This is a genomic window from Butyrivibrio sp. INlla14 (genome assembly GCF_900102515.1).
GTDB lineage: Bacteria > Bacillota > Clostridia > Lachnospirales > Lachnospiraceae > Butyrivibrio.
In genome coordinates, this window is record NZ_FMVS01000025.1 from 1 (window position 1) to 57,671 (window position 57,671).

At 40.2% G+C, this 57,671-nt stretch carries 38 protein-coding genes (1 of these 38 running past the window's edge); 34 read left to right on the top strand and 4 right to left on the bottom strand.

Going from position 1 to position 57,671, the window contains the following annotated elements; translation table 11 throughout:
* Window positions 1–308 precede the first annotated feature (308 nt).
* The 4 genes from BLO53_RS14730 (at window position 309) to BLO53_RS14745 (ending at window position 5,579) form a co-directional block, all read left to right on the top strand.
* Window positions 309–1,001 (top strand): iron-sulfur cluster assembly scaffold protein, encoded by a 693-nt coding sequence (locus BLO53_RS14730; protein WP_022765395.1) that lies wholly within the window; start codon window positions 309–311, stop codon window positions 999–1,001.
* Window positions 1,002–1,021: 20 nt separating this feature from the next.
* Window positions 1,022–2,041: a GGGtGRT protein gene (locus tag BLO53_RS14735; protein ID WP_026488485.1), complete on the top strand. Its 1,020-nt coding sequence runs from the start codon at window positions 1,022–1,024 to the stop codon at window positions 2,039–2,041.
* Between the two features lie 165 nt (window positions 2,042–2,206).
* Complete coding sequence (locus BLO53_RS14740; protein WP_092063158.1) at window positions 2,207–3,916, top strand: diguanylate cyclase domain-containing protein; 1,710 nt, start codon at window positions 2,207–2,209, stop codon at window positions 3,914–3,916.
* On the top strand, window positions 3,909–5,579 hold the full coding sequence (locus BLO53_RS14745) for a GGDEF domain-containing protein (protein WP_092063161.1): 1,671 nt from the start codon (window positions 3,909–3,911) through the stop codon (window positions 5,577–5,579). Before BLO53_RS14740 ends, BLO53_RS14745 begins: the two co-directional genes overlap by 8 nt.
* A 6-nt stretch (window positions 5,580–5,585) precedes the next feature.
* Here BLO53_RS14745 and BLO53_RS14750 read toward each other — a convergent pair whose 3' ends face one another.
* Window positions 5,586–6,974, bottom strand: a complete 1,389-nt coding sequence (locus BLO53_RS14750) for a GGDEF domain-containing protein (RefSeq protein ID WP_092063163.1) — start codon at window positions 6,972–6,974, stop codon at window positions 5,586–5,588.
* Between the two features lie 202 nt (window positions 6,975–7,176).
* Here BLO53_RS14750 and BLO53_RS14755 point away from each other — a divergent pair, with 202 nt between their 5' ends.
* The 8 genes from BLO53_RS14755 (at window position 7,177) to BLO53_RS14790 (ending at window position 17,520) form a co-directional block, all read left to right on the top strand.
* On the top strand, window positions 7,177–7,626 hold the full coding sequence (locus BLO53_RS14755) for an NfeD family protein (RefSeq protein WP_092063166.1): 450 nt from the start codon (window positions 7,177–7,179) through the stop codon (window positions 7,624–7,626).
* On the top strand, window positions 7,623–8,534 hold the full coding sequence (locus BLO53_RS14760; protein ID WP_092063169.1) for an SPFH domain-containing protein: 912 nt from the start codon (window positions 7,623–7,625) through the stop codon (window positions 8,532–8,534). The genes BLO53_RS14755 and BLO53_RS14760 overlap by 4 nt, the downstream gene beginning before the upstream one ends.
* Window positions 8,535–8,588: 54 nt before the next feature.
* Window positions 8,589–10,406 (top strand): ABC transporter ATP-binding protein, encoded by a 1,818-nt coding sequence (locus tag BLO53_RS14765; protein ID WP_092063173.1) that lies wholly within the window; start codon window positions 8,589–8,591, stop codon window positions 10,404–10,406.
* On the top strand, window positions 10,403–12,217 hold the full coding sequence (locus BLO53_RS14770) for an ABC transporter ATP-binding protein (RefSeq protein ID WP_092063177.1): 1,815 nt from the start codon (window positions 10,403–10,405) through the stop codon (window positions 12,215–12,217). The genes BLO53_RS14765 and BLO53_RS14770 overlap by 4 nt, the downstream gene beginning before the upstream one ends.
* Before the next feature lie 26 nt (window positions 12,218–12,243).
* On the top strand, window positions 12,244–13,134 hold the full coding sequence (locus BLO53_RS14775) for a metallophosphoesterase family protein (protein ID WP_092063180.1): 891 nt from the start codon (window positions 12,244–12,246) through the stop codon (window positions 13,132–13,134).
* Between the two features lie 21 nt (window positions 13,135–13,155).
* Complete coding sequence (locus tag BLO53_RS14780; RefSeq protein WP_143003254.1) at window positions 13,156–15,165, top strand: hypothetical protein; 2,010 nt, start codon at window positions 13,156–13,158, stop codon at window positions 15,163–15,165.
* A gap of 100 nt (window positions 15,166–15,265) precedes the next feature.
* Window positions 15,266–16,204, top strand: a complete 939-nt coding sequence (locus tag BLO53_RS14785) for an acyltransferase family protein (RefSeq protein ID WP_143003255.1) — start codon at window positions 15,266–15,268, stop codon at window positions 16,202–16,204.
* Between the two features lie 53 nt (window positions 16,205–16,257).
* Window positions 16,258–17,520 carry an SH3 domain-containing protein gene (locus tag BLO53_RS14790; RefSeq protein WP_092063189.1) on the top strand — a complete coding sequence of 421 codons (1,263 nt, stop codon included), beginning with the start codon at window positions 16,258–16,260 and terminating at the stop codon, window positions 17,518–17,520.
* A 12-nt stretch (window positions 17,521–17,532) separates the two neighbouring features.
* Here BLO53_RS14790 and BLO53_RS14795 read toward each other — a convergent pair whose 3' ends face one another.
* Window positions 17,533–17,961, bottom strand: a complete 429-nt coding sequence (locus tag BLO53_RS14795; RefSeq protein WP_092063192.1) for a hypothetical protein — start codon at window positions 17,959–17,961, stop codon at window positions 17,533–17,535.
* A gap of 265 nt (window positions 17,962–18,226) precedes the next feature.
* Between BLO53_RS14795 and BLO53_RS14800 the strand changes: the two genes are divergently transcribed.
* The 12 genes from BLO53_RS14800 (at window position 18,227) to aguB (ending at window position 37,063) form a co-directional block, all read left to right on the top strand.
* Window positions 18,227–18,976, top strand: a complete 750-nt coding sequence (locus tag BLO53_RS14800; protein ID WP_092063194.1) for an SIMPL domain-containing protein — start codon at window positions 18,227–18,229, stop codon at window positions 18,974–18,976.
* A 114-nt stretch (window positions 18,977–19,090) separates the two neighbouring features.
* Window positions 19,091–19,375: a co-chaperone GroES gene (locus BLO53_RS14805; protein ID WP_026488498.1), complete on the top strand. Its 285-nt coding sequence runs from the start codon at window positions 19,091–19,093 to the stop codon at window positions 19,373–19,375.
* Between the two features lie 38 nt (window positions 19,376–19,413).
* Window positions 19,414–21,039 carry a chaperonin GroEL gene (gene groL, locus BLO53_RS14810; protein ID WP_026488499.1) on the top strand — a complete coding sequence of 542 codons (1,626 nt, stop codon included), beginning with the start codon at window positions 19,414–19,416 and terminating at the stop codon, window positions 21,037–21,039.
* Between the two features lie 410 nt (window positions 21,040–21,449).
* Entirely contained in the window at window positions 21,450–23,900 is a 2,451-nt protein-coding gene (locus BLO53_RS14815) for an MMPL family transporter (protein ID WP_092063197.1), read from the top strand.
* A 1-nt stretch (window position 23,901) separates the two neighbouring features.
* A complete protein-coding gene (locus BLO53_RS14820; RefSeq protein WP_092063201.1) occupies window positions 23,902–27,876 on the top strand; it encodes a hypothetical protein in 3,975 nt (1,324 codons plus the stop codon).
* Window positions 27,877–28,009: 133 nt separating this feature from the next.
* The gene (locus BLO53_RS14825) at window positions 28,010–29,458 is read left to right on the top strand and encodes an aminotransferase class I/II-fold pyridoxal phosphate-dependent enzyme (RefSeq protein ID WP_092063204.1); all 1,449 of its coding nucleotides are present in this window, start codon (window positions 28,010–28,012) and stop codon (window positions 29,456–29,458) included.
* A gap of 46 nt (window positions 29,459–29,504) precedes the next feature.
* The gene (gene speE, locus BLO53_RS14830) at window positions 29,505–30,368 is read left to right on the top strand and encodes a polyamine aminopropyltransferase (protein ID WP_026488502.1); all 864 of its coding nucleotides are present in this window, start codon (window positions 29,505–29,507) and stop codon (window positions 30,366–30,368) included.
* Between the two features lie 128 nt (window positions 30,369–30,496).
* Window positions 30,497–31,759: a saccharopine dehydrogenase family protein gene (locus BLO53_RS14835; protein WP_092063207.1), complete on the top strand. Its 1,263-nt coding sequence runs from the start codon at window positions 30,497–30,499 to the stop codon at window positions 31,757–31,759.
* Window positions 31,760–31,865: 106 nt separating this feature from the next.
* Window positions 31,866–33,059 carry a carboxynorspermidine decarboxylase gene (gene nspC, locus BLO53_RS14840; protein ID WP_092063210.1) on the top strand — a complete coding sequence of 398 codons (1,194 nt, stop codon included), beginning with the start codon at window positions 31,866–31,868 and terminating at the stop codon, window positions 33,057–33,059.
* Between the two features lie 63 nt (window positions 33,060–33,122).
* On the top strand, window positions 33,123–34,895 hold the full coding sequence (locus BLO53_RS14845; protein ID WP_092063213.1) for a hypothetical protein: 1,773 nt from the start codon (window positions 33,123–33,125) through the stop codon (window positions 34,893–34,895).
* A gap of 57 nt (window positions 34,896–34,952) precedes the next feature.
* Window positions 34,953–36,098 carry an agmatine deiminase gene (gene aguA, locus BLO53_RS14850; protein WP_242875390.1) on the top strand — a complete coding sequence of 382 codons (1,146 nt, stop codon included), beginning with the start codon at window positions 34,953–34,955 and terminating at the stop codon, window positions 36,096–36,098.
* Between the two features lie 65 nt (window positions 36,099–36,163).
* The gene (gene aguB / locus BLO53_RS14855; protein WP_092063219.1) at window positions 36,164–37,063 is read left to right on the top strand and encodes an N-carbamoylputrescine amidase; all 900 of its coding nucleotides are present in this window, start codon (window positions 36,164–36,166) and stop codon (window positions 37,061–37,063) included.
* 83 nt (window positions 37,064–37,146) lie between these two features.
* On the opposite strand, the gene hslO is transcribed toward aguB, so the two are convergent.
* On the bottom strand, window positions 37,147–38,043 hold the full coding sequence (gene hslO / locus BLO53_RS14860; RefSeq protein ID WP_092063222.1) for an Hsp33 family molecular chaperone HslO: 897 nt from the start codon (window positions 38,041–38,043) through the stop codon (window positions 37,147–37,149).
* A 333-nt stretch (window positions 38,044–38,376) separates the two neighbouring features.
* Here hslO and BLO53_RS14865 point away from each other — a divergent pair, with 333 nt between their 5' ends.
* The 5 genes from BLO53_RS14865 to alr all read left to right on the top strand — a co-directional run bounded on the left by BLO53_RS14865 (window position 38,377) and on the right by alr (window position 50,576).
* On the top strand, window positions 38,377–46,182 hold the full coding sequence (locus BLO53_RS14865) for a rhamnogalacturonan lyase family protein (protein ID WP_176757303.1): 7,806 nt from the start codon (window positions 38,377–38,379) through the stop codon (window positions 46,180–46,182).
* 219 nt (window positions 46,183–46,401) lie between these two features.
* The gene (locus tag BLO53_RS14870; protein WP_026488511.1) at window positions 46,402–47,037 is read left to right on the top strand and encodes a redox-sensing transcriptional repressor Rex; all 636 of its coding nucleotides are present in this window, start codon (window positions 46,402–46,404) and stop codon (window positions 47,035–47,037) included.
* 23 nt (window positions 47,038–47,060) lie between these two features.
* A complete protein-coding gene (locus tag BLO53_RS14875) occupies window positions 47,061–47,723 on the top strand; it encodes a hypothetical protein (protein ID WP_092063229.1) in 663 nt (220 codons plus the stop codon).
* Between the two features lie 73 nt (window positions 47,724–47,796).
* Window positions 47,797–49,362 carry an NAD(P)H-hydrate dehydratase gene (locus BLO53_RS14880; protein ID WP_176757304.1) on the top strand — a complete coding sequence of 522 codons (1,566 nt, stop codon included), beginning with the start codon at window positions 47,797–47,799 and terminating at the stop codon, window positions 49,360–49,362.
* A gap of 41 nt (window positions 49,363–49,403) precedes the next feature.
* Window positions 49,404–50,576 (top strand): alanine racemase, encoded by a 1,173-nt coding sequence (gene alr / locus BLO53_RS14885; protein WP_242875388.1) that lies wholly within the window; start codon window positions 49,404–49,406, stop codon window positions 50,574–50,576.
* Here the strand turns inward: alr and BLO53_RS14890 are convergent.
* On the bottom strand, window positions 50,569–51,648 hold the full coding sequence (locus BLO53_RS14890; protein WP_092063235.1) for a hypothetical protein: 1,080 nt from the start codon (window positions 51,646–51,648) through the stop codon (window positions 50,569–50,571). The two genes, alr and BLO53_RS14890, sit on opposite strands and share 8 nt — an antisense overlap.
* A 40-nt stretch (window positions 51,649–51,688) precedes the next feature.
* On the opposite strand from BLO53_RS14890, the gene BLO53_RS14895 reads away from it, so the two are divergent.
* The 5 genes from BLO53_RS14895 to BLO53_RS14915 form a co-directional block, all read left to right on the top strand.
* Window positions 51,689–53,251 (top strand): hypothetical protein, encoded by a 1,563-nt coding sequence (locus tag BLO53_RS14895; protein ID WP_143003257.1) that lies wholly within the window; start codon window positions 51,689–51,691, stop codon window positions 53,249–53,251.
* An 81-nt stretch (window positions 53,252–53,332) separates the two neighbouring features.
* The gene (locus tag BLO53_RS14900; RefSeq protein WP_092063241.1) at window positions 53,333–54,697 is read left to right on the top strand and encodes a hemolysin family protein; all 1,365 of its coding nucleotides are present in this window, start codon (window positions 53,333–53,335) and stop codon (window positions 54,695–54,697) included.
* Window positions 54,698–54,734: 37 nt separating this feature from the next.
* Complete coding sequence (locus tag BLO53_RS14905; RefSeq protein ID WP_026488518.1) at window positions 54,735–55,472, top strand: YebC/PmpR family DNA-binding transcriptional regulator; 738 nt, start codon at window positions 54,735–54,737, stop codon at window positions 55,470–55,472.
* Between the two features lie 45 nt (window positions 55,473–55,517).
* Window positions 55,518–57,197 carry a hypothetical protein gene (locus BLO53_RS14910; RefSeq protein WP_092063244.1) on the top strand — a complete coding sequence of 560 codons (1,680 nt, stop codon included), beginning with the start codon at window positions 55,518–55,520 and terminating at the stop codon, window positions 57,195–57,197.
* Between the two features lie 31 nt (window positions 57,198–57,228).
* Window positions 57,229–57,671 carry the start of an insulinase family protein gene (locus BLO53_RS14915; protein ID WP_092063249.1) on the top strand. 2,488 nt of this gene lie beyond the right edge of the window, so the window shows 443 of its 2,931 coding nt (coding positions 1–443); it begins with the start codon at window positions 57,229–57,231; its stop codon lies off the right edge, out of view.

A 57,671-nucleotide genomic window follows, 5' to 3' on the forward strand; every position in this document is an offset into this window, starting at 1 on the left:
GAGTTGATATTAAAAAAATATAAACAAATAGGAGAACTTGCCAGGGTGAAGGGCAGGTTCTCTTTCTTTTACCTGTATTTATGCTGTTTAAAGGAAATTTTTTATCTATAAAAAGGATGTTAAAAAAATATCAAAAACCATTGAAATATAGGAAAAAGTGTGTAAAAATAAAAATGGTGTTCTGCGGTCGGCATATAAAAGAAACTGCAGACACGTCTTTGAATGTGGTGCATGTCATGTAGGGCATCCATTCATCTATAGGTAGTAAGTAATGAAAGTTACTTAAAGATACGAAAGGAGATTTTCACATGATTTACTCAACAGAGGTAAAGAATATGTGCCCTGTAACTCAAGGGGTACACCATGGCGCAGCTCCCATTCCGGAAGAGGCTAAGTGGGTTAAGTCAAAAGAGATTAAGGACATTTCAGGCTATACACATGGTATTGGCTGGTGTGCTCCTCAGCAGGGATGCTGCAAGCTTTCTCTTAATGTTAAGGATGGTATCATCCAGGAAGCTCTTGTAGAGACTATCGGATGTTCAGGAATGACACACTCAGCTGCTATGGCATCTGAGATTCTTCCAGGACTTACAGTTCTTGAAGCTCTTAACACAGACCTTGTTTGTGACGCTATCAACACAGCTATGAGAGAGCTTTTCCTTCAGATCGTTTATGGTAGAACACAGTCTGCATTCTCAGAGGATGGACTTCAGATTGGTGCTGGTCTTGAGGATCTTGGTAAGGGCAACCGTTCAATGGTTGGTACAACTTACGGAACACTTGAGAAGGGACCTCGTTACCTTGAACTTACAGATGGTTACATCACAGACATCGCTCTTGATGAGAACGATGAGATCATCGGATACAAGTATGTTAACTTTGGTAAGATGATGGACTTCATCAAGGCTGGTGATGATGCAAATACAGCTCTTGAGAAGGCTAAGGGACAGTATGGACGTGTTAACGATGCAGTTAGATGCATCGACCCAAGACACGAGTAATAGGTAAGGAGGAAAAAATAATGGCTTTATTTGAATCATATGAAAGAAGAGAGCCCCAGATCCTGGCTTGCCTTAAGGAGTATGGGATTTCTTCAATCGAAGAGTGTAGAGATATTTGTATGAATGCTGGTATCGATGTATACAAGCTGATCGAAGGCATTCAGCCAATTTGTTTTGAAAATGCAAAGTGGGCTTACACAGTAGGTGCTGCTATTGCTATCAAGAAGAACTGCCGCAAGGCTTCTGAGGCTGCTGCAGCAATCGGTATCGGTCTTCAGGCTTTCTGTATTCCTGGATCAGTTGCTGATCGTCGTAAGGTTGGTCTTGGACATGGTAACCTTGGTAAGATGCTTCTTGAAGAGGATACAGAGTGTTTCGCATTCCTTGCTGGTCACGAGTCATTCGCAGCTGCTGAGGGTGCTATCGGTATCGCTGAGAAGGCTAACAAGGTTCGTCAGAAACCTCTCCGCGTTATCCTTAACGGTCTTGGAAAAGACGCAGCTCAGATCATTTCTCGTATCAACGGCTTCACATATGTAGAGACAGAGTATGACTACTACACAGGTGAGGTTAAGGAAGTATTCAGAAAGTGCTACTCTAAGGATGCTAATTCACCTCGTGCAAAGGTTAACTGCTACGGCGCTAACGACGTTCAGGAAGGTGTTGCTATCATGTGGAAGGAGAATGTTGACGTATCTATCACAGGTAACTCAACTAACCCTACAAGATTCCAGCATCCAGTTGCAGGTACTTACAAGAAAGAGCGTGTTGAGGCTGGTAAGAAGTACTTCTCAGTTGCTTCAGGCGGCGGTACAGGACGTACACTTCACCCAGATAACATGGCTGCAGGCCCAGCTTCTTATGGTATGACAGATACTATGGGACGTATGCATTCAGATGCTCAGTTTGCTGGTTCTTCATCAGTTCCTGCTCACGTTGAGATGATGGGTCTTATCGGTGCTGGTAACAACCCTATGGTTGGTATGACTGTTTCAACAGCCGTATCTATCGAAGAGGCTGCTAAGGCTGGTAAGTTCTGATTATCCAATAAATCTGAATAATATATTGAGATTTACGTCAGTGCGTTATTTGCGCACTGGCGTTTTCTTTTTTAACATTTTTTGTTTATAGTCTTTTTAATATTTTAAGCTGCCTTGTTGGATTATAATATAATTGACGTACGGTAATGCGTTCAGGAAGAGACTATGAAAAAGCAATCAAAGGCAAGAAATATTCTGATTCTTTCAGTGCTTACGATAGTTTCTATTGTAATTCTATTGGCACTTGAAAGTGATCTTTTTACAACAAGACCTTCAGGTCATTTTAACCAGCTTGCTTCAGGGTGGTCTGTTAAGTATGGAGATAATGAATATGAGGATGTGATGCTCTCTGACTTTGACTTGACTGATTCCAGAAAGGGCGACATTATTTCTTTTACCAGAAATATCCCATCTACCGGGGTAAAAAACCCCGCTATTATGTTTAAAAGTAGATATTGTGTGGTGGATGTTTATAAAGATGGTCAGCTTATCTACACCTATGGCTGGCCGGAATATAATAGCGGACAGTATGTAGAAAAAAAGTACAATATGGTTTCTCTTGGAGAGTGCAGAACTGAGCATGAACTGACTATTAGTTTCTTGATAACGGAAGACTTTGCCGTAAAGAACTTTTTCCCTGTTCATTTTGGATCAAAAAAAGAATTGATAACATATTTCTTTCAAAATAGCAGGCTTTCTATGTTTGTAGGTGGCTTTTTCTTCATATACGCATTTGTTTTATTATCACTTGGCTTATACCTGTTTTTGTGTGGCAAATTTGATACATCTGTATTTATTAGCGCAATGCTATCGCTTCTTTTGGGAACTTATACCTATACTTATAACGATATTTTGTGCTTTGTAAGTGACAAGGAAAGGCTTTTCTCTGACCTTGAATACATTTCTATGTATCTGATGCCGCTTGCTGTTCTTATCCTTTTACATGTGACACATCCAAATATAGCTAGAAACATACAGAAATTTCTTGCTATAGTTAATATTTCTATTCCTGTTATTTTTTCTATATGCCATTATTTGGGGTTTATCAATTTTACTCATTTTGTGACGCTTTTCCACCTGATACTTGTAATTGAAAATGCCATGGCCCTTCCTGCTCTTATCAAGGGCCTTGCGAAAGAATTTAAAAAGCACAGAGAGTCGGACGTTTTTGTTGGCTTTTCAGCAGATAATTATCTTATTCTGGGTTATATCCTCTTGCTGATATTTATGTTCCTGGAGATAGTAAAATTCAACATTACCAGAAACAATATAGATATAGGAACGAATTTCTACTCCAGGATCCATATGCTGGATCTGGGACTGTTGGGCTTTATGATATGTCTTTTTGTTTACTATTTCTTAAGCAGCATTGAGCATATGAATGCCAGCAGGGTAAAAGAGGAATTGGAAGGACTGGCCTTTACAGATGCACTTACAGGACTAATGAATAGGGCAAAATGCACTCAGTATTCCTATGAAATAAAAAAGCCTTATGCTGTTATCATTCTCGATCTTGACAGATTAAAGAAGATAAATGACACATTTGGTCATCTTGAAGGTGACAAGATGATAAAGGCCTTTGCTGATCTTTTGAAAAACGCATTTATTGATGCGGATCTTATCGGAAGAACTGGTGGCGATGAATTTATGGTTGTTTATGAAAATCCTAAAGAGGGAGTATGTAAAAAGAGCATAGGCTATTTGCAGCTCTTGGTAAATGAGTACAACGATAAAAATGCAGAAAATGAGAAATTTACATTATCTTTTTCGGCAGGGTATGCATATAGTAACGAGATAGAGGAAGATGGATTCAAGTTTGCGTATTATCTGGCTGATAGCAGGATGTACAAAATGAAGGAGACCCATCATGCGTAAGAAGGCCCTTTATTTACTTATAGCTTTTATAGCATTTATTCTGATGCTCGTGGCAGCGCAGGCGGTCTTAAAACCTGAAGGAGTTGACAGAGTAGAGGTTTTACAGAATGGATGGCATGTTCGCTATAACCAAACTGAATATGATAATATAAAGCTTTCTAGCCTTAGAAGGCTTATTGGCAATGGAACATTTCGAGGCGACAAAATTGTTATGACCAAGAAAAATGTGGATTTTACAGCCCTTTCAGATCCTACCCTCATGATAGAAACCAAGTTTAGCGCCTTTGTTGTAAGTATTGACGGGAGGGAAATAGAGCACAAATTTTTGAACCACTTTAAAAGAAATGAGTTTGTGGGCTGCGAGAGAAATTTTGTGAACATGCCTAAAATGCCAGGAAAACATGAAATATCAATAGAACTTCTGGTGGGTGAAAATGGCGCCTACAATTATTTTGATGCTCCAGTATTTGGAGATTATGCAGATCTTTTTATGTATGGCATTTATAACAACATGTTCATATTCACAATTTCAGCTTTTCTTGTAATCTTTGGGTTTATGTTTTTTATAATTGCTCTTGGTTTTGAGAGTAATTTCCCTGAGATCAGGATGCTGATGTTTTCAGCGCTTTTATTCATTGATTTAGGAGTGTGGTTCCTTACTCAGTTTAAACTATTGGATCTTTTTATGGATATTGGAAGGAGACAGACGGAGGTTGAATATATATCGCTCTATCTGATTGTTCCTCTTATGTACATGGTAATGGGTAGTATGAGAAACTATCTAAAGAAAAAGAGATTTTTGATATTTGCCACTATGGGAACCTTGATATCTATTTTTCCTATCATTCTACACTACATTGGAAAGATGCATATTAATCAGCTTCTGTGGATATATCAGATAAATGCACTAATATTGATCATCTTTATGCTCTTTATGCTCTTTGGCGATGAGAAAAAAAGGCGAATATCCCCGTCACAGAGAATACAGCTTGCTGGGCAGGCTATGCTGGGAGCAGCCTTTGTTGTAAATATTTTCTTTTATTATCTTGAAGTGGCGGGAATAATGGAACAGATCATGCTCTCCAAGAAGATAGTTCCCATGGGAGCTCTTTGCATGGTCTTTTCGACACTTGTTAACTACAACATCTATATATCAGCATCTTATGCCAGGAAAAAAGAGTATCAGTCCCTTACTCATTATGCCTATGCAGATGGCCTTACAGATATCCCTAACAGGGCAAGACTTGAAAAATACATAGCTGATATTTCCAAAAAGAATGTTGATTTTTGCATTATCAGCATAGATCTAAATGGACTTAAGACCATAAATGATGTTCAGGGGCATCTTATGGGAGATAAATATATTAGGGAATTTGCTGATATTTTAGAAGAATATGCTGCAAGCAAGGGATTTATTGCAAGGACAGGCGGTGATGAATTTGTTGCCGTTCTTAGCGGAAACAACATTGAGCGGGCTGAAAGAGTAATAGATGATATTAAAGCTGCGCTTGCAAGGCTCAACCAGGAGGACCCGGAGCTTAAACGAAGCGCAGCTTTTGGCTATGCATATAGGCATGAAACTGATGGAAGTAGCTGGAATGATGTATATATTCTTGCTGATGAGAGAATGTACAAAAACAAAGCTTTCATCAAGGGAGAATAATTCGTATTATTTGACAAAGTCAGGATGATTAAAGTAGAAGTCCTCTTTAAATTCCTGCTCATACTCATTGGCAAAGCGCATTGCCTGATGAATATTTCCCTCTGTCATATCTGTATAGTAACCGATTGTAAAGAATACCCAGTTGGGATCATTAGCCCTTTCTTTTAGCTCTTTTACCTTTTCTTCAAAGCTTTTTTCCGTTGAATTAGTTGAGATAATAGCGAACTCTTCACCGTTTGATCTGTAAATGAAATCATTTTTGAAGATTTCTCTTAGTATCTGGCCGGCATCGCTAAGGAGATTATTTCCTGCGTCATGACCTTGCTGGATATTGACTGTTCGCAGAGTGATCAGGTTACAGAAAGCTACGCTAAATGGAGTCTTAGTCATTCTAAGCTCCAGCGCAAGTTCATCTACCTTGGTGTTCATGGCGTTTCTATTCTGCACACCAGTCCTAAGGTCAAGAGAACTAAGAGTTTTAAGTTTGTCTACAAAGATATGATGTGCAACCTCTGATGCCAGGAAAAATGCCACCATTTCGATAGTGTCTTTGAATCTGGCAAGTTGTGAAACATCAAAATTAGTAATGTAGAGATAGCCAATGATCATATTCTGATGCATGAAAGGGGCAAGACAGAGGTTTTTGACATCATTGTCCCTAAGGGTCCTTACCCATGCAGGGGCTTTTGACTCGAAATCTTTCATGTCCTCTTCATTTCTTATTATGACACAATCCGTGCCGGATACCAGGTCTTCCCAGGATTCTACAATTTCATAAGGAATGTTGGCAAATACGTCATGGAGATTTTTTAGATTATTTCTAACGCTTTCACTTACTACCTCAAATCGGTACAAGTCCTTGGATACAGTCATTATTGAAGCGGCAAAAGAATCAGTAAACTCACGGATATCCTTAGTAACAGTATTCATGGTAGTATAGAAGTCTTCATCTTTTCGCAGGTTAATGCAGGTTCTTATTACGAAGCTTGCTATATCTGGAGAAATGATCGAGTATCTGCCTGCTTCCATTTCTTTGCTGAGTTTATAAATGAACTGGCAGTAGCCTATTTTTTTATCACCATTATTGTCTATAGGGATTATGATATCTTCAGTCCAATACCCGTAAAGCCTTGAGGTGTCAACATAGGAATGGTAGTGCTCGTTATTCCAGGCTGCTTTAAAGAGGATATCTTCAAATTTAGGATCCTTGCTGAGTTTGGCATCGTAAGTGAGGCCTTCTACATTTTCACCCGTCATGCTGAATTTGTCATTTGTAGCAACCATACGGATTTCACCACAGGTGCCGTCGGCCTTTTTTTCAACTGACATTATGGCACTTGGCATATTGCAAAGATTAACGATTGATTTAAGGGTTTGATAATCGATACCAGACATTGTAGCCTCCGATGATAAGATTTTTATAACGACATAACGCTCATATCTTTACTATTATATAATACCATATTGTTAACTAAAAAACATTTATTTACGATTTGATTATTATAAAAATGAGAGGCGGACGGGGAATACTGTAAATAATCTTCCGAAAAGCCCTAATTTGAAGTATAATTGAGTATCATATGAAGGAGGTGTGTGTATGGGGAACTATCAGGCTATTTTCTGGCTTATCATGACTGTGGCTCTCGCAGTTATTGAGCTCGCCACGCTTGGACTTATAACAATATGGTTTGCTATTGGTGCTGCTGTGGCCATGCTTGTAGCTCTTCTTGGAGGAAATATCTGGGCTCAGCTTATCAGCTTCATTATAGTTTCCACTGTAATCCTGGTGACTGTCAGACCTATAGCATCCAAGCACTTTAACCGTAATATCAAAAAGACTAATATAGACGCGGTTATTGGTAGGAAACTGATTGCTAAAACTGATATTGACAATATCAAGGGAACAGGTAAAGTAGATATGGATGGTTCAACCTGGCTTGCGGCATCCAGCATTGATGAGGTGACTATTTTTGCTGGAGAAGAGGTCAGAGTGGTACGTGTATCGGGAGCAAAGCTTATTGTTGAAAGGGAGGTTAATACTTTATGATTTTTTTGATTGTTCTTATCGTTCTTATTCTTGTGTTGGTGGCAGCAAATATCAAGATTGTTCCACAGGCACATTCTTATGTAGTTGAGAGACTTGGCGCTTACAAGGAGACATGGGATGTAGGTCTTCATATCAAGGTGCCTTTTATCGACAGAGTTGCAAGACAGGTTGATCTCAAGGAGCAGTACTGCGATTTCCCACCTCAGCCCGTTATCACACAGGATAACGTTACAATGCAGATTGACTCTATCGTATTCTTTAGAATTTCAGATCCTATGGCTTATGCTTATGGTGTAAGAAATCCTATCGGAGCTATTGAGAATCTTACAGCAACAACACTTCGTAATGTTATTGGTTCACTTACACTTGATGAGACTCTTACTTCCAGAGATCAGATCAATGCACAGATGCAGGATGCACTGGATATTGCAACTGACCCATGGGGTATCAAGATCACCAGAGTAGAGCTCAAGAACATCAATCCTCCAGAGCAGATCAGAGATGCCATGGAGAAGCAGATGAAGGCTGAGCGTGAAAAGAGAGAAAAGATCCTTTTTGCAGAAGGTGAGAAGCAGTCACAGATCACTGTTGCAGAAGGTGAGAAGCAGAGTAAGATCCTTCAGGCTGAAGCTGATAAGCAGGCTACAATCCTTAGAGCTGAAGCTGAAAGAGAAAAGAGAATCAGAGAGGCAGAAGGTCAGGCTGAGGCTATTAAGAGCGTTCAGAGGGCTAATGCTGAGGGTATCAAGATGCTTAAGGAGGCAGGAGCTGACGAATCAGTTCTTACTCTTAAGAGCCTTGAAGCATTTGAGAAGGCATCAGATGGACAGGCTACCAAGATCATTGTTCCATCAAATATTCAGGGTATTGCAGGCCTTGCTCAGTCTATCAAGGAAGTTATTAAATAAGAATCTTGATGATCCCTGGAACTAGTAATCATTGTGATCAATAGGGATTAGTGTATGTCAGATTATAAGAATAAAAGATTTAAGACAGGATCTGAGCTTGTCTTATACTTCTTAGAGGGAAGTAAAAAATTCTTTGTCTTTAGTATTATTTTTTCACTTCTTGTTACTTTTTTGGATCTGATAGGACCTAAGATAATACAGTACACTGTCGACTTTTGCATAGCTGATGCAGAGTCTGACAGTGTGCCTGTTTATTTGAAGACTATCATGGATCTTTTAGGTGGCAGGGAGTTTCTTAGAGATCATCTTTATCTAATTGCCCTGGTTGTTGCTATAGTAGGTATTTTGGCTGCTGTTTGCAGATATATGTTCAGACTCATGAATGCTTATGGGTCAGAGACTTTGATCAAGAGAATGAGAGATAAGCTCTTTGACCATATTATGCATCTTCCATATACCTGGCATGGGGCTAATCATACAGGTGACATAATTCAGCGCTGTACATCTGATGTAGATACCATCAGGATGTTTATTTCTGAGCAGATGCTTTCACTTTTCAGGATTTTTATAAGGATTGTAATAGCCATGTATTTCATGATAGGTATCAGCATACCCATGACTATTGTTTCCGCAGCCTTTATTCCTGTTATTGTCTTATATTCGGGCTTTTTCCATAACAGAATCAGGACTGAATTTGAAAGGGCTGATACGGAAGAGGGACGACTATCAGCTACTGCCCAGGAGAACCTTACAGGAGTAAGAGTAGTAAGGGCTTTTGGAAGAGAAAAGTACGAGAAGGACAGATTTGTTAAGCAAAACGCAGAGTATACCCAAATGTGGATCAATCTTATGCGCACACTTGCAGCCTTCTGGTCTTCTAATGACCTTATATCCGGACTTCAGGTTATGCTCATAACAGTGCTTGGAGCCGTTTTCTGTGTGCAGGAGTCTATTACAGTTGGTGAGTATATAGCCTTTGTTGCCTATAATTCAATGCTGGTATGGCCGGTTCGTGCTCTTGGAAGAATCATCTCTGAAATGAGTAAGGCGGGAGTATCAATAGACCGTATTGCCTACATTATGAATTCAGAGATAGAAAAGGACAAGGATGGAGCTACTGAGCCATCACTTAATGCTGATATAACTTTTGATCATGTTTCCTATGCCTATGAAAATGGCGGCGGAGATGTGCTTAAGGATGTAAGTTTTACTATTAAGGCGGGCTCAACCTTTGGAATCCTTGGAGGAACAGGCTCTGGTAAGTCCACGCTTATGTATCTTATGGACAGATTATATGATCTTAAAAAAGACTGCGGAAGAATTCTTGTGGGAGATACTGATATATCTGATATAAAGGCCTCTCACCTTCGCAAAAATATTGGTTTTGTACTTCAGGAGCCATTTCTTTTTAGCAGAACTCTTTCGGAGAATATTGGCATTACCCAGAATGAACTTGATATGAAGGATGTCAGAAGAGCAGCCAGGATTGCAGCTTTGGATGAGACTATTTCAGATTTTGCCAAGGGATACGATACCTACGTTGGTGAGAGGGGCGTTACCTTATCCGGCGGTCAGAAGCAGAGAACTGCTATAGCCCAGATGCTTGTTTCAAGACCTCCTGTAATGGTGTTTGATGATTCACTTTCTGCAGTTGATACTCAGACAGATGCAAGGATCAGACAGGCTCTTTCTGAAAATACTTCAGATTCTACTGTGGTGCTTATATCACATAGGATAATGACACTGATGCATGCCGATAACATTATTGTCCTTGACCACGGACGCATTGCTGAACAGGGAACTCACAAACAACTCCTTGAAAAAGGCGGCATTTACAAAAAGATTTATGATATACAGATGCAGGGAACATGAACGAGAATAAAAATGTAAAACTTCCATTTTTTGGAATTCCAAGACTAATTCCATACATAAAACAGTACGCTCCTAAGATTATCTTTATGATAATTCTTGGAGTATTAAGTTCGCTCATAGATTCAGTTTTTCCAATATTTAACAGATATGCTCTTGATAACTTCGTTGGGAAAAAGACCTTAGAGGGGCTTACTTTATTTGTGATCCTTTATGTTGTTGTCTTAGTCATTCAGGTTATAGATAATTTCATATGCTGTTATATGTGCGGACAGGTTGAACTGTCTGTGGACAGGGATCTTCGAAATGCGGCCTTTAGCCACCTTCAGACATTATCCTTTGCTTATTTTAACCAGAATAATGTTGGTTATATCCATGCAAGAGTCATGAGTGATACTGGCAAGATTGGCGTGATGGTATCCTGGAGAATGATGGATATTGTGTGGCAGGGAGCCTATATAATATTTGTTCTTGTGATGATGCTGGCTCTTAATGTAAAACTTGCGCTTTACGTAATGATACTTGTTCCGATAGCTGTAGTACTTGTAATGTACTTCCAGGCAAAACTCGTTGTATTAAACCGCAAGATAAGAGAGATAAATTCTACTATAACCAGTAATTTTAATGAGGGAATAACTGGAGCAAGAGCTATAAAGACTCTTGTTGTAGAGGACAAGATCCAAAGGGACTTTGAAGAGGATACTACTAAGATGCGTTCCACTTCAATTCATGCAACTCATTATTCAGCTTTCTTTACATCAGCTATTACTATGATGAGCTCAATAGCTCTTTCACTGGTTCTCTGGAGGGGGGGTATCATAACTCTTGAGGGCGTTACTCAGATTGGAACTTTATCAGTATTTTTGTCTTATGCTCTGGGACTTATGGAGCCTGTTCAGAATGTAATTGTAACTTTATCTGAGCTTATAGCTGTTCAGGTAAATGTTGAGAGACTTACAAGGCTTCTTGAGACAGAGTCTGATGTTGCAGACAGAAAAGAAGTCATTGAGAAATACGGCGATACTTTTAATCCCAGGAAGGAAAACTGGGAAGAACTTATAGGCGATGTGGAATTTAAGGATGTTACATTTAAGTATCCTGATGGTGATGAGTACGTTCTAACGCACTTTAATCTCAAAGTTCCCCAGGGAACAAATGTGGCTATAGTGGGAGAGACAGGTGCAGGTAAATCAACACTGGTAAATCTTGTGTGCAGATTCTTTAAGCCTACATCAGGCCAGATACTTATTGATGGCCGGGATGCAGCGGACAGGTCACAGCTATGGCTTCATTCAAACATTGGCTATGTTCTTCAGACGCCTCATCTTTTCTCGGGTACTGTAAGGGATAATCTCAAATACGGCAATCCTGACGCCACTGAGGAGGAAATCTGGGAGGCTTTAAGGCTAGTCTCGGCAGATGGCATTGTAAAAAGGATGGACAAAGGACTTGACAGTGATGTGGGAGAGGATGGAGGAATGCTCTCAACTGGCGAGAAGCAGCTTTTATCTTTTGCCAGAGCTCTTTTAGCAGATCCCAGGATACTTGTTCTTGATGAGGCTACAGCATCCATTGATACAGTAACTGAGAAGGCTATTCAGGATGCTATAGAGATCGTGACTAAGGGCAGAACTTCTTTTGTTATAGCCCACAGGCTATCTACCATTGTTGATGCTGACATTATACTTGTTGTCAATGATGGCAAGATAATTGAGCGGGGAACTCACAAGGAACTTATGGCCATGCACGGTTATTACTACGATCTATTTACTAAACAATTTGATGAAGCAAGTACTGATGCTGTATTTGAGTAAGTTTTTGTTTCATCATCGGAGATTTTATGGATATAGCAGTATTTAGCGACATACATGGGAATTATAGTGCTTTGCAGGCATGCATAGATCATGCAATGGGTAAGGGAATCACGAATTTCCTTCTCCTGGGTGACTATGTCACAGATTGCCCAAATCCTCAAAAGACCATGGAGCTTATCTATGTTCTTAAACAATACTTTAATACCTACATTATCAGGGGAAACAGAGAAGAATACCTTTTAAACTACAGAAGAAATGGTGAGGGCAATTGGAGAAAGGGCTCGGCTTCAGGAGCTCTTTTGTACACCTACGAAAATCTCACTGACAAGGATTTTAACTTTTTTGAATCATTGCCCAATTATGGAACCTTTGAGATGAAGGGCTTTCCTTCTTTTGAATATTGTCACGGGTCTCCAACAGAGACGGCAGAGCTTCTCTATAAGGAAAAGAGAAATACCAAAAAGGTATTGTCTCACCTAAAGACGGGATATCTTTTGCATGGTCATACCCATGTGCAGGAAACCTATATATATAGGGGGAAAAAGGCAATTAATCCTGGCTCTGTGGGAATTCCATGGTACCATGATGGGAAGACTCAGTTCTGCATACTTCACGGCAATGGTAAGACCTGGGAAGAAGAGCTTATCCAGCTTGATTACAATAGAAAGGAAATAATAAGGGCCTTTAAAAATTCTGAGATATGTCAGTACGCACCTGCCTGGGCTGCAGTTTCAATGCATACTATAAGGACGGGAATTGATCTTAATCAGACAGTTCTTTTACGGGCCATGAGGCTGTGTGAGCAGGAGAGAGGTACTGTGAAATGGCCGAATATTCCTGAGAAATACTGGGCTATTGCCCTAAAAGAAAATTATATAGACTTACATGGTAAGGAGATTCCCCATAGTGAGGATTAAGCTATGGGGATGTTGATTGTTATGACATCTAAAGCGAGTGATAAAAAAGTTAAAAAACTTGTGTGTGGCGTGATCATGGTATTTTTGATCACTTGTTTTCTTGAGATATTTGTTTTTAATTTCTCAAGTTTTCGAACAATGAATTCATCTGCAATGCCGATTGCTGATAATTTCTCTGTAAACGGGGGAGAGAGCGTAGCTACTGAAGCCTATACAGTAAATGGCCCTGTAAGGAATGTGTATGCCAATATTGCTGTTGAGAACGGAGATGAGGCATATGTCAGCGTGTGGATGACAGATGCAGGCAACAAATATGAGTATGGTACACCTGAATTTGTTGTCTGTAATGGATCCTCTAGAAGCAGATTTTCTAACGTATATCCCTTTGGAGATGTGAATAATATATATGTTATTGTACGAGCCGCAGATGGAACAGTTGCTCATGTAAAAGATATTACTATCAACCGCAGAGTCCCCTTTGATATTAAGCCTTTAAGGGCTCTTGCGATATTTTTTGTGCTGACCCTTGGGTATCTGATATTTACTGATTCATTTATTCATGATGTTTATTTTGAGCATGGAAACAAGAGACAGATTGCGGTAACTTTGGTGGCTATGTTTTTGATCATGGCACTTGGAAGGTTCCTTAATACTGCAGATACAGCCCTTGTGCAGAATCCATACTGGCCTCATCACAAGCAGTATCAGGAGCTGGCCCATAGTCTTAAGGAGGGTAGTGTAATACTCACAGAAAAAGAAGTTGATGAAAGGCTTCTTGAAGTGGAGAATCCTTACGACACTATTACTCTTCAGGCAGAAGGCATTCCCTATGCCATGGATTATGCCTACTATGAGGGGCATTATTATGCTTATTTTGGCATTGTACCTGAGCTTTTATTGTATTATCCTTACTATCTTTTGACAGGGCGAGACCTTCCAAATTATATAGCTATTTATGCCTTCTTTCTTGTGTTTGTGGCAGGTGCATTTTTGCTTGTAACGGGGCTTGTCAGAAAATACAGTAAAAGGATGCCATATCTTTTATACCTTCTTTTGTGCGTAGCGGTTTCTCTTACTGCCAATTTTGTTTTTTTGGTGGCAAGACCTGATATCTATGATGTGCCCATAATTGGTGGTATAGGCTTTTCTTTTGCGGGAATAGGCTTGTGGCTTGAAGCATTAAATACAAATAGACTGTGGCTTAAGAGATTGGCAATTACACTTGGAAGCTTATTTGTTGCGTTAGTTGCGGGATGCAGGCCGCAGCTGGTCTTATTGTCAGGAGTTGCAGTGATACTGTTTTTGCTTGATGAGGGCCTTGGCAAAAGAAAACTCTTTACCAGAAAAAGTGTGATTGAAACAGTACTGTTTTTCCTTCCTATAATCGCGGTTGCTATTCCAGTATGCTGGTATAATGCTGCCAGATTTGGAAATATCCTGGACTTTGGAGCCACGTATTCGCTGACTTCAAACGATATGAATAACAGAGGCTTTAATTTTGACAGACTCTTTAGAAGTCTTTACTATTTCCTGTTCCAGCCACCTGTTGTAAATGCGGATTATCCATTTATTCATTCTGCTGATCTGTCAGGTGATTACATGGGAAGACTTTTGTATGAGTATAACTATGGCGGAATCTTTGTGGCCAATGCTTTTATGTTCTCGATTTGGGTGGCCCTTATAAAAAGATGTAGGGATATACAAGGCTCTTTAAAGGGACTTGTAGTATATCTTATGATTGTGGGGCTTATAATTGCTGGCTTTGATGCTAATGGTGCCGGAATTATCTATAGATATACCTGCGATTTTGCTCCGGCTTTTGTCCTAGCAGCAGTTCTTTTATGGATTGTATTTCTGGACAGGTCAAGGGGCCTTATAGACTATACTTTTGCCAGCAGATTCTTTTATGTTTGCGTTGTTCTGACTCTTGTTTATAGCTTTTTGACCTTTGTTGGATCAGGAAGCACAGTGTGCCTTGAAAATGATAATAAGGTTTTGTTTAATGTTATAGGAGATTATTTCAGGTTCTAAGCTGTAGCAGATCATACAGAAATTAAAGGGCTGAATTTAGTCAATGGATGATATTTTGGAAGACTAATCGTCTTTATTGTGGAAGGAGACAGGAAAAGTTTTGATAGAGAATAAGACTTCGAAACTATTTAGAGGTATAGCAATCCTGATGGTCATTGCATCGCACTACGCGGGATGGATGTATACAGAATCTTTTAATGAATCCCTAAGAGTGTGGATTTCAACCTGGGGAGTATACGGCGTTGACATTTTCTTTCTGCTCTCAGGCTATGGACTTGTTAAGTCAAACCAAAAGAGTGGTATTGATAAGGGATTTGTTATAAAGCGCGTTATGAACAGCTACGTGCCATATATTTTGATAGCTGGATTTTTAGCTGTTTTGGACAAACACATAGATAGTGCGGGAGCCTTTATAAAGCTCCTTATCGGTTATGACTACTGGTTTATGTGTGTCCTCTTTGCTTTTTATATTATGTTCATGTTGTTCTACAGATTTGGAGGCAGGGCAAAAGAAATCCTTTTAACCCTCGGCATTATTGGCTTTTCTTACTGGTTGTATATAAAGCCGGAGTTTCAGGATTTTTGGTTTTTATCAAATGGGGCATTTCTTCTTGGAGTGTATGGAGCTACACTGGAAGATAAGTTTGGAGACAAACTAAAAAGTGTTATAATAAAGTCGAATTTAGCGTTCATTTCTTTTGCTGTAATGGTTATATGTGCTTTTTGGCATGTGTTTGGAGGAGCCCTGGCAGCTCATCTGTGCGCAAGCATAATGTTTACGCTTATGACGATGGGGCTTTGCGTGCAGTTTAAGGGAGAGGGCTTTGTACTACCTACTCTTGGAACTTATTCACTGTATGTTTACCTTGTGCACACAAGGCTTTTCTGGAAGTTTGTAGCTTACAAGGAGAGCTGGTCTTATTTTAAGGGGGCTGTGATAGCTGGACTATTAACGCTTGTTTTTGCTGTGGTACTTGGCTTTTTAATAGAGTTTTGCCTGGGGAAGGTAACTAAACTTCTTATTGGGAAGAAAAAATAGTTTTGAGTTGCCTATTTAAGTAGAAATAGGATCAAAGAATCGAAGTGATAGAAATGAAAGAGAAAAGAATTGGAATTATGAATTTGAAGTTTTGTAAATTGGTAACTGTTATGGCGCTATGCGCCACTCTGGTAATGACAGGCTGTGGAAGTTCAAGGCCTTTATCTGATGCTAGCGTTAGTTCAAGTGAGTCTTCTGTTGAGGCTTCTACGGATGGGACATCTGAAGGCAAGCTGGATTCTTCTGGAGAGGCAAGTAATGATAAATCAGATGAAAATGCGGATGGCAAAAAGGAAAGTCAGAAAAGTGATGCTAAAGATAGAAATGCAGGCAAGAATGATGACCAGAGTAGCAACCAGAGCAGTGACCAGGCCTCTTCTGGTACAAGCTCAGTTTCTGATGATGAAGAAAATGCTGAAACCTCTGATGAGGGAATTGTAATTGATAAAAATGTTGATAAGACTAAAATCACATTTTTTGATGAGCCTGTGACAATGTATTCACAGAGGGCTCTTAATGTCAGATCAGGCCCATCAACAGAATATGATATTTATGGCTATCTTGAATATAATACAGAGGTTCAGGTACTGGGCCAGTATGATAAAAATGGCTGGTATCTTATAGAATTCTTTGGAGGGGAAGCCTTTGCCAGCAATAGATTTATTGCAGAGACTCAGGTTGATCTTGCTGCATTAAAGGCGCAGCAGGAAGCAGAGGCCCTTGCTGCTATTGAAGCCCAGAAAGCTGCACAGCAGGCAAATAATCAGCAAGCAGCTCAGACTCAGGCACAGCCAGCTCAGGCTACAGCACCTGCTTCTCCAGCTCCAGTTGCTGCTCCTGCAGGAGTTCTTTTTATTGGTGATTCCAGATGTGTTCAGATGAAGGCTGCTGTAGATGGGGGAGGATGCTCCTGGATATGTGAGAACGCCAAGGGCTATGTATGGCTCAATGACACAGCAATTGCCCGTGCGGATGCAATTGTGGGAAAGGGCACAAAGGTAGTTATCTGCCTTGGAGTCAATGATACTGGCAATATAGATAACTACGCTAATCTTGTTAATGCCTATGCTGCTGTGTGGGCCCAGAGAGGCGCCAAGACATATTTTTGCTCAGTAAATCCTGTATGGGAGAACCCTTATAGAACAGAAGAGCAGGTTAAGGCCTTTAATAGCGCAATGCCAGGTAAGCTTGCTGGCATTACCTGGCTGGATACTCATTCCTGGCTTGAGACCAATGGCTACAGACTTGTAGATGGTCTTCACTATGATGGAAATACTTATATTAACTTGTTTAACTACATAATAGGTCAGATATGATCATTAATTAACCTAGATTGTTGTATCTATTCCAAGGGTGGTGTCAGCATTTTGAGTCTTGGTGCCATCTTTGTCATAGGTTGCAGTTTCATCCTGCTTCTTTAACTTCTGCAAAAGCTCAGATTGGTAAACACTTCCGGAGCTCTTTACACTGCTAAGGTGGCTATCAAGAAAATTGGTCTTTGATGAGGAACTGGATTTCTTGGAGGAACTCGTTGCTGATGAAGAGCTTGTGTTTGCAGCATTGTCTACAGCAGTAGTAGTAGAACCAGTCTCTCTATAGGCGCTTAGAGCCGCCTTGTTTCCAACTTTTTTTACATATGATTTCATAAGGGAACCATAAGAGCCATTCTTGATGCTTGCATAGTCACCAATAAGACCACTCATGCTGGACATATAATCGAATTTACCAGATAAACTTGAAAAGAAATTTGTGCTCATTGACTCACCTCCTTGAGAGCTATTGGAGCTTTTAAAAACTGTTTCAGAAAATCCTTTTCTGAAAAATGCGTACACTTTCTTATGATTATTATTGGCCAAAGACAATCATAAAGCAATTAAGCAAGGATAAAATAATCTTAAATAATGCTTAACAAAAAGAACAGATAATTCTGTGCTACAATAAAATAGTGCTGTCAGATTCTTTTGCTTATTTGATGATGGCAGCGCAAATAGCAAGAATAATGGGAAAAAGGAGAAAAAAGTTATGGAACAAAAGAAAAATGGTTGGGTGAGTGCCCTTATTATTGGTATCAGTGTTATGGTAAGCTGTGTTGCAATTGCTTTTGGACTTTCACATTTTAGGTCAGAGAGTACACATGTGATCACAGCAACAGGTAGCGCAAGCGTCGATTTTGAGTCGGATATCATAATCTGGCGTGGCTCATTTTCAAGAACAGCCTGGACGTCTCAGGAAGCATACACTGCAATAAAAAATGATGCAGACCTTGTTAAGAACTATCTTACAAGTAATGGCATCACAGAAGATGAGATTGTATTTGATTCAGTAGATATCCGCAGAACCTATCATGATAACTATGATGACAACGGCAATTATATAGGCTCTGAGGCTGATGGCTATGAACTTACACAGAGTGTTACAGTATCATCATCAAATCTTGATGTAGTTGAAAAAATTTCTCGAGATATTTCCAGCCTTCTTGATAAGGGAGTAGAACTGACATCAGGTTCTCCTGAGTATTATTACTCAGATCTTGATGCTCTTAAGCTTGATCTTATTGACAAGGCATCTATAAATGCCAAGGACCGAATTGATATTATTGCCAAGAATACAGGGGCAGATCTTGGCAAGCTTAAGAACTCAAACTTGGGCGTATTCCAGATAACTGCCAAGAATTCTGGCACCAGCAGTTATTCTTATGACGGAGCATTTGATACAGATTCCAGATATAAGACAGCATCTATAACAGTTAAACTTGAGTATGACCTCAAATAACTTGACTTTTTATAATAATAGCACTAATATTAGTTCTTAGAGATTAGCACTCAATAAATCAGAGTGCTAACAGTTTTAAAAAATACTGAATTTTTCATATAAGGAGGCTTTATTATGAAGTTAGAACCACTTGCAGACAGAGTTGTGCTTAAGGCGCTTGAGGCTGAAGAGACTACTAAATCAGGAATCGTTCTTCCTGGAGCTGAGAAGGAGAAGCCACAGCAGGCAGAGGTTATTGCTGTAGGTCCTGGCGGAGTAGTAGATGGCAAGGAAGTTAAGATGCAGGTTAAAAAGGGTGACAATGTCATCTATTCTAAATATGCAGGAACAGAAGTTAAGCTTGATGATGAGACATTCATCATTGTTAAGCAGAACGACATCTTAGCAATCATTAAATAAGCTAATAAAAATAATTTAAATATTTGGAGGCAATAAAAATGGCAAAGACAATTAAGTACGGCGCAGACGCCCGCACAGCTATGGTAGAAGGCGTTAATAAGCTTGCAGATACAGTAAGAGTTACAATTGGACCTAAGGGAAGAAACGTAGTTCTTGATAAATCTTATGGTGCACCTACAATCACAAACGATGGTGTTACAATTGCAAAAGAGATCGAGCTTGAGGATGCTTATGAGAACATGGGCGCTCAGCTTGTTAAGGAAGTTGCTACAAAGACTAACGATGTAGCAGGTGATGGTACAACAACAGCTACTGTCCTTGCACAGGCTATGATCAATGAAGGTGTTAAGAACCTTGCAGCAGGTGCTAACCCAATCGTACTTAGAAAAGGTATGAAGAAGGCTACAGACACAGCAGTTGAGTCTATCAGCAAGATGGCTACAAAGGTAAAAGGTAAAGAGCAGATCATGAGAGTAGCTGCAGTTTCATCAGGTGATGATGAAGTTGGCCAGATGATCGCTGATGCTATGGAGAAGGTTTCTAACGATGGTGTTATCACAATCGAAGAGTCCAAGACAATGCAGACTGAGCTTGACCTTGTAGAAGGTATGCAGTTCGACAGAGGATACATCTCAGCTTACATGGCTACAGATATGGACAAGATGGAAGCTACACTTGATGATCCTTTCATCCTTATTACAGACAAGAAGATTTCTAACATTCAGGATATCCTTCCACTTCTTGAGCAGATTGTTAAGACAGGTTCTAAGCTCCTTATCATTGCTGAGGATGTTGAGGGTGAGGCCCTTACAACTCTTATTGTTAACAAGCTTCGTGGAACATTCAATGTAGTAGCTGTTAAGGCACCAGGTTATGGCGACCGCAGAAAGGCTATGCTTGAGGATATCGCAATCCTTACAGGTGGTAAGGTTATTTCTTCTGACCTTGGCCTTGAACTTAAGGATACAACAATGGATGACCTTGGACGTGCTAAGAGCATCAAGGTTGAGAAAGAGAAGACAACTATTGTTGATGGTCTTGGTAACAAGGATGAGATCAAGGCAAGAGTTGCTCAGATCAAGAAGCAGATTGAAGATACAACATCTGATTTCGATAGAGAAAAGCTCCAGGAGAGACTTGCTAAGCTTGCAGGCGGTGTTGCAGTTATCAGAGTTGGTGCTGCTACAGAGACAGAGATGAAGGAAGCTAAGTACAGAATGGAAGATGCTCTTAATGCAACAAGAGCTGCTGTAGAAGAGGGTATCATCTTTGGTGGTGGTTCAGCTTATATTCACGCTTCCAAGGAAGTTGCTAAGCTTGTTGATTCTCTTGAAGGCGACGAGAAGACAGGTGCTAAGGTTGTTCTCAAGGCACTTGAAGCTCCTTTATTCCACATCGCTAACAACGCTGGTCTTGACGGATCTGTTATCGTTAACAAGGTTAAAGAATCCAAGCAGGGTATTGGCTTTAATGCATATACAGAAGAGTATGTAGATATGGTTAAGGACGGAATCATTGATCCTGCTAAGGTTACAAGATCAGCTCTTCAGAACGCAACATCAGTTGCTTCAAGCTTCCTTACAACAGAGGCTGCTGTAGCAACAGTTAAAGAGCCAGTTCCTCCAATGCCAGCAGGTGGCGCCGGAATGGGCATGGGCATGTAAGCGATAACGAGCCAAACTCCCGAGATTAGATATGAACAAAGCCACGTAAGTGGTTTCAAAATAAAAGAGACAGCCATTCAAGCTCGCTTGAAAATGGCTGTCTCTTTTATTTTGGAATAGTCGCGTTAGCGACATTTGTTCATGACTAATCGAGGGTGCTTGGCGACAACGGACGACAGGGAAATCACGAAGTGATTTCGCTGTATGAGCGATATTCATATAAGCCCTTGGCGACTGGGATGCTGCACTAAACTCGAAAAGACCTCGTTAAGTGCTCACCCATGGCTCGCACTAAGCTTGGAGTGAGCGATAAACCGCGTTAAAATACCCTAAATATAATTTGTTGCCCCTCAAAACCTTCTGTAATAGAATCTAATTAAAGTTTTGTTTAATATTTCTTTGGGGGGACAATGAGCAGTTCAAGTACAAAAAATGGCAGCAACGCCATGCTTAAAATTTGCGCTTTTATCGTTGATAAGCGCAATCTTTTTTTCTTAATTTACGCTATTCTATGCATATTCTGCGCTGTTTCAAGAAATTGGGTCAAGGTAGAAAATGAAATAGCAGCCTACTTACCTGCAAGTAGCGAGACCAGAATGGGACTGGATCTAATGGAGGAGCAGTTTACAACCTATGGTTCAGTTAAGGTCATGGTTGCTAATATTTCCTACGAGCAGGCCCTGAGAATTCAAGAAGATGTTGAGTCTATAGAGGGCGTGTTTTCAGCAGATGTTGATGACACTGAGAAACACTACAATAACGGCAGTGCTCTTTTTGATATAACCTTTAACTACGATGAAGATGATGAGAACTGCCTTGAACTTCTTGCGCAGGTTCAAGACTATTTTGCAGATTATGATTCCTATATTTCAACCTCATTAGGTGATACTCATTCTAAGCAGATACAGAGCGAGATGAGTGTCATTTCTATCATGGTTGTATTTGTTGTTATCATAGTACTTCTCTTTGCATGTCAGGCTTATGCTGAAGTTCCTGTTCTTCTTTTGACCTTCGGAAGCGCAGCACTTATAGCTATGGGAACCAATTTCTTTCTTGGCACAATTTCTTTTGTATCAGATTCTGTGGCAATTGTTTTGCAGCTGGCCCTTTCTGTAGACTATGCCATTATTCTTCTTAACAGATACAAGGAAGAGAGGACTAATCTCCCAGTAAGAGAAGCCTGTATCGTTTCACTTTCCAAATCCATTCCTGAGATATCAGGAAGTTCACTTACTACAATTGGCGGCCTTCTTGCCATGATATTCATGCAATTTGGAATAGGTAAGGATCTTTCCGTTGTTCTTATTAAGGCAATCCTCCTTAGCCTTTTGTCGGTATTCCTTTTGATGCCTGGTCTTATCATGATATTTGCAGGTCTTATGGAGAAAACTAGGCACAAGAACTTCATTCCTAAGATTTCATTCGTAGGAAAATTTGCATATGCTTCAAGATTTTTCGTGGCACCTCTTTTTGTGGTGATACTTATTGCGGCTAATTTTATATGCCATTTTACCCCTTACGTATATGGATATACCAAGATTATTCCTCCTATCACCAATGAAGTTCAGGCAGCTCAGAATTTGCAGGATGAGAACTTTAAGAGAGATAATATGGTGGCCCTCGTTTTTCCTTCAGGAGATTACGATAAAGAAAAGCTTCTTATCCAGGACCTGTTAATGAATGGAAATGTGTCTTCTGTTACAGGTCTTGCCAATACTGAAGCTATGAATGGCTATACCCTTACAGATAAGCTTAACCCCAGACAGTTTTCTGAGCTTATTGATATTGACTTTGAAATAGCTGAGCTTGTTTATGCTGCTTATGCTGTCAATGATGAAGATTATGCCAAGGCTGTAAATGGTCTTGATAATTATAAGGTTCCTCTTATTGATATGCTGATGTTCATTTATCAGGAGGTTGATGAAGGATACGTAACTCTTGAGGATGACCTTATGGAAACCTTAGAAGATGCTAACAAGATGATGGAATTTGCCAAGAAGCAGCTTGAGGGTCCGGAATATTCCAGAGTTTTGGTGTACCTTAACTCGGAAGAAGAGTCTGATGAGAGTTATAACTTCATTGATACTCTGCACAAGATCACGGAGAAGTATTATCCAGAGGACCAGATTTATGTAGTTGGTAATTCTGTGAGCCAGTATGATCTTAAAAAATGTTTTTCAAGGGACAACAAGGTAACAGGCATTATTTCTGTACTTGCAGTACTTATAGTTTTGCTCTTTACCTTTAAATCTGCAGGAATGCCGGTCCTTTTGATAGCGGTTATCCAGGGCTGTATCTGGCTTAACTTTGGAATACCAGCAATTACGCACGATAACATTTTCTTTTTGGGCTACCTTATTGTAAGTTCAATTCAGATGGGTGCCAATATCGACTATGCCATAGTTATTGCAGGCAGGTATATTGAGCTTCGTGGGACTACCGGTAAAAGAGAAGCTATTATAAGTACCATGAATTTGTCATTTCCTACAATCATCACATCAGGAACAATGATGGCTATGTCAGGAATACTTATTGGAAAGATGACTTCTGACTGTGTTATCTACAGTATTGGTAAGGCTCTTGGAAGAGGAACAATTATTTCCATTATTGTCACCATGTTTGTTCTTCCTCAGATACTTCTTGTGGGCGATAAGATCATTGAACTTACGGCATTTGTCATGAACGTACCCATTCAAAACAAGCAGATGTCAGGAACAATGCGCATTGATGGATATGTCAGAGGCAAGATTGATGGAACAATAAATGGTGTGGTTCATGGCGTTGTTAAGGGAGATGTAAGCGCCTTTATCGAGAATAAGGATATTGAACTCATAGAAGAAAATTTAGAGGAGGGGGCATAACATGAAAAAGAGAATAATGGCCCTTCTATTGGGGCTTTCACTTGTATGTAACACGGGCGTCATTTCTTTTGCCGTTGAATCGGATGAAGCGTTAGAAACAGGACTTCAGGACACAGACAAATCTGAAGATAATGTTGGGGAAACAATAGATAAAAGCTCTTACGTAGGTGATATGACTACGGCAACTCAGGAAGAAGCCTTGGAAAAAGAAAACGGTGAGAGTAAGGAAGCGCAGGAAACAGAAGAGGTAGAGGAAACAAAGACTCCAGTAACTTACTTTGAAATAAAGATTGAAACTGCAGAGGATCTTATAAATTTAGCCAATAATTGTAAGATGGACACCTGGTCTGCAGATAAAAAGATTGTTCTTGTAAAAGATATTTCTTTTAGAGGAAGAGAATTCTGCGGTATTCCTACATTTGGCGGAATCTTTGATGGACAGGGCCATGTAATTTCGGATATCAGTATTGATAAAGGAGCTTCTTATTCCGGCTTTTTTGGAATAGTACAAAAAACTGCAGTAATACGTGATCTGAAGGTGTCAGGCACAGTAGAACCAAGTGGAGATCAGACTTTTTCTGGCGGCATTGCAGGGGATAACGCAGGTGTACTTATTAAATGTAATTTTACGGGAGTGGTCTCCGGAAAAGATTATGTTGGCGGAATTGTGGGCATGAATGAGTTATCTGGTATTATTTCAGATTGCGAGGCTGACGGCTATATTCACGGCACTCATTTTACCGGAGGCATTGCCGGAGAGAATATGGGAGATATTGTTGGCTGCCTAAATGAATCTTTTGTTAATACCACCAATGTGGATCCTGAATTATCAGATGAAGCCAAGGCTAACCTTGATAAAGTGATTTCTTTTATCAGAAGAGAGGAAAAGGACGCAGATGAAGCCTCAAAGGACAGCACTATTTCTGATGCTGGCGGAATCGCAGGTCTTTCTATAGGTATTGTATCAAAATGTACCAACAATGGTGATGTGGGCTATGAACATGTAGGCTACAACATCGGTGGCGTTGTGGGAAGACAGTCGGGATATATAACAGGCTGTACTAATAATGGCTTTATCCAGGGCCGTAAGGATGTTGGCGGAATTGTTGGCCAGGCTGAGCCTTATGTTACAGTTGATCTTAGTAAGGATATTGCATATCAGCTTTCTGAGAGTATCAGTAAGCTCCACGAGATAGTAACGAAGACTCTTGGTGATGCCAAGGATCAGTCCGGGGTTATAACAGACAGGCTTTCAACTATCCAGAAATTTACTGCTGGGGCTATCGATGACGCAAGATATCTTTCTGCTGGAACAATTGATTATGCCAATGATATTTCAAGCTCAACCAACGAAGCCTTTTCAAGGGTAGAGTATGTTCTGGATGAGGCCTCCAAGCAGGACGGATTTATAGATCAGGTTACCTATGCAGCAAGAGATGCTAAAACTGCAGGAAGTGACCTTAGACAGGCGGTTAATGATCTTGACCTTGACAGTTATCTTACTGAGGAGGAAAAAGAGGAATATCAGAAAGCCAAGGAAGTAATAGAGGGTGCAGGGCAGCAATATACGGAAAACTATTACAAATCCTACAAGGTATATTTTAATCATGAAGTTGCCAATGAAATGGCTCAGCATCATCTTGGAGATGATAATCTGGGCGATCTTGTTTATAAGTGCGACGACGGAAATGTATACGACTATGATTTCATCGTAGAAAACAAAAAATGGCAGCATCTTGAAACCGTAAAGGCCGCTCTTGCTGCAGAAAATGATGAAACCGGAATAACCAAGGATGGATCCTGGTATCACAAAAATGCTGAAACTGGTGAACTTACATCTTTTCCTAGTGATACAGAAAGAGATGAAAAGTCATTTAAAGAGGCTTCAGAGGAAGCTGCCAAGGATGCGGCAAAATATACAGATAAGAGTTATCAGAGTCCACTTGGAGGAAATAGCATTCAGGCGGATATGATCTGGGCAACATCAGTTTATGAAAAGCTCCTTAGCAGACACATGGACGAGATGACAGAGGCAGCAAGAAAGGATGCTTCAAGAGGCCTTGATAATCTTGAATCAGCGGCGGGACATGTTGAGAATGCCGGAACTCAGGCCAAGGAGACTATTGGTACAGTTGCAGGCAAGGATCCAATAGCTTTCCCTGAGCTTGATGCAGAGTACCAGGCCCACAATACAAGCTTTGCCAATAATCTTCAGGGCATGAATGATAACTTTGGACTTCTAAATCAGGAGGTCAATAATGCAAGTGGTGTTATTATTGATGATCTGCAGGCCATGGCAGATCAGTTCAATGTGATCATGAACCTTTATACAGATGCAATTGATGGTGTTCTGGATGCAGACTATACAACAGCTTTTGAAGATGTATCAATAGAAGAAGCTGAGATCAGCACGGATGCTACAGTTGATAGATGCAGCAACTATGGAAGAGTTGAGGGAGACATTGACTGCGGTGGTGTTACCGGAACCATGGCTATAGACTATGATTACGATAAAGAGGGTGACATCACAGGTATCAGGGACGCTAAGCTTAACTCTGCCTACATCACAAAATGCGTCCTTAGAGATGTCAAGAACTTTGGTGTTGTAGTTGGAGAAAAGAACTATATAGGCGGTGTTTGCGGCCTTCAGGAGATGGGAACTATTCTGGGGGCAGGAAACTACTCTAATATTTCATCTTCATCTGGTGACTATGTAGGAGGAGTTGCAGGCTCATCAATTTCCTTTGTGCTTAGTTCTTTTTCCAGAGGAATTCTTGAGGGCAAGGATTATGTAGGCGGAATTGTTGGAGACGGACTTCATATCAGAAACAGCTTTTCTCTTGTAGACATAAAGGATTCAAACAGCTGGTCAGGAGCAATTGCGGGTCACATTGATGATAAGGGAGAGGTCAAAAACAACTTCTTTGTAAGCGATGACCTTGCGGGAATAGACAGGATCAGTTATGCAAGTAAAGCTGAGCCTGTAGCTTACAAGGAAACTTCAAATTTCAACCTGTTCGAGGAATCATTAAGGGAAGTTCCTTATGAATTCAATTATCTTAGCGTCACATATGTGCTTGAAGACGAGGAAAATGGTCAGAAGAAAGAAATTATCCTTGATAAAACAAGGAAAAAGTATGGCGAAGCTCTTTTAGCAGAAGAGTTTCCGCATCCGGAAGAAAGAGAAGGCTATTATGTGGCCTGGGATATGGAAGGAACAGATAGTATTACAACTGATCTTGTCATTACCGCCAAATATAGCAGATATCTGACAACTCTTTCTGACAACGTAAGTAATGATTCTGTGTATCAGTCACAGGTTCTTGTAGATGGTAAGTTTAAAGAAGGGGATAAGCTTACAGTTACCTGGAGCGACGTTGTTGATGAGGGCAGTGTCTTTGACTCTAAGATCAGGAACCTTACAAGCTTTGGTACGGTGAATATTGTTATTCCTGATGATGGTCAGACAGTGCATCAGCTGAGATTTAGGCCAGACAACGCGTTTTATGAAACAAATGGTGATTTTACGCTATATCTTTTAACTGAAAATGGCAGTAAGAAGTTAAAACCAACTGGAACTATGGGCAAATATAAGACCTATGATATTGAAGGCAATAACGTGACGCTTTCTCTTAATTTCGAAGGCCTTATATGGAGCACTTACAAGGGCTATGCACTCATTTTTGTGCTGATTTTAGCTGCTTTGGGAGCTTTTGTCTTTATGGTTGGATATACTTCTAAGCACAAGAAAAAGATTCCAAGAGTATTTAAAAAGATCAGGAAAAAGGTATCTGCAAGGATTGAGAGCAAAGAGCAGATTTTCTATGATGATGAGCAGGATGAACTTGAAATACTAAGCCAAAAAGAGGAGGCTAAAAAGCAGACAAAGGAAAAAGAAGATAAGGCTAAAAAGGCAGCGAAAAATGAGAACAAAAAACGCCGTAAAAAAACTGGGAAAAAGAGAAGATCGGCGTAAAATAAATCTTTAATAATATTGAGTTTTATAGTATTATTACATTACTGTAAAAAATGAAAAATAAGGGGGTAGCGTACATAATTGTACGCCGCTCCTTTACTTGCGTTTATAGATTATTTGGGAGGGTAGTTAGTTGGATCTTAGCAGACAAAAGAAAGCTCCGGTTTACGAGGCTTTGGAGAGATTCAGGAAGCAGAGAGTAGTTCCTTTCGATGTTCCTGGACATAAAAGAGGGAGAGGTAATCCCGAACTTGTTAGTTTTCTGGGGGACAGATGTGTTGGAATAGATGTCAATTCCATGAAACCACTTGATAACCTGTGTCACCCTGTTTCTGTTATCAAGGAAGCAGAGGAGCTTATGGCAGACGCCTTTGGCGCATATCATGCATTTATGATGGTCAATGGAACCACCAGTGCTGTTCAGGCTATGGTTCTTTCTCATGTCAAGAAGGGCGAGAAGATCATCATGCCTAGAAATGTTCATAAGAGCGCTATTAATGCACTGATACTTTGTGGTGCTGTTCCTGTTTATATTGATCCAAAGGTTGATACCAATTTGGGAATACCTCTTGGAATGGAACTTGCAGATGTTAAAAAGGCTATAGAGGAGAACCCTGAAGCTAAGGCTATTTTGATAAATAACCCTTCCTACTATGGCATTTGCTCTAATCTTAAGGCAATTGTAGACCTGGCCCATGAGAATGGGATGAAGGCTCTTGTTGATGAGGCTCACGGAACACATTTGTATTTTGGCCCAAATCTTCCGCTTAATGCTATGGCTGCAGGGGCAGATATGGCTGCTATCAGCATGCACAAGTCAGGCGGAAGCCTTACTCAGAGCTCAATCCTCTTGTGCGGACCAGATGCCAATGTTGGCTATATCAGCAGAATAGTTAATCTTACCCAGACCACAAGTGCCAGCTATCTTCTTCTTGGAAGTCTTGATATATCCCGCAGAAACCTTGCTCTTAACGGAGCAACGAGTTTTGAGAAGGTTACCAAGATGGCTCAGTATGCAAGAGAAGAGATCAATGACATTGGCGGTTACTACGCCTATGGTAACGAACTTAAGAACGGCGGAAGCATCTACGATTTCGATGAAACAAAGCTGGTTGTTAATACCAGAAAGATTGGCCTTACTGGTATCGAGGTTTATGACCTTCTGCGTGATGAATATGATATTCAGATGGAATTTGGTGATCTGTCCAATGTAATGGCTTATATTTCAATTGGTGACAGACTACAGGATATAGAGAGACTTGCAGGAGCTCTTGCAGATATCAGAAGGCTTTACAGTAAGCCTGAGCAGAGCTTTTTCTCTGCAGAGTATATCACTCCTATAGTTAAGGCAACTCCTCAGGAAGCTTTCTATGCGGAAAAAGAGTCACTTCCTATCGACAATGCAGTTGGCAGGATAAGTGCAGAGTCAGTAATGTGCTACCCACCTGGAATTCCTATTTTGTCGCCAGGTGAAGTAATTACCAAGGACATTCTGGACTATATCAAAACAGCTATGGCAAAGGGCTGCTCTATGCAGGGACCTGAGAGTGAAGATATATCAGAGCTGTTTGTATTAAAATAATAGGAAACGAGAAATTTGATAGGAGGTTCTTATTCTTATGGCAGAGATGGATTATTGGTTTTCTGATATGCATACTGGTAATGTCAAGATCAGTATCAGAATCAGTAAGCAGCTTTTTTCTGGAAGCAGTGAATTTCAGAGAATAGATGTATTTGATTCACCTGAGTTTGGTAAGTTTTTAACTTCAGACGGAAATATCATTTTTTCTGAAAAGGATGAGTTTACTTACGATGAGATGATAGTACATGTTCCAATGGCTGTTCATCCCAAGGTACAGAGAGTACTTGTTCTTGGTGGTGGTGATGGAGGCGTTGCCAGAGAGTTGTGCCACTACGATGAGATCAAGGTTATCGATGTAGTAGAGCCTGATAACATGTTTGTGGATGTATGTAAGCAGTACTTCCCTGACAATGCCATTGGACTTGAGGATGACAGAGTTCACATCTATTATCAGGATGGACTTAAGTATCTTCGTAAGTGCGAGGATATGTATGATCTTATAATCAACGATGCCACAGAGCCTCTTGGACATGAGGCAGGTCTTTTTACTAAAGAGTTTTATGGAAGCTGCTACAAGGCACTTCACGATGATGGAATCATGGTTTATCAGCATGGAAGCCCATTCTATGATGAGGATGAAGAGAGCTGTAGAGCAATGCATAGAAAGGCCTACAGAGTATTTCCTGTAAATAGAGTTTATCAGGCACATATTCCTACCTGTCCTGCAGGATACTGGCTCTTTGGATTTGCCAGCAAGAAGTATCACCCTCTTAAGGATTTCAATCCTGACAGATGGGACGAGAGAGGAATAAAGACCTGGTATTATACAACACATCTTCACAAGGGAGCGTTTATGCTGCCAAAGTATGTTGAAGATTTACTTCAGGAAGAAGAAGACATGTCTAGATAACAGTGTCATAAGTATGAAACCACTGTAAGCTTGCTTACAAGTGGTTGATATACTTCATGACCGTGTTATCTAGACATAGTAATTATTGTAAATATAGTCAATATAGTGATATTGCAAAGGAGAATAAAATGGGAAGATTATTAGTTATTGGTTGCGGTGGTGTAGCACAGGTTGCTATTCAGAAATGCGCACAGAATAGCAAGGTTTTCACAGAAATGTGCCTTGCAAGCAGAACAGTAAGTAAGTGCGACGCACTTAAGGATAAATTAGAAAAACAGGGAACACCTGTAAAGATCACAACAGCTACAGTTAATGCTGATGACACAGCTGATGTTGTTAAGCTTATAAAGGAGTATCAGCCAGATGCTGTTCTTAATGTGGCACTTCCTTATCAGGATCTTACAATTATGGATGCCTGCCTTGAGTGCAAGGTTGATTACATTGATACAGCTAACTACGAGCCAGAGGATACTGATGAGCCTGTATGGCGTGCTGCTTACGAGAAGAGATGCAAGGAAAAGGGCTTTACAGCTTACTTTGATTACAGCTATCAGTGGGCATATATGGACAAGTTCAAGGAAGCTGGTATCACTGGTCTTCTTGGAACTGGCTTTGACCCAGGCGTAACAAGCGTGTTTGTAGCTTATGCAAAGAAGCACTATTTTGACGAGATTGAGACAGTTGATATTCTTGACTGTAACGGTGGTGATCACGGCTATGCTTTTGCTACAAACTTCAATCCTGAGATTAACCTTAGAGAAGTTAGTGCAAACGGAAGCTACTGGGAAGATGGCCACTGGATTGAAACAAAGCCAATGGAGATCAAGAGAGAGTACAACTTCCCTCAGGTTGGACAGAAGGATATGTATCTTCTTCACCACGAGGAGATCGAGGCTCTTGGAAGAAACTTCCCTGAGATCAAGAGAATCCGTTTCTTTATGACCTTTGGTCAGAGCTACCTTGATCACATGAGATGCCTTGAGGATGTTGGAATGCTTTCTACAACACCTATCAAGTTTGAAGGCAAGGACATTGTTCCTATCCAGTTTTTGAAAGCTCTTTTACCAGATCCTGCAAGCCTTGGCCCTAGAACAGTTGGTAAGACAAACATCGGCTGTATCTTCCGCGGCATCAAGGATGGCAAGGAGAAGACTCTTTTCATCTACAATGTATGTGACCATCAGGAATGCTATAAGGAGCTTGGAAGCCAGGCTATCAGCTACACAACCGGTGTTCCGGCAATGATAGGAACTTCTCTTGTGCTTGAAGGCAAGTGGAAGAAACCAGGTGTATACACAACAGATGAGTTCGATCCAGATCCATATATGGAGATGCTTAATGAGTTTGGACTTCCATGGGTTGTTGATGAGAATCCGGTAATGGTTGATTAATATCTTTTGAAAACTAAATTGCTTACTTGCTTCATGATGGAGGGAGTAAGCAATTTTTATGGTAAGATAGATACAGAACTTTGAAAGATTACCATGGAGGAATTATATGAATTTTAACGAGATTAGAACTCCGGCTTATGTTATAGATGAAAAGAAACTTCGGCAGAATCTTGAAATTTTGGCTAGAGTTCAGCATGAATCGGGCGCCAAGATACTTCTTGCACAGAAAGCCTACTCTGTATATCAGACATATCCTATGATTGCCAAGTATCTGGCTGGGGCTACTGCTTCAGGCTTGTATGAGGCCAAACTTGCCCACGAAGAAATGGTGGCTCAGGGACAGGATAATCTTCGCAGAATAGAAAATCATGTATATGAGCCTGCTTTTGAAGACGATGAGATGGTGGAGCTTTGTCAGATCTGTGATCACATTGTTTTCAATTCTATAAATCAGCTTGAACACCACAGACCAGTGTGGGAGAAGGCGGTAGAAGAGGGCAGACTTTCAGTAGGCCTTAGAATTAACCCTGAGTACAGTACCCAGGAGAAACATGAAATCTATGATCCTTGTTCCGAAGGCTCACGACTAGGAATCACAAATGCAAATCTTCCAGAGAACCTTCCGGAGGGTGTAGAGGGCTTGCATTTCCATACTCTTTGTGAGCAGGGCTTTGAACCTCTTATGGAAACATTTCATCATGTAGAAAAAGAGTTTGAAAGATTTTTCCCGGATCCTGCATCCTCAGATAATAGCGGCAAGATAAAGTGGATCAACCTTGGAGGCGGACATCATATCACCAGGGAAGATTACAATGTAGAGGGTCTCATTAAATTTGTTAAGGACATTAAAGAGAAATACGGGATTGAAGTGTATCTTGAGCCTGGAGAAGCTATAGCTTTAGATGCTGGATACCTTATCACTACTATCATGGATGTTGTAAAGACACCTAGAATGCCGGTACTTATCCTTGATACATCAGCGGCCTGCCATATGCCTGATGTTCTTGAAATGCCATACAGACCACCTCTTCGTGGTGGTGAGGAAGCTGGAGAACTTCCCTTTACTTACAGGCTTTCATCCAGAACCTGCCTTGCAGGGGACGTGATAGGGGATTACAGCTTTGATCATGAGCTTAACACTGGTGACAGACTTGTGTTTGAAGACATGGCAATTTATAGCATGGTCAAGAATAATACCTTTAATGGTATGTCACTTCCAGACATTGATATTCTTCATGAAAATGGAGATGTGGAAGTAATAAAAAGATTTTCCTATTCTGATTTTAAAGAACGTTTATAAAAAGTATGATTGATGTACAATGGGGGCATTTATCAAATATATAGTTTGAGGAGTAGTGTGTAAATGAGTGAAAAGAAAAAAGGCGTTGGGGCTTTGGCTGCCTTGGTTGCAGTTTCAATTATTACTTTTTCTGTAGGAGCTTTTTTTTCCTACAAGTATGGCGCTAAGGGTATTTATCCAGGGGCGTTAAGTGACAGTGGTTCGGAGAATGGCTCAATTTCAGATAGCGCAGAGACTGAGAAAAATGAAGAAGCAGGCAGTGATAACAGCACTGTAGCAGCCAGCACTATAGCATCCACTAGTGCGGATAGCGACCTTTCTTCTGCCAAAGCTGAGGCTGAAGAAAGTGAAGAGGATGGTGCTATTCCTCACAATAAGGATTTTCCCATAACATTTGGAACAGGTTTGGGAAGCTTTGCTTCAGATGGTGATGACTTTTTTATCATAAGAGAAGGCAATCGTTTAATGACCAACAAGTATAGGGAGGTCATAAATAGCGAAGAAATCCTGACCATCGAAAATGTTTTAGAAGGTAAACAGCCAGAGAGACTTGAAAGCTACAAATATAATAGCTATGTCCTTACTATTGATGGAAAAAGCTATTCTATCAATGAGTATTCTGACGGTTTCCTGGAATATCCACAGGGAGCAATCAATCCATTTATTCTAAAATATAGAGACACAGCCTACATAATGCCTACTTCTGCTGATGGCACCATTGGAGATTTGTATTTCTTTGACTGTGTTTGGAAGGATCCTCAGCTTGTAGCTACAGATGTGGTGGCATCCTCTGTGGGAACTGGTGGAATGACAGAAACCGGGAATCGTGGATTTTATGCTTATTACACTAAGTATACTGATGGCAAATACTCTATGCATAAAGTCTGGTTTGATGACGACATTGGAACAAAAGATGAAAAGTATCCGATTGAGGATACAGTCATTAGTGATGGAAACTGCGTGCCGTTATATACTGACGGTTCTTATTTGTATTACTATGATCAGGATAAAAAAGATTTATATGTAGCATATTTTTACAATAAGGATGAAAGAAAGAAGATATACACAGGAAATATTGATGAATTCTATGCATTTAATGATTATAGTTTCATAATCAGGGATGGCGACAAGGCTTATTTCTATGTACCAAATAATACTGAAGAAATGATGCCTTTTAATATAAATGGTCTTGAAAAGGTACAAAATGTCCAGATGTGGGATTACGGCTACAGAAATGGTCATTACGTAAACCAGTGGATTCATAGCTGCGTTCTGGAGGATAAAAGCGGGAAACAGTACTATGTTGCTATTGATCGCAGAAATGAGAAGGCAGACGCGGTGGAACTTCCTAGAAAGCTTGGCAATCAAGTTGAATACCATTATGATGGCTGGATTTCTTATATAGAGGATGGCGTACTGTATTTTGAGAGAAATCTTCTTGGCGATCAGAATGAAAAATTCATCAGATTTGATGAAGAAAAAGTTGTAGATTACTGTGTTTGCCATTCTGGAAAGTATAATTTTATGATTCTTACAGAGGGCGGAAAGCTGTACGCTTATAATTGCGACAAAGAAGAGGATATTCTTATTGATACCGATGTTGAAATGAATAAAGAAGGTACAAATGGACAGTTTTTCTTTGACTTTAAAAAGGGCGAAATTGTCTATGGTAAGGATGGTAAATGGTGCGCATACAATTTAGAAAAAGATGAGAAAAAAGAAGGAAAAGGTAGATATGGAAGCTTAACCAGGATAGATAATATTCCATTCCTTCATTTTGACGATCTTGAGGGCGATTATTACTACTACGGTGGTTGGATTTATAAAGTATTTTAATGAGGTGAAACTTTGGGAAAGATTACTGATTCTACACCAATTAAAGATGGCTTTTATATGCCTTCAGAGTTTTCAAAACATGATGGCACTATAATGATATATCCTACAAGGGCAGGGAGCTGGGGTAAGGATAGGTCCGGAGCCCTGCGTTCCTTTGCAAGTGTATTTATAGAGATAATGAAAAGGGAAAACCTCTATCTTTTGACAGATAAAGAGCACTTTGCTGAGGCCAAAGATTTTATGGATGAAGTTATAACTGACTTTGTCCAAAGGACAGGACAGGATACTTTGTCAGATGTCCTTGAGAACAGGTGCCTTATACTTCCTATAGAATCTGACGATTCCTGGGCCAGGGATGTGGGGCCAACCTTTGTAGTAAAAGATAATGGCGCGTTGCCTGAGATTCGCGGTATCAACTGGTCTTTTAACGCCTGGGGCGGTGAGGTGGACGGTCTATATGCATCCTGGGACAAGGACGACAAGGTGGCTGAGAAATTCTGCGATATGATAGAAGTTCCTTTTTTCGATGCAGCTCCTTTTGTATTAGAGGGCGGTTCTATTCATTGTGATGGTGAAGGAACAGTCATGGTCACTGAGACTTGTCTTTTGAGCCAGGGAAGAAATCCAAAGCTTACAAGAGAACAGATAGAAGACAAGTTAAAAGAGTATTTGAATGTTCAGAAGGTTTTGTGGCTTCCTTATGGGATTTACAATGATGAGACCAATGAACATGTTGATAATGTTTGTGCGTTTACAAAGCCTGGTGAGGTGGTCCTTGCCTGGACTGATGATGAGAATGATCCACAGTATGCCATGTCCAAGGCAGATCTTGAATATCTTGAAAAAGAGACAGATGCAAAAGGCAGAAAGCTTGTAGTCCACAAGCTTCCTATTCCGGATCATCCCGTTCTTGTTTCCAAAGAGGACCTTGATAACTATGAGTTTGAAGAGGGCGAGGATTCCAGAGAAGTGGGCGAGAGACTTGCAGCAAGCTACGTTAATTTCTACTTTATAAATGGAGCAGCCCTTGTTCCTCAGTTTGGCGGAGACAACGCAGAAAGTGATAGGAGAGCTATTTCTATACTTGAAGGTATATGCGAAGGCAGAGAAGTGATTGGAATTCCAGCCAGGGACATTCTTCTTGGAGGCGGAAACATCCATTGTATTACTCAGCAGATTCCGGAAAATAATCTGGGTGAGTAAGAGACTACCTGGAAGTCTAATCATAAACAGGCATATTATTACAATAACGAGGTAAAATAAATATTATGAGCAATAAAATAAAAGTAGCCAGTGTGCAGTTTGCATGTGGCACAATTGCTTCTTCAGATGAGGAGCAGGTAAAAAGAAATATAGAAACAGCAGACAGACTTACCAGGCAGGCTGCAGCAAATGGGGCAAAAATAATTCTTTTATCAGAACTTTTTGAGAGATTCTATTTTTGCCAGGAAAGGCGCTATGACTATTATGAACTGGCTCTTCCTCTTTCAGAAAACCCTGCAGTGCAGCACTTTAAGAAACTTTGCGCAGACCTTAAGGTTGTTATGCCAATCTGTGTTTTTGAAAAGGATGGAAATACATTCTATAACTCAGTTGTGATGATAGATGCTGACGGAAGTGAACTTGGAGTGTACCGCAAGACTCATATTCCGGATGACCATTATTATCAGGAAAAATTCTATTTTACTCCTGGTAATACTGGCTTCAAGGTGTTTGACACTGCCTATGGCAAGGTTGGTGTTGGCATTTGCTGGGATCAGTGGTTTCCAGAGACGGCAAGATGTCTTGCTCTTCAAGGAGCGGATATTATCCTTTATCCTACAGCTATTGGCTCAGAGCCAATTCTTGATGTGGACAGCTCAGGACATTGGATGCGTACGATGCAGGGACATTCTGCAGCTAATATCATTCCGGTTGTGGCAGCCAATCGAATTGGAAAAGAGGATGTTGAGCCATCAGAAGAAAATGGAGGCCAGAAGTCATCCCTTACTTTCTATGGATGTAGCTTTTTAACTGACCATACTGGGGAAGTTATAGCAAAGGCTAGCCGTGACCAGGAGGAAATCATCTATGCAGAATATGACTTTGCAGAAAATGCCAAGCTTCGCGCTTCCTGGGGGCTTTTCAGGGACAGAAGACCTGAATGCTATGGTTTAATTACTAAATGATTATTTGTAAATAGACAAAATTATTTCAAAAGAAAAATGCTGCCATTTAGATGACCAAAGACCTTCTAAGTGGCAGCTGCTTTTTATTTCTTTATCTTTGCTTTTTCTTTTATTTCTTTTAGTTCATCAACGCTGAACTTATAAGCTTTATTACAAAACTGACATTTAAGCTCAATCTCTTTTCCATCATCGATCATGCCCTGAATTTCTTTCTCGCCGATGAGCATAAGAGCTCTTTCTACACGGTCCTTGTCGCAGTTGCAGTAGAAGTTAAGATCTACTGTGTCTGTAAACTCAATATCAAATCCATCAAGAACAATCTTAAGCATATCCTCTGGGGTTTTACCTGCCTTAAGGATATCTGTAACTGAAGTGAACTTTCCAAGGTTGAACTCAAGATGTGTAATTGTCTGCTCGTCTGCAAAAGGCATGAGCTGAACAATGAAACCACCGGCAGCAACTACAGAAAGATTTTCTCTTTCTACCAGAACACCAAGGCCAACAGAAGAAGGAGTCTGCTCAGACTTTGTGAAGTAGTAGGTGAAGTCCTCTGCCACCTCTCCTGAATAAAGAGGTACCTGGCCAACATATGGCTCTTTTAACCCCATATCTCTTATTACGGTCATGGTTCCTTCGCCAATTCCGCCACCTACGTTAAGATGTCCCTCGGCATTTGGCTCCATGATAACGTATGGGTTTACGACATAGCCCTTAACATTTCCCTTGTTGTCTGCGGTTGCAAGAACACCCTTGAGGGGGCCATCGCCATCCATTTTAACAGTGATCATATCACTGTCGTTGTCCATCATCTGTCCCATCATTACAGTACCTGTCATGAGCCTTCCAAGGGCTGCTGTAGCAATTGGGGAAAGTCCATGGGCTCTTCTGCCATAATCTGCAAGATCTTTTGTTGTTGCTGCAAAGGCTCTGATCTGAGCATTTCCAGCTGTTGCTCTAACCATATAATCTTTATATGCCATTTAAATTTCCTCGCTATTTTCTATATGAACAATGTGATTGTTTTTGCTAACCCATAAATAATAATAGATAAATCAATTTCTGTAAATGTTAAGTGGTATTACTGGTTAAATCTAGATTTATTACTTGACCATCATTGCTAAAGCAATTTAGATAATGGTCAAAAATGCAAAATATTATCTGAAAAATGAAATGCTAAAATCGAGCAAAATGCCTAAAATATCATACTAGATACAACATAATTTGTGACATTTTTATTGTCTGCGATCTAGAGGGGGATTGCAATTCTTAAAATGTTACCAAAAAGAGGGGAAAGGAAAAAGGAGGTTGTTGGGATGTACAAAGGTAGTAACTTTCGTTCCAAGGCACTAGGGAAGGGCCTTGCTCTTTCAATGAGCGCCTTAATGGCAGCGTCAAGTATTGCTACAGCCACAGGCACTATTACCGTTTCTGCTGAGGAAGGAGCTGCGGCTCTTTTATCTTCAGAAGAGGAAGTGCAGGAAGAATCAGGTGCTGCAAACAATGGCAGCAGCACTGAAGAAAACGGTAGTAAAGAGGCTTCTTTAGAGAAGTCTGAAGAAAGCAAGGAGGAGTCTTCCGAAGAGGCTTCAGGGGAAAAGTCAGATGAGGAATCATCTAAGGAAGCGTCTGCAGAAGCATCTTCTGATTCTTCAGCAGATGTTCTCGGGGCAAAAAAGACTCTTTCTACAACAGAACTTAAGGCTGAACTCTCAGACGGCGTTATAGCTGATCAGGGAGAGGATGGCTTTGAGAACTTTACTGAAGATACAGTTATTGCTGATATCAAGTTTGGTGAAGGCAGAGATGTAAGTTCTAAAAACGTTTATGATGAGGAAAAGGGCTACGGATTTAGTGATGTTGACTATAGCCAGGAGGCTAAGGGCTGGTCAAACAATATTTACTATCCAAGAGTTCCTTTAGTTTCTGCAGGCGCCGGCAATGTTGTTGATGCTGATACTTATGTTGCTATAGCCAGCAAGATATGGACAGAGACAGAGAGCACAGGATATGGTGTTTACACTTATGAGAGCACATCAACCTTTGATCTTGATCTTTACAATGCAGATTACAAGGTAGCTGTTACATTTACTAACCCTACATCAGAAAGCTACACAGCTGCTCTTGAGGCAGAAGATATCACAAAGGTTACAGGAATCACAGTTCCTGCAGGCGAGACTAAGACAGAAGAGTTTGAGGCTAACCTTGTTGATGGAAAGCTTAATCTTAAATTCCTTGGCACAAGCTCAGCCACATCTATGAATGATGCCAAGACAACAAAGGTTTACATATCTGAAGTAAAGGTAACACGCCTTGCTACAGAAGAAAAGGGTGAGAAGCCTACAGTATTTGTGGCTTCTGATTCTACAGTTCAGACCTATGATTCTTATTACTATCCACAGACTGGATGGGGACAGGTTCTTTCATCATACTTTGGTGATCTTGTAGAGGAAAGAGAATGCGTAGACTGCGGATTTAGTCAGTCACAGACCTATGAAACTACAAATGCTATAGTTGAGAACCGTTCAATCGGTGGACGTTCTTCAAAGTCCTATATTGACGAAGGTAAGTTTGATGACCTTTTAGAGGACATCAAGCCTGGTGATTACCTCCTTGTTCAGTGGGGACATAATGATGCTACTTATTCAAGACCAAACCGCTATGTTTCAGCAGATGATTTTGAAAAGTGGATCATGGTATATGTAAATGGTGCAATTGAAAGAGGTGCTACACCTGTACTTGTAACTCCAGTTGCCCGTTACAGCTACACTACAAATTCAGATGGAACTTTAAAATCTTTTGCAAGCAACTTTGAAGCTTACAGACAGGTAATGCTGCGTCTTGCTTCTGAGTATGATATTCCATATGTTGACCTTACACAGCGTTCGATCGACGTATGTAACAACTTTGGAATCGAAGGCTCCAAGATGCTTTTCCTTAAGCTGGCTGCTGGAGAAGTGTCAACAGGTGCATATGCTGGCGGCGTAGATGATTCTACTCACCTTCAGTACTATGGAGCACTTAAATTCGCTGGCTGCGTAGCTCAGGGTATTGTCGACTATGCAAATGGTGATGTTGAGGGAGCTAATGACAAGCTTGATGATCTTGCTTCTCTTGTAGTTGTACATACAGCTACTGAGGCACCTAAAAAGCCTACAGGCCTTAAGACAACATCAGTTGGTGCAACAAGTATTTCACTTGAGTGGGAAGCTTCAGAAGGATCAGAACTCTACTATATTTATAGAGCAGAACTTCCTGAGGGCAAGACAATTGATGATATTGACTTTACAGGTGCAGAAAAGTATTCCGTATCTGGCAAGACCAGTTATGTAGATCCTAACTGCGGTGCTGCAACTTATGTATATGCAGTTGCTGGATTTAACAGCTTTGGTGTTGGAGAATTCTCTGACAAGATTGCTGTTAAGACCAAGGAAGCTGGATATCGTTTTGACTTTAACTATAACAATTCTCCTACAATGAAGGATTGGACAGGCGTTAACCAGAATGAGATGTATTCAGCTGATAAGGGCTATGGCTGGATTACAGCTCCAAATAACGGCCGCGACAGAAGCGGAAATGGTAACGCTGATTCATCTGCAATGGCAGACGACTTTAACCTTGGAAGCGGTGAGTTTGCTGTAGATCTTCCAAACGGTTCATATGAAGTTACTATTTATGCAGCAGATCTTTTGAGCGGAACAAGTACAATTAAGGCAGCATATTCAGCAGAGGGTAAGTCAATTGGCTCAATTGCCTGCAAGCAGTCCCTTGGAAGCTGCACAGGTGTTGTAGAAGTAAAAGATGGCCAGATGAACATCACAGTTGAAGGTACTAACCAGTACATCAATGGTCTTACTATCACATCACTTCTTCCAGCACCAGGAAATCTTGCTATTACAGAGCTTTCTTTTGGCACAACAACAGCTACATTCCTTCTTTCATTTACAAAGGTTGAGAATGCAGTATCCTACAACGTTTACCAGAAGAGTGATTCAGATGCTGAGTTCCATATTGTAAAGAGCTATACAGCACAGGAACTTATTGATAATGAGCTTGACTGCCGTGCTATGTCGGCAGCACTTGGCGAGACATATTCCTACTATATGACATGTGTTGTTGAAGATGGATCTGAGTCAGCACCAAGTAATATTGTAACTCAGGAAATGCTCGATAAGAGTGTAACAGTTCCTGTAGCAGTTAAAAATGTTAAGTGCACAAGCCCTGAAAATGGACAGACTGAGCTTCAGAATACAGTTACTCTTACATGGGATGAAAGTCCAGCAGAAGAAAGTGTTATCAAGTATATCATTTATCGTTCTGAAAAGGCTGAGACAGATAAGGGATTTAAGGAGTTTACAAAGGTAGGAGAGAGCACAACTAATACTTTTGTAGATGAGAGCGAAGGCCTTGCTACTAATGTTCACCATTATTACAAGGTTGCAGCTATGAACGCAGGCGGAATTGGTGAGCTTTCAGAAACTTGCGTGACACCTGTTGCTGGTTCACTTATTGCTGGTGGACTTGAATCATATGCATCAAGAGCAGTAGTTGCAATCAATCTTGCAGGCGCTGCTGGCGGAGAGACTAAGGTTTCAGCTACAGATGCAGAAGGAAATCAGATCACAAGCGGAGTTTACCTTTCATGGAGGAGCTTCCCTGGTGATTTTAGCGGAAAAGAACTTACAACAACCTTTGATGTTTACAGAAATGGCCAGCAGATTGCTTCAGGCCTTAGCGTAACTAACCTTGTAGATGAGGCAGGAAGTGCTTCTGATACTTATAAAGTTGTTGGATCAAATGATTCTTCACTTGGCCTTAGCGCTGTAGATACAGCAGTATGGGCTAACCAGTACATGGAGTTTTCTCTTAATAAGCCAGAAGATGAGACAATGCCAAATGGCTCAACATGCACATATACAGCAAATGATATGTCTGTTGCAGATCTTGATGGAGATGGAGAACTTGAGCTTATCGTAAAGTGGTATCCAAGCAATGCTCAGGATAACTCAAAGTCAGGCTATACAGGAAAGACTTTCATTGATGGATATGAAGTAAACTTCTCAACTGGTGCGGCTTCTCTTATGTGGAGAATTGACCTTGGCGTAAATATTCGTTCTGGTGCACACTATACACAGTTCCAGGTTTGGGACTATGACGCAGACGGAATTGCAGAGATTGCAGTTAAGACTGCTGATGGTACAACATCTTATAGAAATGAAAATGGTACTCTTGTAGAGGCAGGACATGTTGGAGAATGCAATTCTGATGCACTTCCTGTAGATACGGTAAGTCCAAAATTTGACTACAGAAATTCAAGCGGTTATGTGCTTGATGGACCTGAATATTTCTCAATGTTTAAGGGAAATACAGGCGATCTTATTGATACAGTAGATTATATCCCAGCAAGAGGTTCTGTTTCAGCCTGGGGAGATGGCTACGGAAACCGAGTAGACAGATTCCTTTCAGGAACTGCATACCTCAATGGAACAACTCCATTTGCAGTATTTGCAAGAGGATATTACACAAGAACAACACTCACAGCTTATTACCTTACAAAGACAACTGATGAAGAAGGTAAGGAAGTAGAGCAGATCGGTGTTTACTGGAAGTTTGATACAGATGCTATTGATAATGGCTCTGCTTATACAGCACAGGGTAACCATGGCCTTTCCATCAACGATGTTGATGGAGATGGCAAGGATGAGATCATCTATGGTTCACTTACAATTGATGATGATGGCTCTGTTCTCTACAGCACAGGACTTGGACATGGTGATGCAATGCATGTTAGTGACTGGATCCCATCTAATCCTGGTCTTGAGGTAATGGATGTTCATGAGCATGACAATGCAGCTTACCATGTAGAAATCCATGATGCAGAAACAGGAGAGATCCTTACAGGTTACTACACAGGAAGAGATACTGGACGTGGAATGGCAGCTGATATAGATCCTACAGCAGAAGGCGCTGAGTACTGGTCAATTGCTAATCCTAATTACACAGGATCAGATGAGCCATCCTGGGATTCCAGAAATGCAAACGTATTTAGTTCAAAATCCGGCATCGTTACTAAGATGGATGCTACAAATGAAGCAATGATCGCACTTTCATATGGAGTTACTCCTGCAGTAAACTTTTCACTTTACTGGGATGGAGACCTTCTTGCAGAAATGCAGGATCATACCTTCAACAATGCAGCATATGCTCCACTTACAACAACTATTGAGAAGTGGGATTATGTAAATAAAACAAATGTAATGCTCTTTGAGTCATCAGAAGTGCTTACAAGTAACGGAACAAAGGGTAACCTTGGACTTGTTGCTGATATCCTTGGTGACTGGAGAGATGAGATTGTTGCAAGATGTTCTTCTGATAACAGCAAGATCAGAGTTTACTCAACAACAATCCAGACAGATTATGTAATTCCTTGCTCACTTACAGACCTTGCTTACAGAGAGGGTGTTGCTTGGCAGAATGTTGGCTATAACCAGCCTGCGCATACAAGCTACCTTATTTCTGAAGGTCTTATTACAGCTCAGCTTTCAGAAGGAGCAGTTGATTCTACAAGTGCTACTATTAATTTCACACCTGCAAATGATGGTGTATACGGACATGATGTAGAAGGATACGTTGTTAAAAGAGCTGACGTTTCAGTAGATGAAAATGGAAACGAGACAGTTGGCGAATATGAAACAATCGCAGAACTTAATGCTAGTGGACTTACATCTTCTGAAATAGCAGGAAGTGAAAAAGAACAGGTAATAGTAGGCTACGAAGAAGGCAACGTATTCAAGAAGTTTGATATGGGTTATAAGAGCAGCAACGCGAGCGGCTTTATCAGAATTCTTGCAGATGATTACAATGCGGCAAGTGGATATGGATGGGCAGTAGGCACAGGTGCTAATGTAAACTGGAACAGAGTTGGTGTTGGCATTGAGAATGCTGGAGATGCTCAGACAGATATCGAAAAGGCATGTTGCGATCTGACAAGAGCTGATAACGAGCTTAAATTCCTTATTGATGTTCCTGCTGGAGCATACAAGGTAGATGTTTATGCTGGCGCTGCATATAACAACAATGCTTATAATAACTGCAAGGTTCTTGTAAATGGTGAAGATCTCGGAACTGTATCACAGTCTACTAAGGTTGCAGATATTGTTAAGAGTAAGACAGTAGTATTTGAAGAGAATTCACAGATTGAAGTTGTATCTTCTAATGAAGGATCTTTGGCTATTCTTAATGCAGTAGTGATCACAAATCTTACTCCAGTTTATGGAGATGCTCCTGTAGAGACTGATCCTGTATCTGCTTACAGCTATACAGATAAGAACCTCAAGGGAGGAAGCTTCTATTCATATAAAGTTGCAGCAGTAGTAGATGGCAAGGAGAGCTTCGTATCAGCTCCTCTTACAGTTCAGACTACATTTGCAATTGCTAAGCTCAATGAAGAGCTTGAAAGTATGGAACTTGTTCAGGATACACCTCTTGCAAAGGGACAGACAGTTGCTGATCTTCTTGCAGAGAAGAAGTCAGTTATATCTGTAACAGATGCTGATGGACTTGAGCAGGTAGTAGTAATAACATGGGATGCAAGTGAAGTAGACCTTTCAACACCTGGTGAGTACACAGCTCATGCTTACATTCGCGGATATTCAGAAAATCCTGTAGATGTAAAAGTTACAGTTATTGAAAACGTACCTACAGGCTATGCACCTTTAAATGATATTAAAGTTATCCTTGGTAACAAGGTAGAACTTCCTGAGTATGTACAGGCAACCTTCCTCAATGGTACAACAAAAGAGGTTAAGGTAAACTGGAACACAGAGAAGTTTGATGAAACAAAGCTTGGCGACTATACACTTACAGGAACAGTAGAGGGAACAGAGGATACAGTTACTGTTACAGTACACATCGTAGGCGACTATATCTTATCAGTTGCAGACAGCTTTGTTGAGGTTGAGTACCTTAATAAGAATTATGTACTTCCAGAGACAGTAGTTGCTACATATGCTAGCGGAGCTACAAAGGCTGCAAATGTAACATGGAACACTTCAGATATGGATGTTACAAGTCTTGGCTCAACAATTACTATTGAAGGTACTGTAGAAGACTTCGATGGTACAGCAGTATTAAAGGCAACAGTTAAATATCCGGCTGTTGGTAAGTTTGACTTTGGTATCAGCACAAGCCGTGTAGCTGAAGGATGGACTGGCATTACAGTTAACCCAAAGAAGGGAAATAAGAAGATTTCTACCTTTGGAAGTGACTATACAGAAGAAAAAGGCTATGGATTTGCTAATGGCGACGTTACAATGGAAGGACGTACTGAAGAGTTTACTTTTGAAGGTGACTTCCCACGACTTGTTTACACAGACTTCTGTCTGCCAGCTGGTGAAACATTCCTTGTTGATGTAGAAAATGGCACATATCAGGTAGAAGTTATGAGTAACTCTGTTTACAAGAGTTCTGTATCTGGAACAGTTGAAGGAGTAGCCTTTAACGTTAGCAATGCTGCTAATACTTATACTGTAACTTCTGTAACTGCAGAAGTAGCAGACGGACAGCTGAATGTAGAGTTTGGATCTGGCACACCAAGAGTTGGTGCCCTTGTAGTACGCAGAGTCATCACTGATGCTTCTTACTATGGCGGTGAAGAAGATCCAGCTGAGGAGACACCTGCTGGAAAGTTTGTTACAAAGTGGGGAAGGACAACTTATGTTCTTGAAGATGGTTCTAACCTTACAGGAAAGCACGTTATCGATGGCTACACATATTACTTTAAGCAGAATGGTACTATGGTTAAGACAGACTTTGTAGAACTTGAAGATGGCAAGTACTATTTTGACGGTGAAGGACATATGGTAACTGGTTTCATGACAAAGTGGTCTTCAAGATACTATTTTGCAGCAGATGGTAAGATGGCTGCAGGTACTCTCATAGAAGCTGAGGACGGATATGTATACTATGCAAATGCTAAGGGACATATCGTAGTAAGCAACTTTGTAGATCTTGATGATGGCAGACATTTCTTTGACAGTGAGGGACATATGGTCAAGAATGCAACAATTACTCGCTGGTTCAAGAAATATACCTTTGATGAAAATGGTGTTCTTATTGGCTAAATAATAGAAATTATTTACAGAAACTATAATTCCCGGCCAGAAATGGTCGGGAATTTTTTTGCTGTTTACTCTTTGTTTACCATGTTTTGTATCATATCATTGATTGACATTTATTTAACGTATCGGTATAATTAATTTGAGAATTTATTAACAATCAAGACTAAACTTATTAACTATATAGCGTTTAGAGTGTTCACAAACGCAGAATTGGAGCAGATAATGGCAGATAAAGAGATTTCTCAGGCGGTTATTAGTAGACTTCCGCGCTATTTTAGATATTTGGGGGATCTGAAGGAGAAGGGCGTTGAGAGAATATCCTCTCAGGAACTGAGTGACATCATGAAGGTAACTGCTTCTCAGATCAGACAGGACTTTAATAATTTTGGTGGCTTTGGACAGCAGGGCTACGGCTATAACGTTAATTATCTCTATGATGAGATCAGTAAGATACTTGGTATCGACAAGGAACACAGCCTTGTGATAATAGGTGCGGGACACCTTGGCAAGGCTATTGCAGGATATACCAATTTTACTAGAAGAGGCTTTGTTTTCAAGGGAGCTTTTGACAAGAATCCTGAACTTTACGGAACCAAGATCCGCGATGTGGAAGTCAGACCAGTAGAAGAAATGGAAGACTTTGTCAGAAAGAATAATATTGAGATAGCTGTTTTGACTATTCCCAAGGAACAAGCAGTTCCTATGGCACACAAACTAGCTGAGTGCGGAATAAAGGCTATATGGAACTTTGCTCATGTTGACTTGGAAGTTCCTAACAATATTCAGGTAGAAAATGTACATTTATCTGACAGTTTAATGAAATTATCGTATAATATAAATAGGTACGAGAACTCATAAACTTACGATAGTGAGAGAATCTGATGGCAAGAGACGATGAAGTTTATATGTCTGCGCTACAAGGGAAGAGTATCCCTATATTGACGCTGGATAATAAATGGCATCAATTGTTTACGCAGACAGAAATGACACCTGAAATAGAACAGCTTGCAGATGAGCTTAACAGCCTGGTTGAGAGGGATGGTAAGCTTAGAAGCCAGACCAAGGACATCAAGAAGCTTAAGAAAAAGCTTCTTGGTGAGATTGTGCCCCTTAGGGATAAGGCCAACAAGGCTGGCAATTCAGCTGCTATTGAGAAGGAAATTTCTGAGAGAACACGCCTTATCAATGAATGTAATGATAAGCTTGATGGACATCAGGATGAACTTTTAGACCTTTCCAAGCAGATTTATGATATTGATTATAAGCTTATGGTAGAAACCATGAAGGTCTGCTACGAAAGGCTTCATGACAATACATCGGATATCAAGAGCCTTGATGAATGGATATCGAGGGCCAGAATAGAACTTAAGAAGAATGTTATAAGGCTCCAGGAAGCTGAAATGGAGAACTATAATTTATATTCTTATATGCATCAGATATTTGGACCAGAAGTAGTAGATATATTTGATATGAAATATGACCCTGACAGAAGACATCCTATCAGGAGACCGCTTTCAGGGGCAGAAGATGAATATGTAGAATGATTAGAAAGCTGCCTATTATAGGCAGCTTTTGAAATCTAACCGTTTTCTACTTGATTTCATGTGGAGGGGAAATATGAAATACGCTGTAACAAGTCAGGAAATGAAGATATATGATAGGAATACTTCAGAATATTTTGGCCTTCCGAGTCCTGTTTTGATGGAGAGGGCTTCTCTTTTAGTTGTGCAGCATATTCTGGAATATTTACAGGATAGAGGGTTTGATAGAAGAGCCAGAGCCCTTATCATATGCGGAGTTGGTAATAATGGCGGAGATGGAGCCTGCATCGCCAGGATATTAAGGCAGAAAGGCATTCTTGTAAATGTTTGTGTTATAGGAGATTACACAAAAGCAAGCGACCTTCTTCTATCTCAGCTCAAGATATTAGAAAAATATGGTACAACCATTGACACTTTTTCCAATATAAGAGACAACAAAAGCTACGCTGACTGGGATATCATAGTAGATGCAATGTTTGGTATTGGATTATCAAGAGGCATCGCAGGAGACTTTGCCGATGCAGTAAGATATATCAATACTTGCAAGAATGAGAGACAGTCCGATGTCTGCGTTGTTTCCGTAGACATTCCCTCTGGAATAAATGCTGATAACGGCAAGGTTTGCCAGGTGGCAGTCAAGGCTGATATGACTATTACCTTTAATCAGGTCAAGCTGGGACATATCATGTATCCTGGCTGCGAATACACAGGGGAATTATTTGTTGAGGATGCAGGGATAACAGAGGACAGTTTTCTTGGCAGAGAGCCGGGAGCTTTCTTCTTTGACGAAGACATAGACAGTCTTATTCCTCTTAGAAAGGCTGATGCTAATAAGGGAACAAATGGTAAGGTTCTTATCATAGCCGGGTCTAAAGAGATCAGCGGAGCCTGCATACTAGCGGCTAGTGCCTGCTTGAAAGCTGGTGCAGGAATGGTAAAGATATTTACAGCCGCAGAAAATGCCGAGGCAGTAAAAGCTCTTTTGCCAGAGGCAATGCTCACAACTTATGAGGATTTTGAACCTGTAGGTGATAAGCTTGAAAAGGATATTGAATGGGCTAACGCAGTTGTTTTAGGGCCTGGGCTTGGAACAGTCCAAATGGGCTTTGAGGTTACAAGGCTTGTTTTGAAGAACTGCAACAAGAATCTTGTTGTTGATGCAGATGCCCTTAATCTGGTTGCTGGCAGCAAGGAACTTGCGGACTATCTGGAAAATTTTGCACGAGGTGGCAAAAAACTTATTCTCACACCTCATCTTGGGGAATTCTCCAGACTGATTGATAGAGATATTGCAAGCTGTAAGGAACATATACTTGAGTATCCAAGAGAACTTGCTGATAGATTCCACTGTACCGTTATATGCAAGGACGCAAGAACAATAGTTGCTGACAGTGGTAGCAAAAAGATTTATATTAATATGAGCGGCAATGATGGCATGGCAACTGCTGGAAGCGGAGATGTGCTTTCTGGAATTATAGGTGCTTTTATATCTGGTCCTATTTCTTCTTTTGATGCAGCCTGCCTTTGCGTCTATCTTCACGGCCTGTCCGGAGATGTTGCTGCTCAAGATAAGGGAAGACACTCAATGGTGGCTTCTGATATAATTTCCGGAATGGAAATGATTCTAAGACAATATGAGTAAATACCTGTGGCCATTGAATTTAAGGCCTGCAGATGATTTTTATGGATGGAAGATTGATGTTTGAAGAGTATTCACGTGTATATGCAAAAATAGATTTAGATGCCATTAGGTATAACCTTGAGTCTATGCGAAAGAACATTCCTGATGGAACAAAGATAATGGCTGTAATTAAGACAGATGCCTATGGACATGGCGCTGTACCTATTGCCCAAATGCTAGAAGATGTAGATTACATCTGGGGCTATGCAACAGCTACTGCCGAGGAAGCCTTTGAACTTAGAGATAATGGGGTGAAGAAGCCTATACTGATTCTGGGCTATACATTCCCATACGCCTATGAGAGGATGCTCTCAGAGAATATCAGACCTACTGTATTTAGGCTCGATATGGCAAAAGAACTGTCTGATTGCGGCGAAAAGCTTTTTGAAATGGGAATGATATCGGAAGTTCCTGCTGTGCACATAGCTGTAGATACAGGAATGAGCAGGATTGGTATCACACCTGATGATGAGGGAACAGAGTTTATCAAAGAGGTCATGAAGCTTAAGGGTATTTCTATTGAGGGCATCTTTACTCATTTTGCCAGAGCAGATGAGAAGGACCTTTCTAATGCCAAGGAAAGAGAAAAGGTGTTTGCTGATTTTGTAAAAAATACAGAGGATAAGACCGGCATCAAATTCCTTTTGAAGCACTGTGCTAATTCAGCAAGTATTATTTCTGTACCTGAGTCATCAATGGATATGGTACGAGCTGGTGTTACAATGTATGGAATGTGGCCTTCTGACGAGGTGCCCAGAGATATTATAGATCTTAAGCCCACAATGGAACTTATAAGCCATATAGTAATGGTCAAGGAAGTTCCTGCAAATACTCCTGTCAGCTACGGCGGAACCTTTGTGACAGAAAAGCCTACAAGAATAGCAACTATACCTGTAGGTTATGGAGATGGTTATCCAAGAAGCCTTTCAAATAAAGGCTTTGTTCTAATCAGAGGTAAACGCGCATGCATCCTTGGAAGAGTATGCATGGACCAGTTTATGGTTGATGTAACAGATATACCTGATGCATCTGAGGGCGATGAAGTGGTTCTTATCGGCAGAGATAAAAGCTCAGGAGATGAGATCACAGCTGAGTTTTTAGGAGATTTAAGCGGCAGATTTAATTATGAGCTTACCTGCGATATCAGTAAGAGAGTGCCAAGGGTTTTTAGCTAAATCTCTTTTTTGCCTGGGCATATTGGGTGTTGATCTCAGCAATTGCTGCGGTATCTCCGTCCATATTGTCCGGGTGGTAGAGCTTTACCAGAGACTTGTATTTTCTGTCTGCACTTTCTCTTGAAGTGCAGCCTGCAAAAAAGTCAAATGAGGACAGGCGATCTGTGTCGTTACTGCTTTCTGATTCATCGCCATTCTCATCGTCATCGTAGTTTTCATCATCTTCGTAGTATTCATCTATATCTTCATATTCATCATTTTCATACTGATCACGATAGGGAAATCTTTTTCGTCTTTTGTATCTTTTATCCTCTATAGCATCCTGATCATCGTAGTCACTATCATAGTCATCCTCATAATAATCGTCATAGTCATCTTCACTGTCATCTTCGTAGTCTTCTTCATAGTAGTTATCATCGTCTTCGTAGAATTCATCTACTTTATTTCTGACAGGGACAGCTTCAAGATCATCATCCTCAAATTGTCCATGGTGTTTTCGTAACCATTTTTCATAGTTTTTTTCGTAATGTCTTTTACCTTTTTCTGGGAATACTGCAAAAAATCTGTCCTGAAACTGGGCCAAAAAGGACTTATGAAATATGGCTCTTAGAACATAAATGATAATATCAAAGGCTGCAGCATAGAAGAGGAGTTGCCCAAAGGACAAAACTACGCTGATTGACAATAAAACAAAGACAACAGGAAGAAACATGATAAGGGAGAGAATAATAAGAAGAATAAATGTGATATTCCCTCTATAAGGATAAATGTTTAGTGTCCACCATATTTTCATGTCGCTTATGAGCTTGGCTGAAATCTGCATGTCTTTTGATAGATATGAGTTGTATTTAGAAAGAGGCTCAATATCCGGTATTCCAGCAAAATAAAGGTAAATATCTGCGACAAATAAAAGTGAAAAAAGAATGCTGGTGGCGGGTAAGAAGCAGAAAAACAGCTTAAGAAGGGAGAGTACTCCCTTAAGAAACCAGGTAAGCATAGAAAAAAATGCTTTTAAAATATGTAAAATGAAGGACAAAATCGCATTTAGAATTGTTGATATTAATGAAATCATTTATTACTCCCCAAACTTATTTCCACTTGGATATTTTACTATGAAAGGAACGTCAAATAAAGAATTATTGCTTGAAATGACTAAAAATGGTAATGTTATGAAGGTTAAATTAAACAAAAGACGAAGGAGAACAGTGTTGAAGCTTTTACATGCGATTAAGGAAAAGTGCCCTTGGATATCTTATGTCCTGAGTGTGGTTCCATTTATTGTGGGCTGCATAGGCTATGCGAAAGAGGGACTTTCTTTTTGGGAAACAGTATATGCTGCACTGGCTGTATATTTTGTAAATCCTGTCAATGATATGACTAATGGCTATATTCTTTTTGCAGAGATCACATCTGTACTTGTTGTAGCCAGTATTATCTTAAGCGTACTCAGATATGCCTACGCCAAGATGGGACATTTCTTTATCAGGCTTAGTAAGGATGCAACTGTTGTTTATACAGACAATGAGATGGGACAGGCTGTTGGCGAGACAGTAAGGCACGGATATGTTATGTACACTGATCCCGATGATGATGAGAATAAGATAAGCAAGCTAAAGGCAGAGAAGGTTAGAAATCATATTGTAATGTTCACAGATGATATGGACAATGTGAGCTTCATTTCAAAAAATGAAAAGAAACTTCAGGGAGATAATATTTATCTGATGCTCAGAGATGTGGATCCTACACTTTTGGATGCTGTAGATGAGAGTAAGATGAATCTTCATTTCTTCAATGTCTATGATGTTTTAGCCAGGGATTATTGGAAAAAATATAACCTATATGACAGAAGAAAAGGTAAGATCAAGATAGCTATAATAGGTTTTGATCAGGTTGGAAATGCTATCTTTAAATATGGCTATCTTAATAATATCTTTAGTCTGGTTCAGTCTGTTGAATATCATATCTGGGGCGCATCTCCTGCTGAGGTGGCTTTTCTTAATACTCTTCATACTATGAATGATGACAAGATAGTTGTTCATGACAGAGGCTGGGAAGAGGACATAGAGGACCTGGCTCAGATGGACAGGGTTATCTATACATTTCTTGATGGAACTATTGAGCTTATTCAGTTTGTACTTTATGTTAATCCGCTTGCAGAGATTCACTGCTATTCAGATACTCCGGCGGGACTTGCTAAGCTTTATCTTTCTGATAAGATCGTTGCTTTTGGAGATATGAAGGAAATATTGACAGAAGAAAGCATTGAAAACGAGAGACTTTACAGGCAGGGTAAGCTCTTTAACTATGATTACAGCCTTAGATATTCAAATAGTCAGCCTGCGCAGGATTTTGAAGAAGCTGCAGAAAAAGAGTGGAAGAAGCTCAATGGTTTCTTTAAGAGCTCAAATGTAGCAAGGGCTGACCACTACTGGATAGAGCAACGGCTTAAGGCTGACGGCGAGTTTGACGAGGACTCTGAGGATGCCTGGAGAATTGAACATATCAGATGGAGCAGATTCTATTATGTTAATCATTGGTCCTATGCCAAGGAAAGAGATAATGCCAGGAGGAAGCATCATCTTCTGGTTCCTTATGAGGAACTTGAATACTCTGAAAAAGCCAAGGATGGAATATATAGCGATGTGTTAAGAGCAGAGATAGATAAGCTTGTATAACACTATACTGGTAGCAAATTGCAAAATGTGATATAGTGTAAGTTGACATTTTATGTACATATTAAACGAGGAGGATCTATTATGGACGAAGGCTTGCCTTCTGTCAGTATTTTTGCGTTAGTATTAGTTCTTTTGATGGATATTCTTGTACACGGTTTTGGGGTTGCCCTGGGGCATGTAAGAGAAGATGAAATTGAGAAGAGAGCTCTTGAGAGTAAAGATTCTATCAGCGATAAGATTCTTAAGGCGCTTCAGAGAGATTCTGATTATATCAAGGACATTCAGTATTTTAACATAGTTGTTAATATGATACTTGGTGGCCTTGTCACAATTGATATAGGAGGAGCAATAGCTCTTTTTATAGGAGCAGATAGAGATGCTGCATTGGTGCGCTTTGGCATTTATTTTGCAACGGGACTTGTCATCAGCCTTATCATTATGGCTTTTGGTGTGCTTGTTCCTAGAAAGCTTGCTTCTCGTTTCCCTGAGAAATGGGTGTATGCCTGTTATTATCCTGTGAGCTTTGTTTTATCGATATGCGCTCCCTTTGTTATGATTTCAAATGGTATTGCATCTGGCCTTTTATATCTGTTTGGAGTCAGGGGCGATACAGATGAATCTGATGTAACTGAGGAAGAAATCAAGTCGATGGTCTCTGAAGGTCAGGAACAGGGCGTTTTGCAGGAAACTGAGGCAGATATGATCACGAATATCTTCGAGTTTTCTGACAAGGAAGCAAGAGATATCATGACCAACAGAAAGGCTATGGTTGCTATTGATGCCAATATGAGCCTTAAAGATGCTGTTAATTTCATGATGGATACTAATAACAGCAGATTTCCTGTTTATCTTGATGATATTGATCATATCATAGGCATTATGCATATCCGTGATGCCATGAAAAAGCTCTCTGAGGAAACTGATGAAGAGCTCCCTATCAGAAAGATCAAGGGCCTTTTGAGACAGCCCAAGTTCGTTCCAGAGACAAGAAATATAGATTCTCTTTTCCATAGTATGCAGTCCAGTAAGACTCAGATGGTCATTATCATTGATGAGTATGGACAGACTGCAGGACTTATTTCCATGGAAGATATTCTGGAGGAAATCGTTGGAAACATCATGGATGAGTATGACGAGGATGAGAACTTTGTCAAACCTACCAAGAATTCCGGCGAATATATTATTGAGGGGAAAACACCTCTTGAAGTTCTCGAGAAGCGATTTAAAATATCCTTTGGCGAGAGTGAATTTGAAACACTAAATGGTTATATGATCTCCAAGCTTGACAGAATACCGGAGTCAGATGAAGAGTTTAGTGTTACAGTTGATGGCTATAGTTTCAAGATCCTTTCTGTGGACAAGCATATGATCCAGTCAGTCCTTGGCACAAAATTGCCAGAAGAGGAAGCTGCGCAGGAAGAGGAAGAATTAGAAATAGCAAAATAAGATATTTTTATTTATTTTTAAAAGGAAGGAAGTTTTTATGTCAGGACATTCAAAATTTGCCAACATCAAGCACAAAAAAGAAAAGAATGATGCTGCAAAGGGAAAGATTTTCACAATCATTGGTAAGGAAATTGCAGTAGCTGTTAAGGAAGGCGGCCCTAATCCAGCCAACAACTTTAAGCTTGCTACAGTTATTGCCAAGGCTAAGGCTAACAACATGCCTAACGATACTATCGAGCGTGGTATCAAGAAGGCCTCTGGTGCAGACGGAGCAGTTGATTACAAGAGTATTACCTACGAAGGATATGGCCCAGGTGGTACAGCTATTATCGTAGAAACTCTTACAGATAACCAGAACAGAACAGCAGCTAATGTAAAGAGTGCTTTCACAAAGGGAAATGGTAATGTTGGAACTCCTGGTTGCGTATCATACATGTTTGATAACAAGGGTCAGATTCTTATCGACAAGGAAGAGTGCAAGATGTCTTCTGATGATCTTATGATGCTCGTTCTTGATGCAGGAGCTGATGATTTCAATGAGGAAGATGACAGCTATGAGATTCTTACTACTCCAGATAACTTCCAGGCTGTAGTAGAGGCCCTTGCTGAAGCTAAGGTTGAGACAGCTTCTGCTGAAGTTACTATGATTCCTCAGAATTATGTTTCAGTTACTGATCCTGAAACTGTTAAGTATCTTACAAGGATTCTTGATCTTCTTGACGAGGATGATGATGTTCAGGCTGTATACCATAACTGGGATGAGCCAGAAGAGTAATCAAAGATAAACAAAAAATATTAAAAGGCGTGGGGGAGTCCTGAAATGAAACTAAAACGTATGTGGCCTGGTTTATGCATCTTGATTGTCTTTATTCTTTTTGATGTGGTGATGGTGGCAAGTTCTAGCTTCTTTTCAGGACTTTTTCCATTAGGAGAAATGACACTTACATATTCCTTGATCCTGACAGTCTTGGGTGTGCTTATGATGAGCATACTTACATTTCTGGCAGGAAGGATATGTGACCATATTGACCTTAGAGAATTGTCAGAGACAATGGGTGTCAAAATAATCTATGTTTTGATGCTCATAGCTATTTTTGTAGGCGGGATATTCTACAGACTGGATGTAGTATCCAGATCTTTGGCTTCTCCAGGGGGGAAGCTTTCGCTATTTGAAAATGCCCAGATTGGAAGTAATCTGGCTAGTAATGAATATGATCTGTTGTCTATAGTCTACTCAAGTCTTCTTAGGTCTGTGCTTTTTTTTACTGGTAATAATATAGCGGTTTCATTTTTCTTCCAAATTGCACTTTTTATGATCTTTGTTCTTCTTGGAACAATTACAGCAAGGCTTCTTTTAGGCAAGGCTGCGGCTATTATCTTTGCGGCCTATACTTCTTTTATGCCTATATTTGTAGAAGACCTTGGCAATCTGATAATAGGAACTAATGAACTATTTTTGGTTCTTCTTGGGATAGAGCTTTTGGTAATTTCTATATATCTTAAGAATGTGTCAGATGGCAAATATACATCTGGATGGTTTATCATTTGGTATGTTTTTGTTGGCATGGTCGTGGGATTTATGACCTATCTTGATGCCGGAACTATAGTTGTTGTCTTGCCACTTCTTTTATCTGCTCTGTTTATGGCTGGAGATTATGAGCATACAGGTGCGAAAAGCTTTTTGTTCGTGGTGCTTGCCGGATTGCTTACATTTGCAGCTATGATAGCTCAGGAAGCCGGATTTTCCATGTTTGTTCCGGTTATTAAAAACTGGGCACAGTATTATTTCCATAACGTGATGACCTTTAGCATGTTCTGGACTTATACAAACTACAAGATCATTTATGTGATCACCTTTATAGTAATGTCCGGAGTTCTTGTGGGATTTTTCAGAAACAAAAACTTTGGAAGAGTATCTCCATGGCTCCTTTCGACAATCCTTGTGTTTATGGTAACTCCCTTCTTTGGAGCAACCAGAATGAATGACCAGCTTGTAGTAACTGTTTTCTTTGCATTTGTGGTTGCTTGTGTGGTTTCACTAATTGCGCTTACCAGAAAAGAGGAAGTATATAAGACTGTTTCCGAAGATGAAAAGAGTCAGCTTCAAAAAGAGGCAGAGTCTATGGTTACTGGCACAATAGTTGTTGAGCCTGAGACAGGTAATAATATTTCGAAAGATAGCGAAATATCTAAGGATGACCAACATCCTCGCTTTGTTCCAGAGGGAATGGTTCTTCCTACAGGAGCTGAGGATGAGATGGATATTGAAAAAACCAATATGAAGATGCCTGAATTTAAGGGCAAGATTGCGCTAAGTTCAGGACGTGTAAAGGATGATTTTGATAAAGATAAGATAAAAATGCCCAAGGAAGAAATTAAGAGGGCTCATCCTACCAAACATATAGACAGGAATCGGCTTAAGGATAAAGTACGTCCTGAAGAAATAAAGAGAGATGATTTTGATCTGCCTTATAAAGAAGGCGATGATTTTGATATATAAAATAAAAACATGAAAGGTTTACTAAAAGTAAATGAGATTAGAAGATTTAAAGACCTATGAGATAGTAGAAAGCCGTAGGATTGAGGACCTTAATTCTGACAGCTACATCTTAAGACATAAGAAGACAGGAGCCAGAATAACACTCCTTTCTAACGATGATAATAACAAGGTATTTACAATAGGTTTCAGGACACCACCCAAGAATTCTACTGGAGTTGCCCATATTATAGAACACACTGTTTTATGCGGGTCTAAAGAGTTCCCTTGTAAGGATCCTTTTGTGGAACTGGTAAAGGGGTCACTTAATACATTTTTGAATGCAATGACATTTCCTGACAAGACTGTTTATCCTATTGCCAGCTGCAATGATACTGATTTTCAGAATCTGATGCATGTATATCTTGATGCAGTTTTTTATCCTAATATTTACAAGACTGACAAAATCTTTAAGCAAGAGGGATGGCACTATGAGAT

What these genes read in the sequence shown, in the direction of transcription:
- BLO53_RS14730 (WP_022765395.1), top strand. Translation starts at nt 309, where the DNA reads ATGATTTACTCAACAGAGGTAAAGAATATGTGCCCTGTAACTCAAGGG.
- BLO53_RS14740 (WP_092063158.1), top strand. Translation starts at nt 2,207, where the DNA reads ATGAAAAAGCAATCAAAGGCAAGAAATATTCTGATTCTTTCAGTGCTT.
- BLO53_RS14760 (WP_092063169.1), top strand. Translation starts at nt 7,623, where the DNA reads ATGATTTTTTTGATTGTTCTTATCGTTCTTATTCTTGTGTTGGTGGCA.
- BLO53_RS14780 (WP_143003254.1), top strand. Translation starts at nt 13,156, where the DNA reads ATGACATCTAAAGCGAGTGATAAAAAAGTTAAAAAACTTGTGTGTGGC.
- BLO53_RS14875 (WP_092063229.1), top strand. Translation starts at nt 47,061, where the DNA reads ATGGCAAGAGACGATGAAGTTTATATGTCTGCGCTACAAGGGAAGAGT.
- BLO53_RS14900 (WP_092063241.1), top strand. Translation starts at nt 53,333, where the DNA reads ATGGACGAAGGCTTGCCTTCTGTCAGTATTTTTGCGTTAGTATTAGTT.
- BLO53_RS14805 (WP_026488498.1), top strand. Translation starts at nt 19,091, where the DNA reads ATGAAGTTAGAACCACTTGCAGACAGAGTTGTGCTTAAGGCGCTTGAG.
- BLO53_RS14765 (WP_092063173.1), top strand. Translation starts at nt 8,589, where the DNA reads ATGTCAGATTATAAGAATAAAAGATTTAAGACAGGATCTGAGCTTGTC.
- BLO53_RS14800 (WP_092063194.1), top strand. Translation starts at nt 18,227, where the DNA reads ATGGAACAAAAGAAAAATGGTTGGGTGAGTGCCCTTATTATTGGTATC.
- BLO53_RS14820 (WP_092063201.1), top strand. Translation starts at nt 23,902, where the DNA reads ATGAAAAAGAGAATAATGGCCCTTCTATTGGGGCTTTCACTTGTATGT.
- BLO53_RS14905 (WP_026488518.1), top strand. Translation starts at nt 54,735, where the DNA reads ATGTCAGGACATTCAAAATTTGCCAACATCAAGCACAAAAAAGAAAAG.
- nspC (WP_092063210.1), top strand. Translation starts at nt 31,866, where the DNA reads ATGAATTTTAACGAGATTAGAACTCCGGCTTATGTTATAGATGAAAAG.
- aguA (WP_242875390.1), top strand. Translation starts at nt 34,953, where the DNA reads ATGCCTTCAGAGTTTTCAAAACATGATGGCACTATAATGATATATCCT.
- aguB (WP_092063219.1), top strand. Translation starts at nt 36,164, where the DNA reads ATGAGCAATAAAATAAAAGTAGCCAGTGTGCAGTTTGCATGTGGCACA.
- BLO53_RS14770 (WP_092063177.1), top strand. Translation starts at nt 10,403, where the DNA reads ATGAACGAGAATAAAAATGTAAAACTTCCATTTTTTGGAATTCCAAGA.
- BLO53_RS14790 (WP_092063189.1), top strand. Translation starts at nt 16,258, where the DNA reads ATGAAAGAGAAAAGAATTGGAATTATGAATTTGAAGTTTTGTAAATTG.
- BLO53_RS14735 (WP_026488485.1), top strand. Translation starts at nt 1,022, where the DNA reads ATGGCTTTATTTGAATCATATGAAAGAAGAGAGCCCCAGATCCTGGCT.
- BLO53_RS14775 (WP_092063180.1), top strand. Translation starts at nt 12,244, where the DNA reads ATGGATATAGCAGTATTTAGCGACATACATGGGAATTATAGTGCTTTG.
- alr (WP_242875388.1), top strand. Translation starts at nt 49,404, where the DNA reads ATGGATGGAAGATTGATGTTTGAAGAGTATTCACGTGTATATGCAAAA.
- BLO53_RS14890 (WP_092063235.1), bottom strand. Translation starts at nt 51,648, where the DNA reads ATGATTTCATTAATATCAACAATTCTAAATGCGATTTTGTCCTTCATT.
- BLO53_RS14870 (WP_026488511.1), top strand. Translation starts at nt 46,402, where the DNA reads ATGGCAGATAAAGAGATTTCTCAGGCGGTTATTAGTAGACTTCCGCGC.
- hslO (WP_092063222.1), bottom strand. Translation starts at nt 38,043, where the DNA reads ATGGCATATAAAGATTATATGGTTAGAGCAACAGCTGGAAATGCTCAG.
- BLO53_RS14745 (WP_092063161.1), top strand. Translation starts at nt 3,909, where the DNA reads ATGCGTAAGAAGGCCCTTTATTTACTTATAGCTTTTATAGCATTTATT.
- BLO53_RS14910 (WP_092063244.1), top strand. Translation starts at nt 55,518, where the DNA reads ATGAAACTAAAACGTATGTGGCCTGGTTTATGCATCTTGATTGTCTTT.
- BLO53_RS14755 (WP_092063166.1), top strand. Translation starts at nt 7,177, where the DNA reads ATGGGGAACTATCAGGCTATTTTCTGGCTTATCATGACTGTGGCTCTC.
- speE (WP_026488502.1), top strand. Translation starts at nt 29,505, where the DNA reads ATGGATTATTGGTTTTCTGATATGCATACTGGTAATGTCAAGATCAGT.
- BLO53_RS14835 (WP_092063207.1), top strand. Translation starts at nt 30,497, where the DNA reads ATGGGAAGATTATTAGTTATTGGTTGCGGTGGTGTAGCACAGGTTGCT.
- BLO53_RS14815 (WP_092063197.1), top strand. Translation starts at nt 21,450, where the DNA reads ATGAGCAGTTCAAGTACAAAAAATGGCAGCAACGCCATGCTTAAAATT.
- BLO53_RS14865 (WP_176757303.1), top strand. Translation starts at nt 38,377, where the DNA reads ATGTACAAAGGTAGTAACTTTCGTTCCAAGGCACTAGGGAAGGGCCTT.
- BLO53_RS14895 (WP_143003257.1), top strand. Translation starts at nt 51,689, where the DNA reads ATGAAAGGAACGTCAAATAAAGAATTATTGCTTGAAATGACTAAAAAT.
- BLO53_RS14795 (WP_092063192.1), bottom strand. Translation starts at nt 17,961, where the DNA reads ATGAGCACAAATTTCTTTTCAAGTTTATCTGGTAAATTCGATTATATG.
- BLO53_RS14845 (WP_092063213.1), top strand. Translation starts at nt 33,123, where the DNA reads ATGAGTGAAAAGAAAAAAGGCGTTGGGGCTTTGGCTGCCTTGGTTGCA.
- BLO53_RS14750 (WP_092063163.1), bottom strand. Translation starts at nt 6,974, where the DNA reads ATGTCTGGTATCGATTATCAAACCCTTAAATCAATCGTTAATCTTTGC.
- groL (WP_026488499.1), top strand. Translation starts at nt 19,414, where the DNA reads ATGGCAAAGACAATTAAGTACGGCGCAGACGCCCGCACAGCTATGGTA.
- BLO53_RS14880 (WP_176757304.1), top strand. Translation starts at nt 47,797, where the DNA reads ATGAAATACGCTGTAACAAGTCAGGAAATGAAGATATATGATAGGAAT.